The organism is Undibacterium paludis (genome assembly GCF_022568815.1).
GTDB lineage: Bacteria > Pseudomonadota > Gammaproteobacteria > Burkholderiales > Burkholderiaceae_D > Undibacterium.
In genome coordinates, this window is sequence record NZ_JAKZHX010000018.1 from 57,672 (window position 1) to 114,627 (window position 56,956).

54 protein-coding genes (2 of these 54 only partly in view) are annotated in these 56,956 nt (G+C 53.0%); 28 read left to right on the forward strand and 26 right to left on the reverse strand.

The annotated features are described in order from the left end of the window. Positions 1-50: the beginning of a DUF4382 domain-containing protein gene (locus LZ463_RS25085; RefSeq protein ID WP_241459051.1), read on the reverse strand. The gene continues 1,216 nt to the left of window position 1, outside the view; the window shows 50 of its 1,266 coding nt (coding positions 1-50); its start codon is at positions 48-50; its stop codon lies beyond the left edge, outside the window. Positions 51-247: 197 nt separating this feature from the next. Next, positions 248-454, reverse strand: coding sequence for a YMGG-like glycine zipper-containing protein (locus tag LZ463_RS25090; RefSeq protein ID WP_241459052.1), 207 nt, complete (start codon positions 452-454; stop codon positions 248-250). Positions 455-1,143: 689 nt separating this feature from the next. Between LZ463_RS25090 and LZ463_RS25095 the strand changes: the two genes are divergently transcribed. The 4 genes from LZ463_RS25095 (at position 1,144) to LZ463_RS25110 (ending at position 5,073) form a co-directional block, all read left to right on the forward strand. Beyond that, complete coding sequence (locus LZ463_RS25095; protein WP_241459053.1) at positions 1,144-2,580, forward strand: sensor histidine kinase; 1,437 nt, start codon at positions 1,144-1,146, stop codon at positions 2,578-2,580. A gap of 61 nt (positions 2,581-2,641) precedes the next feature. After that, the gene (locus LZ463_RS25100; RefSeq protein ID WP_241459054.1) at positions 2,642-3,136 is read left to right on the forward strand and encodes a hypothetical protein; all 495 of its coding nucleotides are present in this window, start codon (positions 2,642-2,644) and stop codon (positions 3,134-3,136) included. Further along, a complete protein-coding gene (locus LZ463_RS25105) occupies positions 3,136-4,521 on the forward strand; it encodes a sigma 54-interacting transcriptional regulator (RefSeq protein ID WP_241459055.1) in 1,386 nt (461 codons plus the stop codon). The genes LZ463_RS25100 and LZ463_RS25105 overlap by 1 nt, the downstream gene beginning before the upstream one ends. 216 nt (positions 4,522-4,737) lie before the next feature. Next, entirely contained in the window at positions 4,738-5,073 is a 336-nt protein-coding gene (locus LZ463_RS25110) for a BON domain-containing protein (RefSeq protein WP_241459056.1), read from the forward strand. Between the two features lie 562 nt (positions 5,074-5,635). Here the strand turns inward: LZ463_RS25110 and LZ463_RS25115 are convergent. The 8 genes from LZ463_RS25115 to LZ463_RS25150 all read right to left on the reverse strand — a co-directional run bounded on the left by LZ463_RS25115 (position 5,636) and on the right by LZ463_RS25150 (position 19,181). Further along, positions 5,636-7,399, reverse strand: coding sequence for a DUF4214 domain-containing protein (locus tag LZ463_RS25115; RefSeq protein ID WP_241459057.1), 1,764 nt, complete (start codon positions 7,397-7,399; stop codon positions 5,636-5,638). A 236-nt stretch (positions 7,400-7,635) separates the two neighbouring features. Next, positions 7,636-8,448 carry a YfaP family protein gene (locus LZ463_RS25120; protein WP_241459058.1) on the reverse strand — a complete coding sequence of 271 codons (813 nt, stop codon included), beginning with the start codon at positions 8,446-8,448 and terminating at the stop codon, positions 7,636-7,638. 35 nt (positions 8,449-8,483) lie between these two features. Then, a complete protein-coding gene (locus tag LZ463_RS25125) occupies positions 8,484-9,260 on the reverse strand; it encodes a YfaP family protein (RefSeq protein WP_489686150.1) in 777 nt (258 codons plus the stop codon). Next, positions 9,257-11,059, reverse strand: a complete 1,803-nt coding sequence (locus LZ463_RS25130; protein WP_241459059.1) for a DUF2300 domain-containing protein — start codon at positions 11,057-11,059, stop codon at positions 9,257-9,259. The genes LZ463_RS25125 and LZ463_RS25130 overlap by 4 nt, the downstream gene beginning before the upstream one ends. Next, the gene (locus tag LZ463_RS25135) at positions 11,037-15,707 is read right to left on the reverse strand and encodes an alpha-2-macroglobulin family protein (protein ID WP_241459060.1); all 4,671 of its coding nucleotides are present in this window, start codon (positions 15,705-15,707) and stop codon (positions 11,037-11,039) included. Before LZ463_RS25135 ends, LZ463_RS25130 begins: the two co-directional genes overlap by 23 nt. Positions 15,708-15,716: 9 nt before the next feature. Then, positions 15,717-16,373 carry a DUF1175 family protein gene (locus LZ463_RS25140; protein ID WP_489686151.1) on the reverse strand — a complete coding sequence of 219 codons (657 nt, stop codon included), beginning with the start codon at positions 16,371-16,373 and terminating at the stop codon, positions 15,717-15,719. After that, the gene (locus LZ463_RS25145) at positions 16,370-17,962 is read right to left on the reverse strand and encodes a DUF2138 family protein (RefSeq protein ID WP_241459061.1); all 1,593 of its coding nucleotides are present in this window, start codon (positions 17,960-17,962) and stop codon (positions 16,370-16,372) included. Before LZ463_RS25145 ends, LZ463_RS25140 begins: the two co-directional genes overlap by 4 nt. Before the next feature lie 550 nt (positions 17,963-18,512). After that, positions 18,513-19,181, reverse strand: a complete 669-nt coding sequence (locus tag LZ463_RS25150; protein WP_241459112.1) for a glutathione S-transferase family protein — start codon at positions 19,179-19,181, stop codon at positions 18,513-18,515. A gap of 128 nt (positions 19,182-19,309) precedes the next feature. On the opposite strand from LZ463_RS25150, the gene LZ463_RS25155 reads away from it, so the two are divergent. After that, positions 19,310-20,281 (forward strand): helix-turn-helix transcriptional regulator, encoded by a 972-nt coding sequence (locus LZ463_RS25155; protein ID WP_241459062.1) that lies wholly within the window; start codon positions 19,310-19,312, stop codon positions 20,279-20,281. A 33-nt stretch (positions 20,282-20,314) separates the two neighbouring features. Here the strand turns inward: LZ463_RS25155 and LZ463_RS25160 are convergent, their stop codons facing one another. Both LZ463_RS25160 and LZ463_RS25165 read right to left on the reverse strand, forming a co-directional pair. After that, positions 20,315-21,004 (reverse strand): substrate-binding periplasmic protein, encoded by a 690-nt coding sequence (locus tag LZ463_RS25160; protein ID WP_241459063.1) that lies wholly within the window; start codon positions 21,002-21,004, stop codon positions 20,315-20,317. A 297-nt stretch (positions 21,005-21,301) separates the two neighbouring features. Further along, positions 21,302-21,925 (reverse strand): glycoside hydrolase family 25 protein, encoded by a 624-nt coding sequence (locus LZ463_RS25165; protein WP_241459064.1) that lies wholly within the window; start codon positions 21,923-21,925, stop codon positions 21,302-21,304. A gap of 199 nt (positions 21,926-22,124) precedes the next feature. On the opposite strand from LZ463_RS25165, the gene LZ463_RS25170 reads away from it, so the two are divergent. The 4 genes from LZ463_RS25170 to LZ463_RS25185 all read left to right on the forward strand — a co-directional run bounded on the left by LZ463_RS25170 (position 22,125) and on the right by LZ463_RS25185 (position 24,474). Next, positions 22,125-22,958, forward strand: a complete 834-nt coding sequence (locus LZ463_RS25170) for a substrate-binding periplasmic protein (protein ID WP_241459065.1) — start codon at positions 22,125-22,127, stop codon at positions 22,956-22,958. 170 nt (positions 22,959-23,128) lie between these two features. Then, on the forward strand, positions 23,129-23,287 hold the full coding sequence (locus LZ463_RS25175; protein ID WP_241459066.1) for a DUF3096 domain-containing protein: 159 nt from the start codon (positions 23,129-23,131) through the stop codon (positions 23,285-23,287). 39 nt (positions 23,288-23,326) lie between these two features. Next, complete coding sequence (locus tag LZ463_RS25180) at positions 23,327-23,848, forward strand: GFA family protein (RefSeq protein ID WP_241459067.1); 522 nt, start codon at positions 23,327-23,329, stop codon at positions 23,846-23,848. A gap of 119 nt (positions 23,849-23,967) precedes the next feature. Next, the gene (locus LZ463_RS25185; protein ID WP_241459068.1) at positions 23,968-24,474 is read left to right on the forward strand and encodes a Crp/Fnr family transcriptional regulator; all 507 of its coding nucleotides are present in this window, start codon (positions 23,968-23,970) and stop codon (positions 24,472-24,474) included. A gap of 126 nt (positions 24,475-24,600) precedes the next feature. Here the strand turns inward: LZ463_RS25185 and LZ463_RS25190 are convergent, their stop codons facing one another. Further along, positions 24,601-26,763, reverse strand: a complete 2,163-nt coding sequence (locus LZ463_RS25190; protein WP_241459069.1) for a metallophosphoesterase family protein — start codon at positions 26,761-26,763, stop codon at positions 24,601-24,603. Between the two features lie 465 nt (positions 26,764-27,228). Here LZ463_RS25190 and LZ463_RS29155 point away from each other — a divergent pair, with 465 nt between their 5' ends. Beyond that, on the forward strand, positions 27,229-28,800 hold the full coding sequence (locus LZ463_RS29155; RefSeq protein WP_347176296.1) for a methyl-accepting chemotaxis protein: 1,572 nt from the start codon (positions 27,229-27,231) through the stop codon (positions 28,798-28,800). Between the two features lie 81 nt (positions 28,801-28,881). Here LZ463_RS29155 and LZ463_RS25205 read toward each other — a convergent pair whose 3' ends face one another. Further along, positions 28,882-29,847: an MBL fold metallo-hydrolase gene (locus LZ463_RS25205; RefSeq protein ID WP_241459070.1), complete on the reverse strand. Its 966-nt coding sequence runs from the start codon at positions 29,845-29,847 to the stop codon at positions 28,882-28,884. Between the two features lie 122 nt (positions 29,848-29,969). Here LZ463_RS25205 and LZ463_RS25210 point away from each other — a divergent pair, with 122 nt between their 5' ends. Next, positions 29,970-30,884: a LysR family transcriptional regulator gene (locus LZ463_RS25210; protein WP_241459071.1), complete on the forward strand. Its 915-nt coding sequence runs from the start codon at positions 29,970-29,972 to the stop codon at positions 30,882-30,884. 123 nt (positions 30,885-31,007) lie between these two features. Here LZ463_RS25210 and ppnP read toward each other — a convergent pair whose 3' ends face one another. The 3 genes from ppnP to argF form a co-directional block, all read right to left on the reverse strand. After that, positions 31,008-31,322 carry a pyrimidine/purine nucleoside phosphorylase gene (ppnP, locus tag LZ463_RS25215; RefSeq protein ID WP_241459072.1) on the reverse strand — a complete coding sequence of 105 codons (315 nt, stop codon included), beginning with the start codon at positions 31,320-31,322 and terminating at the stop codon, positions 31,008-31,010. 72 nt (positions 31,323-31,394) lie between these two features. Next, entirely contained in the window at positions 31,395-32,627 is a 1,233-nt protein-coding gene (locus LZ463_RS25220; protein WP_241459073.1) for an argininosuccinate synthase, read from the reverse strand. 392 nt (positions 32,628-33,019) lie between these two features. After that, positions 33,020-33,934, reverse strand: a complete 915-nt coding sequence (gene argF / locus LZ463_RS25225) for an ornithine carbamoyltransferase (RefSeq protein WP_241459074.1) — start codon at positions 33,932-33,934, stop codon at positions 33,020-33,022. Positions 33,935-34,567: 633 nt separating this feature from the next. Here argF and LZ463_RS25230 point away from each other — a divergent pair. The 4 genes from LZ463_RS25230 to LZ463_RS25245 are packed head-to-tail and all read left to right on the forward strand — an operon-like array spanning position 34,568 to position 38,493. Continuing rightward, positions 34,568-35,227, forward strand: a complete 660-nt coding sequence (locus LZ463_RS25230) for an SGNH/GDSL hydrolase family protein (RefSeq protein WP_241459075.1) — start codon at positions 34,568-34,570, stop codon at positions 35,225-35,227. A 17-nt stretch (positions 35,228-35,244) separates the two neighbouring features. Next, positions 35,245-35,901 (forward strand): alginate O-acetyltransferase AlgF, encoded by a 657-nt coding sequence (locus LZ463_RS25235; RefSeq protein WP_241459076.1) that lies wholly within the window; start codon positions 35,245-35,247, stop codon positions 35,899-35,901. 19 nt (positions 35,902-35,920) lie between these two features. Beyond that, positions 35,921-37,318 carry an MBOAT family O-acyltransferase gene (locus LZ463_RS25240; RefSeq protein WP_241459077.1) on the forward strand — a complete coding sequence of 466 codons (1,398 nt, stop codon included), beginning with the start codon at positions 35,921-35,923 and terminating at the stop codon, positions 37,316-37,318. A gap of 8 nt (positions 37,319-37,326) precedes the next feature. Next, on the forward strand, positions 37,327-38,493 hold the full coding sequence (locus tag LZ463_RS25245; protein ID WP_241459078.1) for an alginate O-acetyltransferase AlgX-related protein: 1,167 nt from the start codon (positions 37,327-37,329) through the stop codon (positions 38,491-38,493). Positions 38,494-38,553: 60 nt separating this feature from the next. Here the strand turns inward: LZ463_RS25245 and LZ463_RS25250 are convergent, their stop codons facing one another. From LZ463_RS25250 to LZ463_RS25270, 5 genes are all read right to left on the reverse strand, one after another. Further along, a complete protein-coding gene (locus LZ463_RS25250; protein WP_241459079.1) occupies positions 38,554-38,790 on the reverse strand; it encodes a hypothetical protein in 237 nt (78 codons plus the stop codon). A 279-nt stretch (positions 38,791-39,069) separates the two neighbouring features. Beyond that, entirely contained in the window at positions 39,070-40,758 is a 1,689-nt protein-coding gene (locus LZ463_RS25255) for a S41 family peptidase (RefSeq protein WP_241459080.1), read from the reverse strand. Positions 40,759-41,112: 354 nt separating this feature from the next. Next, on the reverse strand, positions 41,113-42,018 hold the full coding sequence (gene rsgA, locus LZ463_RS25260) for a ribosome small subunit-dependent GTPase A (protein ID WP_241459081.1): 906 nt from the start codon (positions 42,016-42,018) through the stop codon (positions 41,113-41,115). Continuing rightward, positions 42,018-42,368 carry a 4a-hydroxytetrahydrobiopterin dehydratase gene (locus LZ463_RS25265; protein ID WP_241459082.1) on the reverse strand — a complete coding sequence of 117 codons (351 nt, stop codon included), beginning with the start codon at positions 42,366-42,368 and terminating at the stop codon, positions 42,018-42,020. The genes rsgA and LZ463_RS25265 overlap by 1 nt, the downstream gene beginning before the upstream one ends. Positions 42,369-42,387: 19 nt before the next feature. Further along, positions 42,388-43,647, reverse strand: coding sequence for a M48 family metallopeptidase (locus tag LZ463_RS25270; protein WP_241459083.1), 1,260 nt, complete (start codon positions 43,645-43,647; stop codon positions 42,388-42,390). Positions 43,648-43,689: 42 nt separating this feature from the next. Here LZ463_RS25270 and orn point away from each other — a divergent pair, with 42 nt between their 5' ends. Together orn and LZ463_RS25280 are read left to right on the forward strand one after the other, a co-directional pair. Beyond that, positions 43,690-44,286: an oligoribonuclease gene (gene orn / locus LZ463_RS25275; protein ID WP_241459084.1), complete on the forward strand. Its 597-nt coding sequence runs from the start codon at positions 43,690-43,692 to the stop codon at positions 44,284-44,286. A gap of 136 nt (positions 44,287-44,422) precedes the next feature. Then, on the forward strand, positions 44,423-44,749 hold the full coding sequence (locus tag LZ463_RS25280) for a TfoX/Sxy family protein (protein ID WP_241459085.1): 327 nt from the start codon (positions 44,423-44,425) through the stop codon (positions 44,747-44,749). 129 nt (positions 44,750-44,878) lie between these two features. Here the strand turns inward: LZ463_RS25280 and LZ463_RS25285 are convergent, their stop codons facing one another. Next, the gene (locus LZ463_RS25285) at positions 44,879-45,235 is read right to left on the reverse strand and encodes an FKBP-type peptidyl-prolyl cis-trans isomerase (protein WP_162021193.1); all 357 of its coding nucleotides are present in this window, start codon (positions 45,233-45,235) and stop codon (positions 44,879-44,881) included. A gap of 437 nt (positions 45,236-45,672) precedes the next feature. On the opposite strand from LZ463_RS25285, the gene LZ463_RS25290 reads away from it, so the two are divergent. The 6 genes from LZ463_RS25290 (at position 45,673) to LZ463_RS25315 (ending at position 51,459) form a co-directional block, all read left to right on the forward strand. Continuing rightward, positions 45,673-46,647 (forward strand): YVTN family beta-propeller repeat protein, encoded by a 975-nt coding sequence (locus LZ463_RS25290; protein ID WP_241459086.1) that lies wholly within the window; start codon positions 45,673-45,675, stop codon positions 46,645-46,647. 16 nt (positions 46,648-46,663) lie between these two features. Beyond that, entirely contained in the window at positions 46,664-47,422 is a 759-nt protein-coding gene (locus tag LZ463_RS25295; RefSeq protein WP_241459087.1) for a polysaccharide deacetylase family protein, read from the forward strand. 65 nt (positions 47,423-47,487) lie between these two features. Beyond that, complete coding sequence (locus LZ463_RS25300; protein ID WP_241459088.1) at positions 47,488-48,468, forward strand: sterol desaturase family protein; 981 nt, start codon at positions 47,488-47,490, stop codon at positions 48,466-48,468. After that, on the forward strand, positions 48,465-49,292 hold the full coding sequence (locus tag LZ463_RS25305) for an EI24 domain-containing protein (RefSeq protein WP_347176297.1): 828 nt from the start codon (positions 48,465-48,467) through the stop codon (positions 49,290-49,292). The genes LZ463_RS25300 and LZ463_RS25305 overlap by 4 nt, the downstream gene beginning before the upstream one ends. Positions 49,293-49,303: 11 nt before the next feature. Continuing rightward, complete coding sequence (locus LZ463_RS25310) at positions 49,304-50,104, forward strand: competence/damage-inducible protein A (RefSeq protein WP_241459089.1); 801 nt, start codon at positions 49,304-49,306, stop codon at positions 50,102-50,104. A 2-nt stretch (positions 50,105-50,106) separates the two neighbouring features. Further along, the gene (locus LZ463_RS25315; protein WP_241459090.1) at positions 50,107-51,459 is read left to right on the forward strand and encodes a TAXI family TRAP transporter solute-binding subunit; all 1,353 of its coding nucleotides are present in this window, start codon (positions 50,107-50,109) and stop codon (positions 51,457-51,459) included. 41 nt (positions 51,460-51,500) lie between these two features. Here LZ463_RS25315 and LZ463_RS25320 read toward each other — a convergent pair whose 3' ends face one another. Together LZ463_RS25320 and LZ463_RS25325 are read right to left on the reverse strand one after the other, a co-directional pair. Beyond that, positions 51,501-51,776: a hypothetical protein gene (locus LZ463_RS25320; protein ID WP_241459091.1), complete on the reverse strand. Its 276-nt coding sequence runs from the start codon at positions 51,774-51,776 to the stop codon at positions 51,501-51,503. A gap of 126 nt (positions 51,777-51,902) precedes the next feature. Then, positions 51,903-52,415 carry an Lrp/AsnC family transcriptional regulator gene (locus tag LZ463_RS25325; protein ID WP_241459092.1) on the reverse strand — a complete coding sequence of 171 codons (513 nt, stop codon included), beginning with the start codon at positions 52,413-52,415 and terminating at the stop codon, positions 51,903-51,905. A gap of 163 nt (positions 52,416-52,578) precedes the next feature. On the opposite strand from LZ463_RS25325, the gene LZ463_RS25330 reads away from it, so the two are divergent. The 4 genes from LZ463_RS25330 to LZ463_RS25345 all read left to right on the forward strand — a co-directional run bounded on the left by LZ463_RS25330 (position 52,579) and on the right by LZ463_RS25345 (position 55,478). Beyond that, positions 52,579-52,884 (forward strand): 4a-hydroxytetrahydrobiopterin dehydratase, encoded by a 306-nt coding sequence (locus tag LZ463_RS25330; RefSeq protein ID WP_241459093.1) that lies wholly within the window; start codon positions 52,579-52,581, stop codon positions 52,882-52,884. Positions 52,885-52,948: 64 nt separating this feature from the next. Continuing rightward, a complete protein-coding gene (locus tag LZ463_RS25335; RefSeq protein WP_241459094.1) occupies positions 52,949-53,662 on the forward strand; it encodes an SDR family oxidoreductase in 714 nt (237 codons plus the stop codon). A gap of 65 nt (positions 53,663-53,727) precedes the next feature. Beyond that, positions 53,728-54,630 (forward strand): amino acid ABC transporter substrate-binding protein, encoded by a 903-nt coding sequence (locus LZ463_RS25340; protein WP_241459095.1) that lies wholly within the window; start codon positions 53,728-53,730, stop codon positions 54,628-54,630. A 47-nt stretch (positions 54,631-54,677) separates the two neighbouring features. After that, positions 54,678-55,478 carry a helix-turn-helix domain-containing protein gene (locus LZ463_RS25345; RefSeq protein ID WP_241459096.1) on the forward strand — a complete coding sequence of 267 codons (801 nt, stop codon included), beginning with the start codon at positions 54,678-54,680 and terminating at the stop codon, positions 55,476-55,478. A gap of 33 nt (positions 55,479-55,511) precedes the next feature. Here the strand turns inward: LZ463_RS25345 and LZ463_RS25350 are convergent, their stop codons facing one another. Continuing rightward, a complete protein-coding gene (locus LZ463_RS25350) occupies positions 55,512-56,666 on the reverse strand; it encodes a hypothetical protein (protein ID WP_241459097.1) in 1,155 nt (384 codons plus the stop codon). 164 nt (positions 56,667-56,830) lie between these two features. On the opposite strand from LZ463_RS25350, the gene LZ463_RS25355 reads away from it, so the two are divergent. After that, a protein-coding gene (locus LZ463_RS25355; RefSeq protein ID WP_241459098.1) for a response regulator transcription factor crosses the window boundary here: on the forward strand, positions 56,831-56,956 show its start. 606 nt of this gene lie beyond the right edge of the window; 126 of the gene's 732 nt are visible here — the first part of the coding sequence; the start codon lies at positions 56,831-56,833; the stop codon falls past the right edge of the window.

The window sequence follows — 56,956 nt, forward strand, 5'->3', positions numbered from 1 at the left end:
GTAGCAATGACGAGACTGCTGCCTCGATGCCACGATATTGTTGGTTTCATTTCTCCCTCCGTTTTTTGCGTTTATACGATGGACGAAGTGAATGACGGAGATTGTCTTCCAGTTTCAGGCTGTGACACTGTGTGTTGACGTGGTTGATGTCTACATCATTCAAACATCCAAAGAGTTGATCTCATTTTTTTGAAAATTGCCCGGGCAGCTGTCGCGGCAGAAAACCTTAAAAAACGCAGGGCCGATATTAATGTTTGACTTTGTTCCCAATGACACCACCTACGACCGCACCGCCAACGGTGCCTACAGGACTGCCGTTGGTCAGTACTGAACCGGCAATGCCGCCCAATGTAGCGCCGATGGCAGTATTTTTTTGCTGGTGTGTCATGTTGGCGCAGCCAGCCAGGGTTACTGTCATGATCGTGACGGCGAGCGTATTATTCCATTTGCTCATGATGTTCTCCTTCACTGAATCCTGCCGCTTTGCGAGAAGCGGTATCTTGATCTTCCCGGTATGACTTTCTTCGAATTCGTAGAGTCCGTCATGCCGTTACTGCAAAAAGATGTTTGCAGGTTTTGCTAAGTTTGAATATCTGTCGATAGCATAGCGCTGCTAATCATGGCTAACGCTGATATGCTTGCGCCGGTCAGCACACAGTGATGGATCACTGTTCATCTTTGCCTGACGGTAATCTGATGTTTTTTCGCTTAAGAGCTGCTTCCAGAACGCAAGCCACATCTCATTAATTCATCATAGGTAGCCCGGGTCTGCTTAAGCGTAATAATTGGTAATATGATGTAAGCGCATGTAAAAGTTTTTTATCCCGGATATGTGATCGGTGATCAAAAATTGTAATCAGTTTCAGACAGATAATGCTTCTTTTTAATGCCTTGAATCGCACCAGCGACAATATAAATGGCTCCTCAGTATCGTTTTACGTGCCAGGATAAATAGGATAGAGTTCTGGACTCTGATGAGAGCTTATTGATTGGGACTTACGCAAAACCGCCCCAGCTGCGTTGTTAGCTCCTAGCCGTACTTAAAGTACTGTCTTCGTCGCTACGCCTTGCTGGGACAATTTTGCGTAAGTCCTATTGATATCAATTATTTCGGCATTGCTAAAGCGCAAGATGCAGAGGAATATGCGGACCAATCTATCTTTCCGTCAATTGATACTGGCCGGCTTCATGTTGATCGCGATTCTATCAAGTTGTGTTTCAATGTATGCTCTCTGGACGATTGAACGGATTACCAAACAAGGTCAGGAAGTTGCTCAAAAAGCGATTGTATTGACAGAAGAGACGCAACGACTGACGGAGCTTACCATTTCCATGGAGCGCAGCGCCCGTCAATATCTGGTGCTGGATGACCCGAGTTTCCAGAATATTTTTGATCACGCCTTGTTGGAGGCAACTTCTTCTTTGCAATTGCTGAAGAAGAATAGCAATGACTTGTCCATGCAAGACATGGAAGACTGGCGCAAAGAAAGTGATGTTGTCAGCGATATCGTCCGGAAAAATCGCCCCCGCAGCAAATCTGCAATGCGTGATGAGCAACAGCATTTGCATGCAGCTTTTTTGCATCTTGCAAAAATCAATGACCGCTTGAGCCTGGCTTGTAAACGCGAGATCGGACAAAGTAATATGATGTCACTGAGCGACCTGGAATATCAGCGCAGCGTATTGACCGGGGTCGTGGTCGGAGCAATCGTGTTGGCCATGGCGCTGGCGTTATTGCTGGGCGGGTGGCTGTCACGTCCGTCGGGACAGATACAGGCTGCAATAGAAAGACTGGGTGAAAATAAATATGATCAACCGGTCGTTGTCGGTGGCCCGGCCGACATGCGGCGACTTGGCCAGCAACTTGACTGGCTGCGACAAAGACTGGCGATATTGGAGGACGACAAGAAACGTTTCTTGCGTCATATATCACACGAACTGAAGACACCCCTGGCGGCATTGCGAGAGGCAGTGGCGCTTTTGAATGAAGAGGTCCCCGGTAAATTGAATGAGCAGCAGCATGAAATCGTACAAATCCTGGGAAAGAACACCTGGTCCCTGCAGAGTCAGATCGAAGATTTGTTACTCTATAATGCAGCGGCCTTCGAGGCGCAAAATTTACTGCGTACTAAAATCAATCTGTTTCAATTGCTTGAATCGGTTGTGCAGGACCAGTATCTGCAATGGAGCGCCCGCAACCTGGATGTGAAAATCCGTGGCGATAAATCTGTTGAGATCGCAGTTGATGGCGATAAACTGAAAATCGTTTTTGCCAATTTGCTGGCCAATGCGATCAAGTTCAGTCCACCACATGGCCTGATCTATTTTGCTTTTGAATTGGTTTCCGGAATAGTAAAAATCGATTGTATTGACCAGGGGCCAGGGGTTGCAAGCCAGGATGTACCCCATATATTTGACCCGTTTTACCAGGGGAGTATACAACCGCCAGGCGCGCGCCAGAGTAATGGCATTGGCTTATCCATTGTGCATGAATATGTTACTGCCCATGGCGGCAACATACGATTATTGCCAGGTGCAAGCGGGGCACATTTCCAGATGATGTTGAACCATGAATCGTAAATACTTATTGCAATGTGGCCTGTCCTGTTCGCTATGTTTTGCCCTGATCGGGTGTGGCATCATGTCATCAGACAAATCTGCGCAACAGTCATTACCGGTCACTAAAGTTCCTGTTACTCCTCCTGTTTTACCGCCCGTGAATATGAATGACGACATGCTCGGCTTCTATTTGCTGATGCGGCAGATGCCTGCCCAGGACTTGCAAAAAAAATTGCAGGAACTTAATACGCAGGCAGACAGCCCTAAGCGCAATCTTCAGAAGGCAATCATCTTTGGGTTGATGCGCGGCACGGTCGATCTTAATCGCGCCCTTGCATTGCTGGACGCCATCTTGAAGTCTGACGATGTAGCCGCTCAAGCTTTGAAACCGCTCGCCAGCCTGTTGTCTGCCAATTACAGTGAATGGCGCCGGCTGGACGATGCGCTGGAAAAACAGGCTCAGCAAACGAAAGAAGTACAGCGCCGGGCCGATCTGCTGAACCAGAAACTCGATGAGTTGAAAAACATCGAACATCTCCTGCCTACACGTCCGCGCAACAGCAACGAAAGCCACTGATGAGCAATGCACGCCTTTTGCCACATGTCTTGCTTGTGGATGACGATACAGATATGTTGACCCTGATCTCCATGCGTTTGCGGGCGGCGGGTTACAGGGTCACTGCGGTTGACAATGCCGAGGCTGCCCTGGCGATGCTGGCAGTTGACCTGCCATCGCTAGTGATTTCTGATATACGCCTGCCGGGGATGGATGGGCGGGCGCTGTTCGATGAAATTCGCCGTCAGTACAATGCCCTGCCAGTCATTTTATTGACTGCACACGGCACCATCCCTGATGCGGTAGATGCGACCAGCCACGGTGTCTATGCCTATCTGACCAAGCCATTTGACGGTACGGTATTGCTTGAAAAAATCAAGGAGGCGTTGCAACTGGGCGGCATATCTTCGCAGTTGCAGAATAGCGATACCAGCTGGCGAAGTGAATTGATCAGCCGCAGCCAGAGCATGGCAGAACTATTGGCCGAAGCCAAGCTGGTTGCCGGTACCGATGCGAGTGTCCTGATCCAGGGGGAGAGTGGCACAGGCAAGGAATTGCTGGCACGCGCCATCCATAGGGCAAGTGCCCGCGCCAGGGCGCCGTTTGTCGCCATCAACTGCGGCGCCATACCTGAACAGTTGCTGGAGTCCGAATTGTTTGGTCATGTCAAGGGGGCATTCAGCGGAGCTGTTTCAAGCAGGGCGGGGCTGTTTCATTCCGCTCATGGCGGTACTTTGTTCCTTGACGAGATTGGTGATATGCCGCTGTCGCTGCAGGTCAAGCTGTTGCGCGTGCTGCAGGAGCGGCAGGTAAAGTCTGTCGGGGCAGACCATAGCAGTGCCGTGGACGTAAGAATTCTTTCTGCAACCCATCGTGATCTGGAACTGGCCTTGCGTGAGGGGCAATTCAGGGAAGACCTGTATTACCGCCTGAACGTGGTCAGGCTCGCTTTGCCGGCATTGGCGGACAGAAGGGAAGATATCAGTTTGCTGGCAAACTATTTCAGGCAGCAACTGGCCGAAAAATACCGGAAGAAAATTAACGGCTTTTCACCCGATGCGCTCGCCAGTCTGATGTCTGCGCCCTGGCCTGGCAATGTCCGTCAGTTGCATAATGTCGTCGAACAAGTGTGTGCTTTGGCGACAACACCCATTATTCCCCTTTCACTGGTTGAGCGCGCCTTGTGCGCACCCACCCTGGAACTGCTCAGTTACCAGGAGGCACGTACGCGCTTTGAGCGTAACTACCTGATTCAGCTATTGAAATTTACCGATGGTAATGTCTCGGACGCCGCCAGAATAGCAGGCAGGAACCGTACTGAATTCTATCGCATGCTGCAAAAGCACCAATTGACACCGAACCTGTTCCGCGACGATGCAGATGTTGTCGCTACCAAGAGACAGTAATTAAATCAATAAAATCAAACAGTTATAAAACAAGCCTGATTTGCTGTCGCCAGCTGGCGACACTTTCCCTGTCGATATCATTGCTGATTTGCGCAATGCCAGAATATTTCAGACTAAGTGTTTGATTTTTAAGTTTTTTTATTTCCTGGCACAGCTTGTGCTGTAGAAGTGATGCACGTCAACAAAGACGCTGTCACTTAACTGAAAGGAATAATTATGCAAACAGGTAAATTGATGCTTCCAGCAGTATTGCTCGCTTTTGCTGCGGCAATCTCGACGTCTTCTATCGCTCAAACACCAGCAGACGGGATGGCTGTAAAAACTTCCGCTGCAGCAGCAGATGACTCCGCCATTACGTCGAAAATCAAGGAAACACTGGCAACAAACAAAGATACCTCCTCGTTGAAACTGCAAGTGGCGACAAATCAAGGGGTTGTTACCCTGGCCGGGACAGCACCCAGCGCCGAAGCGGTAGGCCATGTCCTGAAGCTGGTTGCCAGCGTGGACGGTGTCAAGGACATACAAAATAAAATACAGGTGAAAGCAAGCTAACCGGCTGTAACTGCTGTAACGAAAGTGAAGGACGTAACACTTTTTTTCGCTGCGTGACCTTACCCTAGCGTAGCGATTCTTTTATTCCGGTCACGGATACGCTGCCCCCAGCTCACTCGAGTCATTGATGTCCTGGCGTTCGTGACTGCAATAGCTGAAGTGAAAATAAAAACGCCTGCCTGATAGTCAGGGCAGGCGTTTTTCATTATTCAGTCCGTACGAAATGCGGTACAAACTATATTTGATGTGTCATCGAAAAATCAGGGTTGAATACTTACGTTTCAAGTCAGGTTTAGGCTGATGTATCTACAGAGGGACATCAATTCATAGATGGGGCGGTGTAGACTTACTCATCAACAACGGCAGCACCAGCACGACTCTCAAGCGGCCATACGTTATCGTGCCATGATGGCTGGTCGGACCAGACCACATTGTGTGACATCCAAGGCTTTGCATGGCGCTTCCAGCGCTGCAGGGGGCGTTGCTGGGCGGCGGCATAAACACTATGGCAACGGGTGCCCGTCTGCGTGGGTATGGCAAGACGGGGAAGGGACAACAGCACCTACGCCAGCAAATCCCCAACGGCAATATTACCCGTAGTGCCCGTCAGCTTGACAATGATATCCCCCGCACCGACCGTCGTGCCAGCGATATGCTCTATCACATACGACCCGGCGGCGGCACCGGCTGCAACGTTGACGACGAATGCTTTGTAGTCATTATTGCTGAGGGTACCCGCGCCGCTGGCGATGTTGGCCGCCAGGCTGTTGAAATCGGATGTGGCGATGTTGATCGTCCCCAGTGATGTCGCGTTGACACCAGTATGCAACACGTCTGCGCCGCTGGCCTTGAAGTTGTTGACGGTAACGAGTCTGGTCGCGATATTTCCAAGGGTAGAACCAGTTACCGTGATGTTGTCCACGCCACCGCCCGTGGCAGACAGCTTGATGGTTTCCAGGGCTGCGTTGCCGGTAACGGTAAGATTGCCTGTTGGGGATGCAGTGACGATGACATTCCCCGCGCCTGCCAATGCCAGCAAAGCGTTGCTCGCGGTTGGGTACACGGTGATGTCCGAGTCGTGGGTGGCAGAGGTGTTAACGGTCAATAAGCCGTTGCCGTTCATCTCGATTCCTACAGCGCCTGCGCCATCGGTTTCGGTGATTGTATTTGCGCCTAGCGTACTTGTACGGATTCTGATACCGACTGCCGGGTTGATGGTGAGGTTGACTCCTGTCGCCAGGTTAAGCATATAAAAATTTTTCAACAGCGCCGCGTTCAGGGTCACTGCGCCTGCATCGTCAATGGACAGGGTGCCGCCGCCGCTAGCATTGGAGAGGTCGAAGGAAGCTCCTGCCAGGTTGGCTATGGTGGAGTCGATGTTGATACGAGAAGTGCCAAGCTTCATATACTTGACTACCTGATTCGGCGCGCCCAATGTCACACCGATATCGCCGGAATTTCCGTACAGATTGAGCGTTTGCGCGACGTTCCCCAAACGAAGAGAATCGAAACGCCAGAAGCCATAGTCGTTGATGGTGCTGAACTGGTTCATGAACGGGTCAGTCGTATTCAATATGAAGCTGGCATCATTTATATTCAATGTGGGCACACCCGTTACGGTTGCCAGGTGAGCCGTATCGCTGAGGGATGCGACGTTGAGCACATCCGTGCCGCCATTGCCAACGATGGAAGTGCCGCTGGCCAGCAAGGCACTATCTGTTGCCGAAAACGTGTCGTTGCCAGCTGTCCCCATGTTCACCACGCCGGGCTTGACGACAATGGGTGCTGCCTTTGGGTCAGGCATGGCTGTAAAGGTGGCGTCAAGCTTACCTGCAGCGGTGACGCCGGAAGCGGCATCGGTGACGCCAGCTAGCCAGGCTTTTGTCAACGCAAAGGCATTACCATTGGTCTGGCTGTAAGCAACCTGCAAGGACGTGCTGGCCGCCATCTTGCCGGTAAAGCTATTGGCAGCGGCTAGCTTGGCAGCCACGCTGGCAGCATCTGCACCGGTCGCGCCTGCCAGGATGCCGATGCCAACCTGACTGAGGCTGAACGTACCATTGTTGATTTGCCCGACCCAATACGCCAGCGCGTCAGCGTCGGCATCATGGTTGAACAGGTTCTTAAACAGCGCGTTGACCTTCTGCTTGGCCGTCTCGCCCGCATAAATGTCGACGTATTCGATCTGTTGCGAAAACAACTGGGCAAGCTGCGCTACAGTAAAGTTTGCCTGCGGGCCGGTCGTCCAGTAAGTGAGACCGGCAACATCGGCAGGGCGGTTAAAGTAAGCGATGTAAAGATTTTGTATTTCGTTGACGCTTGCCATAAAGAGCCTTTGCTGGTGAAAGTATGTAAACGCGGAATGAAAAAAACAGAAAAATGCAGATGGTTTTTCAAGACACGATACGCAACAGATACCTCAGGGATTGGGCGCGCATGAGCGTTACGCGAAAAAATCTGCTATGCATGAAAAGCTGTGTGAGAATCATCTACTGCAAATCGCTCTCGGGATGATGAATAGTTAAATGTTTTTCTTGGAGTCATACTACCTGAATGCCTCCGTCAAAACATAAACGACTTCACCAGATTCAAGTCCCCGATCTTGCGTAGCGGTATGACAAAGCTTTCGCGTTTTTCCCTGGCTGTGTTCTCGTAGAAAATCAGTGTCACCCTGGTGGTGATGATGGGTTTTTTGCGCTGGCTTTCGTCGAAGTTGTAGCCGCCGGCTTCGCTGTAGTTGCCCCAGTAGTTGACGAAGACATGGTAGGCGCCGTGCTGGGGGGCGACGGTGGTGAACATTTCGGGGCCGGGGCCGTCGACGCTGTCGACGTCGAGGCCGCCGCCGCCGTTGAGGACAGGGGCGCCGAAGAAGGCGTGCTGGCCGTCCGGGGTGATGATGTGCAGGTCGACTTCTGCCTCTGGCGCGTCCCATGAGCAGATGATGCGCAGCTGTGGTGACAGTTGCTGGCTGTTGGCTTCGTAAAACTGCACACGTTGCAGGCTACCGTCCGGCCCTTTGATTTCTACATTGTTTGAACCGCTGCCAAAGGCATAGTGGCGCTCATAGCGGCCGTCCTTGCCATAGTTGAGTACCATGGGGTTGCCGTTGACAATCAGGGTGTGCTTGCGCTGCTTGCCGGCATCCCGGATGTGGCCTGCGATCAGAGTGCGGTTGCGTTGCAGGCCGCGGTCTATCGGCGGATTGGGGTAGGACATGCGGCCTTCACCAGACTTGTCGATCAGGCCGTTATAGTTCCAGCCGCCGCGCGGGGTGCTGATGGTGGGCTGGTCTGCGTTTTTGTCCTGGGCCAGGCTGATGGCTGTTGTCAGCAGCAGGGCGTTGGCCAGCAGCAGGTGTTTTATGTTGATAGGCATGATGTGCTTGTGCTCATTCAGTGATCATTTGGTGATCATGGATAGGTAAATGATTTGACCAGGGTCAGCTCGCCGGGTTTGCGCATCGGCACCTGGAAGCTTTGCTGTTTCTCCGCCAGGGTGCCTTCCTGGCTGATGATGGCGACTTTGGCGATGGTCAGGGCTTTGCTGTTGTCACCGCTGCCGTAGTAATTGACGTACACATGGTAGGTGCCTTTGGGGGGGGCAGTGTTGGCATAAATCTCTGGACCGTAGCCGGTGGTGACGTCGACATCGAGCGCGCCGCCATTGTCAACAACACGGTTGCCATAGAAAACATGCTGGCCATCGGGTGAGATCACATGCAGGTCAAGGTCGGTGCCGTCGCTGTCCCAGGACAGGACAACGCGCAGGCGCGCATTTGGGCGGCTGGTGTTGGTGTCGTAGAACTGTACGCGCTTGACGTCGCTGCCATCGGGGCTGCGTACTTCCACACTGTTTGATCCCGAACTGAAAGAATAGGGGCGGGCAAACTCACCACCTTCGCCGATGGACAATGGCATGGCTGCGCCGTTGACGACCAGCTTGCCGGGACGTTTTTTGCCATTGCTGCTGATGCGGCCTTTGATCAGCGACATTTCATTCTGGCCTTCGGCATTGACGGATGAAGCCGGGTAGTGCACGGGCTGGCGAAAGCCTGCGACTTCGCCGCCGCTATTGCGCCAGCCCCCGCGCGGTACTTCTATGTCAGCAGCGCTGGCGATGCTGCTGGCAGTCAGCAGACCGGTACATAGTATCAACGTCATGGATGACAGGGCGTGAAACTTGATCATGTTGTTCCTTCTATCAGGCGGCGGGCCAGTTTTTCTACATAGTTTTCGTTGGCGCCGTTGGGATGAAATCGTAAGGCCAGGTGCAGGTATTCATGGGCGAGGGTGATGCGCTCGTCCAGGCTGCGCCAGCCACGCACATAGATGCGCATGCGCTGCTGGTCTGAATAAGGGTTGCCAGTGGCCAGGCTGCACACGGCTGGCGGCTTGTCGGGGCTTTCAAAGCCGGGTTCGCGACGCAACAGGGTTTGCCATTTGCCCGATGCTGCGGTCAGCCAGCTTTGTGCCGCCAGCAATGGCTGGCAATCGGACTTGCCATTGATGCTGGCGATGGCAGCCTGTGGATAGCTGCTGGCCAGTATGCGTTCAAAATTCCAGCCCTGGCTGGCCTGCTTGCCTGCCTCGCTGAGCGACATGCGGTCTTTGCCAGCCTGATCGTTGTGGTAGCGTACATTGGCTCCCTGCAATACCAGGTCGCTGGTGTACCAGGCAGCGGCCAGTGCGGCTTCACTCGGTGGATTGGGGCTGACACGCTGGCGGCTGGTGGTATCGGCAATGCGCCAGCAGCCATGGTCAAGCGTGGCGTTTTGCAGCAGGTAACTGCGGGCGGCGATGGCCAGTGCGCGCGCCACCTCGGTATTGCTGCCGTCGCCTTCACGGTCTACCACGCGGGCAACATAGTCATTGACGCTGAAGCGACCAGTGATTTGCGCCGCCATGCCGGGGCTGCGGGCCAGATGAAGGCTGCCATTGCTGTTGATGTCGAGCTGATTGTTATTGGTGAATTGCAGACGGTATTTGCCATTGAGGCTGCCTGCCCTGGCCGGTAATGGTGTTGAACCAGCCAGGCTCATGACTTCGCGCAGCGGGTAGCGGGCAAAAAAATCGACGGTGACGCATTGGCTATCTTCGCCGAGGTTATCGGCGCTGACGATACCGGCCCAGCGTGGGGTGGGCAATGCTGATGCCAGTGCCGACGCCCAGGTGCTGAGGGTGGAGCGGCTGGAGCCACGCCCACCAAACCAGAAAGGCGTGCCATCGGCCAGCCAGCCGGCAGCGCCGCCAAAAGCCGTGCCGTCGGGCAGATGCCAGGAATAAGTCTTGTAACGTATGCCTGTGCCGAGTTGCGCCCAGGCTTCGCGGCCGTAACCCTGTATGGCGGTTTCCAGCAGGGCGGCCCTGGCGCTGGTGCGCGCCTGGGGTGAAAATTTGTCCAGCGTGGTCAGCAGGTCTTTGATGCTGATCTGGGTGTCAGGCTGTAACTGGGCCGGGCGTTGCAGCCAGTTGACCTCACTGCGGTCTTGCCAGTAAGTCTTCCAGCCTTTGTCCGTCAGGCCCAGGCGGGCTGGTGAAAAATAGGGCGCGCAGGAACGGGCCAGGGCGGTATCACGCTCCACCGTCTCGCCGGGTTCGCAGCAATAGCGGTCTTCATTGTGGTCTTGCTTGGAATCGTGCTGACTGAGTTGCTTGCCTGCCTGTTTATCGTGCTTTTCTGTTTTTGCGACGCATGCGTAGGCCGGTTCCTGCACCCGATTGTCTTGCAGGTAGGCGTAGACGAACAGCTTCCACAAGCTGCCCATGGGGATTTTTTGTTCTGCGCGATTTTTGTCCGGTGTGCTGTCTGGTGCTGACAGTGAGCGCACTTCCAGCTGGCCGTCGCGCAGCCAGGCAACGCTGGCCTGGTCGCCAGCGTTGCCTGCTGTTGCTGCCTTTGCTGCCGTCAATCCCATTCCTGCCACCATCAGGGTGATGGCGGCAAGGGGCATGACTGATGCACGATCAGCGGATTTCCATGAACGCACGTGGCTTGTCCTCAAAGGCTTTTTGCTCAGGCTGGTACATGCGGTAATAGCGTGACGGCGGCAGGGCGAACCTGCCGGTTTGCGCCGCCCTGATCAGGTGGCGTATCACGACCGGGCTGTCAAGCACATCGACAGGCACGGCATAGCCGCGCGGTGTCTGCTCGTAGCGGGCGCGTTCCATCACTTCCATGTCCTTGCCGCCAGGGAAGCGGACGTTGATGCCCCAGGTGGAGCGGTCAGCCGCCGTGCCCGGTGGCAACGCCACTTCAACAATGCCAAAGTTCAGCGCTGTACCTGCATTGGGTGTCAACACCACTTCATCGAGATAGACTTCATCGGTCTTCAGTGGTGCGCCGTCCGCCAGCAATTCCAGCTTGAAGCCGGCCTTGCCAGCAACCGGAGCAACCGGAGCAACCGGTGCTGCCGGTGGTGTTCCAGCTGGTTTGCTGGCCGGTGCGCTCGGTGCCTTGATCTCTTCCGGTATCAGGCGATAGATCTTGCGTTCCAGCTTGACGGGCAGGGCAGTTTTTTCTGGCTCACGACTGTCGAACTGGGCAATCGCCACCATGTTGGCGCCGGGGTTGGAAACCATTTTGATGACAGATGGCGCCGGTGTGCTGGCTGTCCAGCGGAATACGCTTTGGCCGGTGGCGCTGTCGCGTGCCTGCCAGCCGGCTTCGAGTTCGACCTTGGCCATGTTGTTGCGCAGCAGCGGATCATTCGTACCGGATTTGCCACCCATGGCGCGGTATGTCCACAGCAGGGCGAGGGCGCGGTCTATGGTCGGGTATTCTGCACGCACGCGTTCCAGGACGGCGGCTGATTCATTGGCGGGGCGTTTGCCGGTCAGTATCAGCAGGGCTTCACCCAAAGGCAGGTCTGCCTGGTGGACGCGCTGGGCGGCATCAGGCAGGGCCGCAGCAACGGCTGCACCAAGATTACCTTTGCTTTGCTGTACCACATAGGCAGCCAGCAGGGTGCTCATGGCGTTTTGCAGGTCGTCATCTTTTGCGGCAAAGATCATGCTGCCCATGCCTGACCGGGGGCTGGCTGCGGCCGTTGCAGGTTTGGCCGTGCCTGCCGATTTGCCCAGTTCTTCACTCAGGGCTTCAGCCATGGAGCGTACCGGCAGGCCCATGTCCTGCATCCAGTACAGCATCAGGGCGCGCTGCCAGGGGGACTGGTTGACGCCATCCTTGCGATAGACTTCGGTCAGGCGGTCAAAATGGCCGTCTGGCAGTGTCAGTTTCAGCGCGCGGCTGGCATGCCAGTCGGCATAGTAGGCATAGGTTGTCAGCAGGGCGTCGCCGTCTTTTTCTGGCACGCTCCACCAGCCGAACGTGGCGTTCGGACCAGCCATTTGCGCCAGACGGAAGCGGTAACTGTACAGGCGTTGCGTCAATTGTGCAGCCAGCCTGTCTTCGCTCGGCAGGGTTGCCTGCAGGGCCAGGCTGTAGGGGATCAGCCGGCTTGATGTCTGTTCCACGCAGCCATACGGGTAGTCGATCAGGTCATCCATCAGGCGGCGGAACTGTGTCGTCGCACTGTCAGCAAATTGCAGTTGCACATTGCTGGCATCGGCGGGCAGTTTCAATACGGTTTCCTTGCCGGTGACCGGTACGCTGACAGAACGCTGGCTCAGCCAGTGTACGGGGACTATTTTCAGCGGTACATTCAGGGCATCAACAGTCTTGCCACCAACGTTCAGGGCCAGGTCTATCTTGTTATCGAGGCCGTTGGCTTTCAAGGGCAGCGAGATGAAGTTGGCGCCTGGTTTCAGCTTCAGGCTTTCTTGCTTGTTCAAGCCAGAGCCGGTGACGTTGAGGCTGGCGGCGGCTTCCTGGTTGCCCTGGTTGAAGATGGCGACGCTGGCATTTGGCGCATCCTGCACGCGCATCCAGTTCGGGCTGGTCCATTTCACATAAAAGTCCTTGTCTGAACGTACATAGGCAATGTTCTGACCGACGCTGCCGCTGGCGGCGGTAGCACGGACGGTGACGCGCCAGCGTGTCAGTGAGTCCGGCATGGTGAAGGTGAGGCGGGCGCGGCCACTGGCGTCTGTGGTCACACTTGGCTGCCACAGGGCAGTGTCCTTGTCTTCACGGCGCGGGCGTTCCAGCACCTTGATGGCGCGCTCATGGGTTTGCCCGTTCGATGGTACAGCCAGTTTGGATGGTGGTGCTGCCAGGTCATAAGCGATGAAGCTGAGGCTGGCCGACGTGCGCACATTATTGCGGCGCGGGTGGTAGAAGAAGTCAAACACGTCCGGCGCTATCTCTGGTTGCAGCACATAGATCATTTCATCGACCACGCCAACGGTGAGCTGGCTGCCGGCAGCAGGCTGGCCACCGAGCATGGCAGTCAGGTCCAGCGTGACTTTTTCACCTGGTGCATAGACTGCCTTGTCGGCCTTGACTGCGACATTGATGCGCGGCTGTTCAACCTTCAGCCCCAGGTTCTGGAAGACATAATCGCCTCCTTTGACATACACCACAGAGAAGGTAATGTTGGGGCCATAGGTATCCTGCACCGGTATTTCCACCTTCCACTGCATCGGTGAAATGCGCTTGGCGCTGAGCCAGCCGCTGGCCGTAGTCATCAGCGCGGTTTTCTCTACCTTGTCACGTTCCAGCGTGAACAGGGCCTGGTCCACCTGCTGCGGGAAGGTGACCAGGGCGCTGGCAGTCTCGCCCGGCTTGTAGCTGCTCTTGTCAAACACCATCTCTATCGAACCTTGCGGTGCACTGACACCGGCGCCGCTGACATAGTGCGAAGTCGCGCCAAGGATATTGCCCGCTGCATCACGCAATGACAGGTTATAGGTGCCGGGTTCGGCAAAAGCCATCGTCAGTTTTGTGGCGTTGGCCAGCTTGCCTGTGCTTTTCTTCTGGTCTTCGAGCTTGACCCAGTCCCAGCTGACGGGGGCGCTGAGTGTGCTGGCGGTGTTGCCAGGCACGGGCAGGGCAGTCAGGGCAAAGTTCATGTTTTCGCCAACCGCTGAAAAGGCACGCTCAGCCTTGATGCTATAAGTACCTGCGCCGCGCTCCACCAGTATCTCTTTGGTGGCGCGTACGCGGTACGCTGCACCGTCCGTTGCCAGTACAGACAAGACATAGCGGCTCGGCTCTTTGGCTGCGGGCAGTTTGAAGTCAACAAAACCCTTGCTGTCCGTGGTGAATGTGGTGTTGCTCATCTGTACCGGGAACTGGCCGGCATAGCCGAGGTCGCCTTCAACGATGGTCAGGCGTTGCGCACGTACGGTCAGGTCGGCCTTGGCATTGACGACGGGTTTGCCGTCGGGGTAGACCAGTTGCAGCTGACCCTTGATTTCTTCATTGGTCTTGTAGTCTTTTTTGCCGGGCAGTACATTGATTTCAAAATGCGGCTTCTGGTATTCCGCTACACGGAAGGCTGCGCCATAGTTGTTGCCCTTGTAGCTGAAGCGGATTTCATAACCACCGGCGACAGCATTGTCGGGCAACTGGAACACGGTATCGCTGCCAGACTGCGGACTTATCTGCAGGTTCTGGTTCGCTACAGGGAAGCCATTGGCGTCAAACACTTGGAACTTCAGGTCCCCGGCGGTAATCGGTGTTGATTCACGGGCAGAGACAAAGGTACGACCGAGGAACTTGACATAGACGGTGTCACCAGGGCGGTACAGTGGGCGGTCAGTGACGGCGTACATCTTGGTGTTATAGATTTCGCTGTCGTAGTAAAAGTTTTCTGCGACGAATACACCGCCTTTGGCGTCTTCACCATAGACATAGGTTTTTTCAGGGGCGTCACGTTCGAAGTTGGCGATGCCGCTGGCATCGGTCGAGCCTGTGCTGAGGATACCTGCGCCGTCTGTCCAGACGGTTTTGGCGTCTGCTACCGGCTGGCTGCTGCGACGGTCAGCCACCCATACCAGCATCTGCTTGCTCGACACCTTGGTGACGGCGATGGAGTCAGACACAAACACCAAAGTCACGGCGCGGAATTTGCCGACCATGGCTTCGACCAGATACAGGCCAGGTTCTTTTTTGCCCAGTGGTATCATCACATTGCCTTTGGAGGTGGCGATGAATTCACTGCTGCTGCCGTCAAGCTTGACACCCTTTGGCGGTTTGATCTCTTGCGCCACCTGCACTGGATAACGGAAGCTGTCAACCAGGGTATGTGCTTTCAATGGCTGGTACAGCGGGTTCATCTGCTGAGGTGTTGGCGACTTTTGCAAAGGGTGTACGCGCACCTCTGGCACTTGCGTGGTGACGGCATTTCTGGCATCGGACGAGAACAGCTTGCGCCACATGCGGCGTGAGGCATCCCACCAGTTATCCCAGACACGGGCCAGTGCATCGGCAATGCCCTTGCCCTTGTAATTGCCCTGGGTGTCTATGCGGTGGAGGTTCTTCTGCGCTTTTAAAAATTCCAGCGGGTCCTTGACGCGGTAGACATATACGTCCACACCGCCCAGTTCTGCAATCTGGCTCATGTCCTGGGCTTCCAGCCGCACGGTGGCATTGTCGGCCGAACCATAGGCGGCGTCACTGAGCAGGAAAAAGGCAGAGCCGCCGTCCTGGGCCAGTGCGGGCATGAATAATAACAGCGCAAAGACGGCTGTCAGGAAACTCAGGTAACGGGGTTTGTTAATGTTAGCTCTCATAGTGCGCTTTCAGGCGGACAAGAAATTGAGGCGGTAGACGCCAGCAAAATTGGGATTATCTTGGGTGGGGTGCCAGCGCGTATCGCGCCAGGCTTGCAGTTCGCGCAGTTTGACGGCACGCAGGCCGTTGTCGGTTGTGGTGACAGTGCCGGTGTGATAGGCGATGTAAGAATTCATCCACACCATCAGATGCTGGGCATCACCCTGATCAAAAAACAGCAGGTCGCCGGGTGCCGCCTGGTTGCAGTCCTTGCCGCGAAACCTGGCATTTTCCTGCACCATTTCTATGGCACTGACATAGGCCGAAGTCGTGCCGTCGGCCAGCCGCCACTGGTGGCGTACAGCTTGCGTGGCCTGGTCCAGTTCAACTTCTGGCGGCAAGGCGGTACCGAGCATGCCATTGGCACGCTTCCATTTTTCATCATGTTCGCGCAGTGATTCTGCCACGGCAAAACGCACCAGGCCCACGCAGTCGCGCTGTTGCCAGCGTGGCGTGGGGCCGGCTTTCAACTGGGTGGCGACGATATGCGTCATCCATGCGCGAAAGCTGCGTGACTGCGCTGGCGTCAGGGCAATTGCGGTTGCAGGCGCAGAGCTTGCTATAGCGGGCCATGCCAGCAGGGAAGCGGGCGCGAACAGGCCTTTGAGGAGGGTTCTGCGCCTCAATTTGGTTTCTCCTTGCTGACCCAGTCAACCTGCTGCCAGGCTTTGCCGTTGGCTTGGGTGTTGGACAGTTCCAGGCGTATGGCCGGGTAAGTGGCCAGCGCCTTCATGCGGGCAGGCAGATGTTTTTGCGCCGCAGCCAGGTAATTGGCATCATCAGCCCCGGCGAGGGCGGCGTAGACTTCACGCTGTGCCATTTCTGACAGCGGTTTTGGTGTAATCAGGCCCAGGGTGTTGGATGTGTTGCCGTTCTGGTCAGCCACACTGGGGTTGCTGCGGGCGATGGTATCGACGACTTTTTCAACCAGGCCACCATCGGGGGAGAACACGACAAAGTCGCCGCTGGCAGCCAGGGTGGCGCGGCTTTTTTCATTGCGCCACAGCTTTTGCTCAGGCTTGGCCTTGGTCGCGCCTTTACCGGGGGCCGCCTGTTCGCCACTGGCTATCGCCCAGCTCGCCATGGCTTGCAAGGTGGCTTCGCGGTTGGCGGTTTTCAACGGCAGTTTGGCGATAAATACCGGTGAATACAGGTTGGATTCCTTATACCAGCAGGCCAGGCCAGGGCCTGAAAGTGTGGCCAGACCCTGGTCAGGCAATTTAGGTTTGGCGCTGGCTTCGGTCAGTACTTTATTGACCATGGCCCAGTCTACCGGCAAGCTGACGCAGGCGCTGGGGTTGGATGGCGCGGCTGTCCATAAACTGGGGTCCAGCAATTGCGCATTGGTCTGTTTCTTTGCATCGAGCCAGACAGCAGTAGACCAGTTGCCGCCAAAGTCAAAGCGCATGCCCTTGAAGCCGGACATGAAGGCGCCATAGCCCAGGGCCATGGTTGGTGCACCTATGGCCAGCGTGTGTTTTGCCGTGTCGGCAGGCGCTGCTGGCGCTGCCGCAATATTGTCCAGGTCAAATTGCAGTGACAGCGCACCATCGTGTTCTAGCCAGTTGGCGACGGCAGAGCGTGCCTCCTTGACGATGCTGGAGCTGTCATCAAGCAACAGGCCAGGGTCGGACAAGACCACGACATGATCGCCCTGGCTGATCAGCAGCAGGGTACGGCGCGGGTTGATTTCCAGCGCCAGCACTTCAGCCGTGCCTTTGCCGGTGCTGATTTCACCGGCTTTCTTGAGCTGGCCATCTTTCAGCGCGACCTTGGCGGCTTCCTGCAAGGCCTTGTTGAACACGCCGTGCTTCATGACGACGGCATAGTGACGCAGGGCGCCCTTGCCATCACGCCAGAAAGCCACTTCAGCAGCCTCATTGAAGATGCTGGCATACAGTTTGTCTTGCCAGTCAAGATCATGCTCATAGGCAATGCGCCTGATGGCGCCGTTGAGCCCCATGCGGTCTTCGTTCTGCTCGTAGTAAAAGGCCAGGTCTTCGGTCAGCACATCGCGGGCAATCGGCACCCTGAGCAGGTCGCGCGGCAGCTTCGAGAGGCTGCTGGTGCGTATCAGGGCATCGGGCTTGGACATGTCCACTTTCAACCTGGTGCCTACAAAATGATAATCCTTCCAGTGCTTGCTGACCTGATAGGCAACAGCAGCGGCAGCCACTGTAACGACAGTGCCTGTGACGATCCAAAGACGACGCATGAATTCTCCCTCTAGGGTAGTACTTTTTAATTGCACGGATACTATCCAAAGCGGTGCTGCAAGACAATCAATTGCAACCGACTATTTGTAATTTTCTGTAAGCGCGCATATCAGATTTTGAATCGGTCATTGTGCCATGCATCAGAAATGGAATTTGTATTGTTGCAATAAATTTTTGCCGCGCTGAGCATGGCAAACCTGACAATTATCTGAGGATAGGGAATGTGGTGTCGACAATTACATAGCGGGGGAAAAAATTTGCCGCCATGCAGGAGGAGAATTTCAGAATAGCATCTAAATTGCTCAAGTTTGCCGGAAGGGGACTCGTCATATGGGGCGTCCCTTTATTGATCTCCCTTCGGCAGGCTTGAGTTGTTTTGTCATGGGGACTTTGCTTATCTGGGGAGCAAAAAAAAACGCAGTCCATGGCGAGTGTTGGTACTGAAGTCTTGCGTGACATGTCAGCCAGCCAGAATAAAACAGACGATTCCTAAAAGGCTGTCGATTTGCCCCAGACAGCTGTCCGGGGGGCTTCATGACGATAAGGGGATCAGGCTGCTTTGTTTTCCTGTTTGGCATCATTGACGATGCGTTCATGTTCTGCTGCCCATGCCGCATCCATTGCGTCCACCTTGATAAATGCCGGGCGGCTGCAGACACGGTCGATGTAATTCATCACGACCGGGGATTCAGGCACGAGCTTGAACATGGTGCCCCAGCGCAAGGCATTGCCCCACAGCACATCTGCTGCACTGAATTGTTCACCGAGCAGATAAGGCCCTTTTTCCAGCTGTGCCTTGATGATGCCGAGCATGGTGTCAAAATCGCTGTAAGGACACATGGACGGCGCTGCGGGTGCATGCTGGGCAAACTTGTCCACCAGAGCTGGTTCGTAACATGCAGCGTAATACGCCATCCAGCGCAAATAAGGGCCGCGCAAATGGCTGTCCAGCGATGGGGTGAGGCCGGCACGGGGAAAAAGGTCTGCCAGGTATAAAAAAACGGCAACCTGTTCTGTGATCAGCTCACCACGGTGCTGTATGGCAGGTACCTTGCCCATGGGGTTGATGGCCAGGTAGGCGCTTTGTCTTTGCTCACCGGCCTTCATGTTCAGGACATGCAATTGATAAGGCGCACCGAGTTCTTCCAGCAGGATCAGGGCGCCGGTAGCGCGGGTTTGCGGGGAATAGAACAGGGTGATGTTGTCTGCATTGTTCATGATGTGACCTTTCTTTTTCAGGGCAGAGGCGGGATTGCCTGGCCGTTGATAGAAGAATATGTCTGTATACCTGACATCTTTTGTCATGTATCATTTGATATGCCAAAAAGTAATTCAACAATCAAGAAATGCGCGCCAGCCGACTGATTTCCATCCTCACCATCCTACAGGCACGTGGCTTTGCTACTGCACCTGAGCTGGCTGAGGAGTGCGGCGTCAACCTGCGTACGATTTATCGTGACATTGATTCCATGAGCGAGGCGGGCATACCCATCTATAGCGAGCGCGGTTCTGGCGGTGGCTATCGCCTGCTGGACGGTTACCGTACCCAGTTGAACGGCTTGTCAGCCAAGGAGGCCGAGGCCCTGTTCATGAGTGGCCTGGCCGGGGCGGCGACCGACATGGGGCTGGGTTCAGTCATGATGGCGGCGCAAAACAAACTGCTGTCAGCCATGCCGGCTTCCTTGCGTGAGGGGGCGCAGCAAATGCGTTCACGTTTTCATCTGGATGCGCCTGCATGGTTTGGCCAGTCAGAACAGCCTTCACATTTGCCTCAGGTGGCTGACGCAGTCTGGGAGCAAAAACGGATACGGATGCGCTACCAAAGCTGGAAAGGCATCAAGGAGCGCATAGTCGAACCCCTGGGCCTGGTGATGAAGGGTGGTTCCTGGTATCTGGTTGCGCAGGTGGATGACACGCCACGCACTTACAGGATCTCACGCATGCTGGAATTATCCGTTCTTGACCAGCGTTTCGAGAGACCATTGCCTTTTGACCTGGCTGCTTACTGGCGTAAATCCACTGAACGCCTGGAGCAGGACATGCACAGGAATAGGGCGACTGTGCGTCTCTCGCCCAGGGGCGTCAGACTGCGCGAAGCATTTCTGTCCCCCTATGTTTTTTCTGAAACCCAGTTGTCGGAGGAGGTGGATGAGCAGGGCTGGCGTATCGCCACCATGCCGGTCGGTTCCATGATGATGGCTTGTGCAGACATACTGCGTTTTGGTGATGATGCCGAAGTGCTGGGACCACCCGAACTACGTGCCAGACTGCAGGAAATGGCGACGAATATGCAGACGCTGTATCAGGAAAAAGGATAGGCAGAATACATGTGCATTTGTGTGCGGCGTTTTTTATTCCTGGTATTTTTCAAACAGCCTGGCAAGAATGCCCTGGCTGTCAAGCTGGGTGATGGCGGTCTTGATTCTTTTGATCTGCTCGCTACCCAGGTTTTTTGACAGCACCATGTATAACTGCTCTTTGAGCATGACCTTGGGCAGTATCCTGACTTTGCCTTCGAGCCCGGCTTTGCGTATCTCGGCAACGATGCCGGGTGAACGGTGGCAATAAAAGCGGCCACGGCGCGCCAGCAGTTTGTTCAGGTTGGAACGGGAAGATACGGCGGTCGTATCAAGCTGCAAACCACCCAGATTTTTCAAATAATCATTGATGGCAAAATTGTGCATGGACAGGATAACGCCTTCACTGCCGAGTTTGCGTATGTCGTCCCAGTCACTGACCTGTATTTCGTCATCTGCGCGGACCACCAGCATGTAACTGACGCTGAACAGCGGGATATCGACGTACTCGTATTTGAGCGCGCGCTCTTTGGTGTACAACAGGCCACATATCGCATCCATCTGGTTGCTTTGCATGCGTGCCAGTGGCAACCATTCCTGATCGCCAGTGAACTTGATGGCCGGTTCTATGGCTTCAATGGCCCGCATGATGTCGATGCAGATACCGCCGACGGCGGGTTTGCCGTCAACAGTAATACTGATGAATTTGGGTTCTGAGGCTTCTTGGGCGGCCGTGCGTATCATGCTTGCCGCCTGTGCTGCCTGTAACGGGCATAGCAAAAGACATGTGCACAGGCTGAACAGCCATCGTCGCAGTTGCCGCCTTGCCGACGTGCCTGCGGATGTTGAGGTGCACGCCATCATTGTCTCCCGGCGCAGCCATGGTGCTGCATAAGGCCTGCTGGTCGGGTAAAACAATACGCCAGCAGCCTGGTTTTTACCATGATTGTACGCCGACGCAGGAATCTGTCTATTGTGGATTGACCACAATTGCCTTGATCTGAGTCAAAAAACGTGCCTTTGTCTTGAGTCTTTAAGCTGTCAGGCCGCCTTGGCCAGGGTCAGTAAATTGGCCATGCTGCCGGCAAAGACATCGATATCAACACTGCCCGTGACACCGGCAACCGTACCGGATTCTGACGACTGCCAGAAAGTCCATTTGCTCCAGCCATTGGGCAGGGTAGGCTGGCTGACACCGTATTGTGCTATCCATAGCGGGTAGGCTGAAAACTGGTTGTTCATGTACTGGTTCCAGAAAGACGGCCCGGTATAGATGATGGGTGTACGTCCCAGGGCTTGCTGTACTGTGTTGAGCCAGGTCTGAACATTGGCCGCCAGCGTGGCAGTGCCATAATTACCTTTGAATATCTCTATGTCGAGTACAGGCGGCAAATCACCCGCTGCCAGTGTGCCGACTGCCTTGATGAAATTGTTGGCCTGGGCGACAGGGTCATCATTACTTTCATAAAAATGATAGGCGCCACGCAACAGACCGGCGGCTTTGATGCCCTGCCAGTTGGTCTTGAATTGCGGATCGGTATAGGTAATGCCGTCACTTGCCTTGGCAAAGGCAAATGCCTTGCCAGCTGCCTTGACGGCGGCCCAGTCGACTGTTCCCTGAAAGTGAGAGACATCAATGCCGTTGACGGTAGGGGTAGTTGTCATGGAGGTCTCCAGATAAAGAGGTGGTAAGGAGGTGGACTTGAGGTAAAAGCGATGTTGATGAGAATAGCATAAATGTTAATGTTTGCGAAAAAACCCGGCAGATTTTACGACAGTTGGCATACTGTTCTTGTTATCATCAGTAGCACTGATTAGACTGGTATACGGAGTTGGTGCCTGTCACACTTCATTCTGGGAGGGCATGAACATGAAAATCAGTTTGCCTGCCTTGGTCAGGTTGCTGCGATGGTGTGGCATGATCGTGGTGATGAACCTGTCTTTGTCCGTGCTGGCAGCAGACCCGACAGAGGTAACCGTTTATGCCGATGAGTCTTATCCACCGTATTCATATGCCGAGAATGGCGAAGCCAAAGGCGTGTATCCGGCCATCTTTGTCAAGGCTTTTGAGCGCATGCCAGCTTACAAGGTGAAGATCAAACCTGTATCGTGGAAGCGTGGACTGATGCTGCTTGAAACCGGTCAGGGACTGGCTCTCTTCCCGCCTTATAACCGGCCACTGGAACGCCCCTATATCACTTTATCTGAACCCGTATTGACTGAACAGGTCGTCGTGTTCTGTACCGAAAATGTGATGAAAACCCGCAAGCGTCTGAGTGCATGGCCCGAAGATTTTTATGGCTTGAAAATCGGCATCAATGCCGGCTTTTCTGTTGGTGGCGATAAATATAAAAAAGCCGTCAAGGAAAGCAAACTATACGAAGACCAGGCGCCGGGTAACCGTTCCAACATACTCAAGCTCTTGCTGGGGCGGATAGATTGTTACGCCAATGATCGCCTGTCCATCTTGTGGGAAATTGAAAGAATCAAGGCGGACGGACTGTATGCAGAAGGCAGTCAGGCCATTGTTGAAACCGTGGTGATCAGCCAGGAGCTGGCTTATCTTGGTTACACCAATCGCGACAATGGCCGCTATGCTTACAAGACAGAATTCTCGCGTCTGTTGAACCAGGTTTTGACGGAGATGAAGAAAAGCGGGGAAGTGCAAAAAATTGTAGAGGAAGTGCTGAGCAGATAAGCTGTTGTCTCGGGTGCCTGGCTGAACGGCTATCCAGGCTATTGAGGTATTGTGATGAAGATGAATGATTGTCAACGTCAATGCCTGATGTCGCAAATTTGTTGATGAAGTATTCTACTTTGCAGCCTGCGCTGGTAAAGTAGCAAACTCCTTAACGAAGAAGCCTGTCCATGAATATTCATCTGTCTCTCATGCCTGTCCTCGCCCTGGTTGCCGGTATATGCATCCTGATCAAGCCCAAGCTGGTCAGCCTCATCGTGGCGCTCTATCTGATTGCTGTTGGCGTGATCGGCATTCTTGGCCTGGGACGGTTCGGATTTCATTTTTAGGCAGACCTGATGTCAATCATCTGAGCAAGAAAGGCGGCCATGCGCTCTTCTCCAATATTCCCCCTGGAAGGTGGTTGCGATTGCGGCCATGTACGCTATCGCATGATGACGGCGCCCCTGATTGTTCATTGCTGCCATTGCCGCTGGTGCCAGCGGGAGAGCGGCGCGGCGTTTGCCCTGAATGCGATGATAGAAGCCGACCGTGTCATCCACACTGCATCTGAACCTGAACTGATCGACACACCGTCGGCAAGCGGCAAGGGGCAGAAAATTGCCCGCTGCCCGCATTGCCACATCGCTGTCTGGAGCAACTATGCCGGCGCCGGTCCCTTGCTGCGTTTTGTCCGTGTAGGGACGCTGGATCAGCCTGATCATTTGCCGCCCGACATACACATCTTCACGTCAACCAGCCAGCCCTGGCTCAATCTGTCAGGCGACATACCTGTCGTGCCGGAATATTATGACAGGGAGCAGATCTGGTCCGTCGATAGCCTGGCCCGCCGCCAGGCTATCCTGCCGCAGATAGAGGCATATCAGCAGGCACAAAAACAGCCAGGGTGAATCTGATGCACTACACTGTAGATTGCGATGCGCAGATAAGCGACATTGTTTTATCATTGTTTTGTAGATGGCAAGATAGCTGCGGCGTCACATGAATACTTGAAACAGCGGGCGTAAAAATGAACTCAGATCATGCAATGGATGGTTTCCGCTTGATGGGAGCAGGTAGCGCATTCAAGGATGAAATCTGTGACATGATCGCTGAGTCCCAGCTGTTTGCCGATCTGGAGTGGAAAGACATTCAGGCCCTGGCCGGCTATATGCAGTGTTATGAGGTTTCTGCCGCTACCGTTGTGTTCAGGGAAGGGGAGTCCGGTACTTACATGTTCCTGCTGGTGAAGGGCGAAGTTGAAATACTGAAGACAGGGCAGGATGGCGCCCTGCATCGCATCGTGCTGGTAACACATGGCAAGGTTGTCGGCGAAATGTCCATCATCGACGGCGAAAAACGTTCAGCCACCTGCGTTGCCACACAAGCCAGTGTCCTGTTGCTGCTGACCAAAGATCACTATGCCCGCATCATCAAGGAAAAACCGGTGCTGGCAGTGCATATTCTCTCAAAACTGGCCAAGCTGATGAGCCAGCGTTTGCGCAGCGTGAGCGGGCAACTGGTGGAATACCTGTGAACATTCGTGATCAAAGCAAACGGTCATTGTGAAATAGACTGATTGACGACTGACCTGACCACTTACTCCCATTTGCCACAAGCTTGCAAACGGGAGCCCGGGATCGTGTATTAAAATTTAATTAATTCAATTAAAGCTGGCGGCACTGCTGTTGTTGCTCGTCAGTGTCTGCGTCTTGAAATTGATGGTAAAACGCTCACTCGGCTTGCCTGAACCCAGCCCTTTAAGGATGCTGAATACCTGCTTGAACTGATTCTGGAATACCACATGTACAGGATTCTGGTCCGAGGGTTTCCCATCGAGCATGCTGATGGCTGCCGGTGAAGCAGGGAAGGCGTTCATCAGGACCTTGTACTGCCTGACCCGGTCCGTACCCATGTCCCGCAAGGCCAGCTCACCTGCATAGACGGTACGATGGAAGTCGCCATAAAACTCATAAGCGCTGATTTTGGCAAAATCATCGAGTTTGTAACCGGCGGCGGTTGCCAGTTGCGCGGCCTTGGCGGTGGCCACTGTCCAGTCCGCACTGAGCTGGCTGGCAGATACAGGTGTGCCGCTGGCCGTCCCTTTTGACATGCAGCTTGCCGTCAGCGGTAATACGCCAGGCACATCCTTCAACTGGGCAAAACTGACTTGTGTCTGCAATTGCGACAGGATCAGCATCTGTTTGCCGTCCAGGCTGGTGGCGGCCTCTTTCATTTCACAGGGCCAGTATTCATCCATGAAGCGCAGGCGTGACAGCTCACCAAAATAATAGCGGGTGAATTCGCCGTAGGATTTGGTACTGAGAATATCCTTGTTCCAGCGTTTGCTGATATCGCTGGCGGCGCTGCTGTTTTGCAGATAGTCATATTCAGTCTGGTAGTATCTGAACAGTTCGTTATAGCGGGCAATGTTATTGAGTGACACGGTTTCTATGTCGACCGTATCCTGGTCTTTGTATTTGACGATCTTGTAGGCCGCACCAAATACAGCTAGTGAAGGTGATTGCACATTGACGAAATAATTGCCTGATGCATCTTTATACTCATTGGTGCCGTTGAAATGCATGTGGCCACCCATATGCAGTTGCAGGCCGGTGGCTGTCACTGCCGTAGTGGTTGCTGCCTCAGGTACGCGGGCGACCTGGAAGGCGCCGGATTTGAAGACTGCCTTCATGGCGTCAGTCTGGTTCGCATAAAAGTCCATGGTCGGATAGTGAGAGAAGGCGATCAGGCGTTTGCCCTGGGCTTTGGCGCGTGCATTGACGGCCTTGATCCATGCCAGCAAATGCTTTTTGTGGGTCAGCACCTTGTTCCAGCCGGCGTTGCCTGCACCATCAAATCCCTTGAAAGCCCTGGCATTGACAGGGTCAAATGCGGCATTGGGGATGTGTACATTGGCATCGATGGATAATAGCCATACACCTTTGACCGGTTCCACCAGGTAGCTGGAGTCGATGATGCTGGTACATCTGGAAAAAGCCTTGCCCAGGGCTTTTTCACCGTCAGCCTTGTAGCTGCCACCTTCACCTTCGGCGCAGATTTCAAACTGACGGTTCTTGATGTCGGCGCCGGCGAGGGCGGCATCAAAGCTGTATGTCTTGTCGGCATAGTTGGAAAATGGCGTTTCCCAATACAGGTCAGCCTTGTTGGGCATGAACCCAAATTCACTGAGCTGGGTGATCAGTTTTTCGTAGCCGAGTTCCATCAACTGATTGGTGCAGGCGACACTGGCATCCTGGCTCTTGCAGCCGGAATAATTGACGGCATAGACTTTTTGTTCTTTACCTTCTGCCGTCAGAAAATCATTCTTGCCAGCTTCGTCGTCGTCATACGGTTCATTCGGGTCATGGTTGCCCGGTGCGATAAAAAAGCGCATGCCCTTGGCCTGGTATTCCTTGAGTATGGCGGCAATGCCATCGATATTGACCGGTTGTGCATCATCGGAATAATCACCGGACAACGCTACCAGACGTATGCCTTTGGCATAGGCATCGTCCAGCGCGCCACGGAAGGCAAAGTAATTTTCATTGAACAGGCGGGTCGACGTCAGTTGCGCATACATGGTGCGTATGGTGGCAAATTTTCCGTCACCTGTTGGTATGCCGGAGAATTTGGCATTCTTGAGGTCGCCATAAACATTCTCGAAATGCACGTCTGACATCACGGCTACGGCCGGAGTCTCGGCTTCAGGTGCGCTTGCCTGCGCTGCGTCTTTGCTGTCACCACAGGCGACCAGGGCCAGAGGTAAGCAGAGTGAAAGCAGCCATGTTGAGGTTTTGTTCTTGTCTGAAAATTGCTGGTTCATGCTTGTTCCTGTCGTGACGTTAGCCCGCTTGCATCTGGCTAACCTGGGGTTCGGGTCGTCTGGTTTATGCCGTGTGCAGGGGGAAGGTGATATTTGTCAGAATAAATGGAATTGTTTCCATTTGTTGCTTGGGCGCATTGTAAAGTTGCTTGATGACATGTTTGTGACGATGTTGATAGCGCTTTGTTGTTTTGTTCGTCAACCCGGAAGGTGGAGCTTGCCTGTATGGAATTTTTATCTACACTACAGGCAAATAGTTAGTGATTGTTTTCGGGAGGTTTTTTCATCAGTTGTTTTTCAATAGTTTGCAAAAGAAATTATTGCTGTGTGTCACTATCAAATATCACTGAGTGGTATGTCGTGGTGCTAAATTTGCAAGATGGGTGTTAAGGTATAGATCAGTTTGTGTCCATCCATGCGCAATGTTTTGATTTGCCGTCTAACGTAAACCAAGGGGACACCAAAGTGAAAATCGCAAATTTGAAAATAAGCCTGCAGCTAGGCATAGGATATGGCGCCGTATTGCTGTTGCTTGTTGGCGTGGCCTTGCTGGGCATACGTGGCATGACGACTGCCAATGCAGCCTTGCATCATGTGGTTGACGTCAATGTGTACAAGATCAATCTGCTCGAAGAAATGTCAAAATCGGTGCACATCGTCTCACGCGTCACGCGCACGATTGCCTTGTTGACGGATGAGTCTGAGGCAGCAACTCAGCATAAGAAAATTGATGAGGCAAGAGCCAAGTACAATGCTGCATCTGCAGAACTCGATAAATTACCACTCGATGAAGCTGGCAAGGCCTTTGTCACCAAGATCAAGGCGGAACAGGCAACAGGCAGGGCGATGAATGACAAATTCCTCGAAACGATCAAAGCCAATAAGGATGAGGCTATTGCCTTCCTGATTGCTAAAGTCATTCCCGCCAATACGGTATGGCAGGATACGATCCAGGAATACATCGACCTGCAAGAAGCCAAGAACAAGCAGGATGTGCAAGTGGCGGCGGAGTCGTTTCAGTCTTCCATGCGCTGGATGATTGCCACCACCATATTGGCGATGGTGACTGGCGCTATCATCGCCTGGGTCAGTACGCGCGCGATCACCGTGCCCATGGCCGCTGCAGTCAGCCTGGCGCAGACCGTGGCCAGTGGTGACCTGACCAGTCAGATTGAAGTCAATTCCGATAACGAAACAGGGCAGTTGCTGAGCGCCTTGAAAAGCATGAACGATAATTTGTGCCATCTTGTCGGGCAGGTGCGCAGTGGTACCGAAACCATCAATACGGCTTCGAGTGAAATTGCAACCGGTAATATGGACCTGTCTGCACGTACGGAAGAGCAGGCCAGTTCACTCGAAGAAACGGCGTCATCCATGGAGGAACTGACCACCAACGTCAGACATAATGCCGATAACGCCAGGCAGGCAAACAAGATGGCGATATCGGCTTCAGAAATCGCTGCCAAAGGCGGTGTCGTCGTTGCTGAAGTGGTGGCAACCATGGGTACCATCAATGCTTCGTCCAAAAAGATTGTCGACATCATCGGTGTGATAGACGGCATTGCTTTCCAGACCAATATCCTGGCATTGAATGCCGCCGTTGAAGCCGCCCGGGCTGGTGAGCAGGGGCGTGGATTTGCCGTGGTTGCCAGTGAAGTACGCACGCTGGCACAGCGCTCGGCTGCTGCAGCCAAAGAGATCAAGATACTGATTGATGATTCGGTTGAACAGGTCGCCATTGGCTCGCGCCTGGTTGACGAGGCTGGTTCGACCATGGACTCTGTGGTCAGCAGCATCAAGAATGTTACCGATATCATGGGTGAAATTACTGCGGCAAGCAGTAGCCAGACATCAGGCATAGACCAGATCAATACCGCCATCGGGCAGATTGATGAAGTAACGCAGCAAAATGCAGCGCTGGTGGAAGAAGCCGCTGCTGCTGCCGGTTCCCTGCAAAGTCAGGCAGCGCAACTGGCGGCCCTGGTCAATACTTTCAAGCTTGCTTCCAACGATGGCGTCATGTTGCTGCGGTCGTAGTCCTGTGTTTGAAAAAGCCGCAGACTCGTGAGAGCCGCGGTTTTTTTATTTGCGCATTAAGCCCATGTGTCTTTTTGCGATTTAGCGCATCTGGGTGTAGTTCAGTGGTACCCAGGTATAGGTTTTGCCGTTGCTGCGCAAATGACCCACGCCGGGGAAGGGGATGTGGGTCGCCGCTATCAGCGTGCCATCTTTGGCAACTGCGCTGAACAGTTTGAGACGGGTTGCCTTGGCGGCCTGGGCATCACTGTCAAAATCAATGGTTACTTCGGGATGTTCAAGCTGTACGGCCGGGACATGGATAAGATCACCAACCAGCAGCAGCTTTTTGCCCTCGCTTTCTACCAGGTATGAGGTATGCCCTGCAGTGTGGCCAGTACTGGCATAGGAGCTGACGCCGGGCGTCAATTCAATATTGCCCTCAAAAGCAGCAAAGCGCTGGTTTTGCATATATGGCTGTATGGATTGCATTGCCCCCTGGAAGAAAGATTTTGATGCGGCGGGTGCGTTGTCCATATTCTTTTGACTGAGCCAGAAATCCGCCTCATGTTTTTCTGCATGGATGACGGCATTCTTGAACTGGATGGCATTGTTGATAAAAATGCCGCCGGCATGGTCCGGATGCAAATGCGTCAGGAAAACATCATCGATATCTTCTGGCTGGTAACCCGACGCTTTCAGATTATTGACCAGCTTGCCCAAAGTGGGGCCAAACAGAGTGCCCGTACCTGCATCGATCAGTACCAGGCGCTTGCCGGTATTGATCAGGTAGGCATTGACCGAAGTTTCTGCCGGTGCTTTTAAGAATGCCTTGTCCAGGGCTGCCAGGGTTTTGCTTGCAGACTGGTGTAACAGCTTGTCGACAGGCAGGTCAACCGTGCCGTCGCTGAGTGCCGTGACTTCAAAATTACCCAGCATGAAACGTGAAAAACCTGGGGCCGGTGTGTTGACCATGGGGGCGGCAGCAAAGGCATTCAATGTGCCCAGGCTGAGCAAGGCGGTTGCCGTGATCAGGCGGGCTGCTTTGAGCGGAGTGGTGATTTTCATGAGACTTCCTTGTGAATGATGTTGAGTTGCAGTGCCATTGTGATGATTTGCGTATTTGAGTACAATTAGCTTAATCGAAAAGAATCTTTGCGAAATTTGCAAAGATTGAATGTGGGCCTGATATGCTTGATGAGATCAAGACTTTTATCGCTGTGGTCAGCGATGGCAGTTTCAGTGCGGTGGCAAGAGGACAGGACATTGCCGTGTCTTCCGTCACCCGCAAGATCGATGCGCTGGAAGCTGAGCTGGGTGTCAAACTGTTTGCGCGCAGCTCAAGATCGATCACTTTGACTGACGCGGGTACGCAATTCTTGCCGCGCGCCCGCAGTATCGTCACTGAAATGGACGACGCCAGACATATGCTGGCAGACCTGCATGCCGACCCCAGCGGCTTGCTGACGGTGACAGCGCCGACTGCATTTGGCCGCATGCATGTCGTCCCTGCTGTGGCCAGCTTTCTGGAACGCTATCCCCTGATACAGATGGACCTGCATCTCAGTGATGATTTTGTTGACTTGCTGACGCACAGGCTTGATGTGGCGATACGCATCGGCGTGCTTGCTGACAGTGATCTGGTCGCCACCCGTCTGGCGCCGATGAAAAGACTGGCTTGCGCCAGCCCTGCCTATCTGGCCAGGCACGGGCGTCCGGATTCACCTGAACAGTTGTTGCAACATAATTGTCTTAGTGTGGCGTCGACGCCTTTGCCCTATGGCTGGTGGAGTTTTAGCGGTGTCAGGAACGAAGCTGCCCTGCCCATCAAAGGCAATTTTAAAAGCGATGACACCGAGGCCTTGCTGGCTGCCGCCCTGGCTGGCATGGGCATTGCCCACCTTGCCAGCTGGATGGTTTGCGATATGCTGCGCGCAGGCAAGCTGGAACTCCTGTTTCCAGACCTGCCCGCACCTGTCAAGGTCGCGCAGACCGGCATACACGCCGTACGCATGCCAGGCCGTTCACACGAGACCAAGGCCCAGCTTTTTATTGCCCACTTGAAGAGCTGTTTTGGTGAAGTGCCGTATTGGGACAAGTTTTAGCCATGCACTAGAGGGCTGCAACAGTCGGGGAGCGATAAGCTGGCCTCTGCGCATGAACCACGCCCCGAAGTGAGTCGTTCAAATTTGCAGGATGCCTTGCGGAGCATCCAGCAAATTTGATTTTTAAACGAAATGGCAGACGTAGTCGAGTGTTTCCAGCGTCTCGATTTCAAATGTTGAGTTGGCCGGTACACTGAACTGCTGGCCCGCTTCATAGGTATTCCATTCACTTTCACCTTGCAGGCGTATGCGGCATTTACCTGCATTCAGTTCCATGATTTCTGCTGCGCCCGTATTGAACACCAGGCTGGACGGGAAGATGACGCCGATGGTTTTTTTGCTGCCATCGGCAAACAGGACCGTATGGGAAACGCACTTGCCATCAAAATACAGGTTGGCTTTTTTGACGACGCTGACTTGATCAAATTGGGTAGACATGTTCAGATTCCAAGAAGAAAACGACCCGCGCAAAAAAAGATGGGCGGGTCGTTCGGGAGGGAGGGGTGGCGATTACTGACCGCGTTTTGCGCGGGCATTGGCAGCAATACGCATGCGCAATGCATTCAGTTTGATGAAGCCGCCAGCGTCTGCCTGGTTGTAAGCGCCGCCATCTTCATCAAAGGTGGCGATGTTCATGTCGAACAGCGAATCGGTTTTGGAATCGCGTGAAACGGTGATGACATTGCCCTTGTACAGTTTCAGGCGTACCCAGCCGTTGACGGTCTGTTGGGTATGGTCGATCAGGGTTTGCAGCGCGACGCGTTCTGGCGCCCACCAGTAGCCGTTATAAATCAGGCTGGCGTAACGTGGCATCAGGTCGTCTTTCAAGTGGGCGACTTCACGGTCCAGGGTGATGGATTCAATGGCGCGGTGAGCGCGCAGCATGATGGTGCCGCCAGGTGTCTCATAGCAGCCGCGGGACTTCATGCCGACATAGCGGTTTTCCACCAGGTCCAGACGGCCTATGCCGTGCTTGCCACCGAGGCGATTGAGTTCAGTCAGTACCGTCGCTGGCGACATGCGTACACCATTCAGGGCAACGATGTCGCCGCGTTCAAATTCCACGTCCAGGTATTCTGCCTGGTCAGGTGCTGCTTCCGGGCTGACAGTCCAGCGCCACATCGATTCTTCTGCCTCTGCACTCGGGTTTTCCAGGTGACGGCCTTCAAAGCTGATGTGCAACAGGTTGGCATCCATGGAGTAGGGCGCGCCACCGTTTTTATGTTTCTGATCGATTTCTATGCCCGCATCTTCGGCATATTTCATCAGTTTTTCGCGGGACAGCAAATCCCATTCACGCCATGGCGCAATGATCTTCACACCTGGCATCAACGCATAAGCGCCGAGTTCAAAACGTACCTGGTCATTGCCTTTGCCAGTCGCGCCGTGGGAAATGGCGTCAGCGCCGGTTTCTTTGGCGATCTCGATGAGGCGCTTGGCGATCAGTGGACGGGCGATGGAGGTGCCGAGCAGGTATTCACCTTCATAGATCGTATTGGCGCGGAACATCGGGAAGACGAAATCGCGCACGAATTCTTCACGCACATCATTGATATAGATATTTTCAGGCTTGATGCCGAACTTGATGGCCTTGGCGCGTGCAGGCTCCAGTTCTTCACCCTGACCCAGATCAGCTGTGAAAGTGACTATTTCGCACTGATAATTATCTTGCAGCCATTTCAAAATGACAGAGGTATCCAGACCGCCGGAATAGGCGAGGACGACTTTTTTAATATCGCTCATGATGTGCTTTCGAAAAAATTAAAACTTAAGGCTTAAGACCGAAAAGATCACCACAGAGGCATAGAGGAAAAACATGGAGGAAATCCAGGTTGAGGCTCGGTCAGTATGCGTCTGCTTGTTTCTTTAAATTAATTTGTAGCTATATAAATACTTAAAAAGAGAGGAGCCAGCAAAAATTGCCTGACTCAAATCCCTGTAGGTTGGGCTACGGTTCATCAGCCCAACAAAATCACGCTTGCTCGTCTTTTACCACAGGGAGTTGGGCAATAATGCCCAACCTACAAAAGTCACTAATCTACTAGGTAGTAAAATTAAACGCCATTTGGAGCAAGATTTTCTCTTGTTTTTCTCTGTGTCTCTGTGTTGAGAGTTCTTTCCCAAAAACTACCGTATCAGCGAATCTCGCCCACCACCAGATATTCCAGCAGGGCTTTTTGCACATGCAAACGGTTTTCGGCCTCGTCCCACACGACTGACTGCGGGCCATCAATGACGCCGGCAGACACTTCTTCGCCGCGGTGGGCTGGCAGGCAGTGCATGAACAGCGCGTCCGGATTGGCGCGGGCCATTTTGGCTTCGTCAACGATCCAGCCGTCAAAGGCTTTCAGGCGCGCCTGGTTTTCATCTTCGTAACCCATGCTGGTCCAGACGTCTGTATTGACCAGGTCCACACCTTCGCAGGCATCGGATGGATTGTCAAACAGGGTGTATTGCGATTTGTCTGCCGTCACCAGCGACATGTCCATGTCATAGCCCTTGGGTGTCGAGATATGCAGATGGAAGTTGAATACCTGTGCGGCCTGCAACCATGAATACAGCATGTTGTTGGCGTCACCTATCCAGGCCACTTTTTTGCCGGTGAGGGAGCCACGATGTTCTATATACGTAAATACATCGGCCAGTACCTGGCAGGGGTGATGCTGGTTGGTCAGGCCGTTGATGACGGGTACGCGCGAATTGGCGGCGAAACGCTCTATCATTTCCTGCTCAAAGGTACGGATCATGATGATGTCGCACATGCGTGACATGACCTGGCCGGCGTCTTCGACCGGTTCACCGCGGCCCAGCTGGCTGTCGCGGGTATTGAGGTAAATCGCGGCGCCACCAAGCTGGTGCATGCCTGCTTCAAAAGAGAGACGGGTACGGGTGGAGTTTTTCTCGAACACCATCACCAGGGTTCTGTCGAGCAGGGGGTGATAAGTCTGATAGGCCTTGAATCTTTGTTTGATGATGCGGGCGCGCTGCATCACGTATTCAAACTCAGACAGGGTGAAATCGGAAAACTGCAGGAAATGTTTGATCGCCATAAATAAAACAGGCAAGCATCAAAGCTTGCCGCCGCTTGTCATAACTGCTTAATTATAAAGGATTAACGTCTGGCTTCCATATTAAATTCTGGAAACAGTCGAGTTTAAATCATTTTACTTCGGGCTTGTCGAAAAATGAAGCAAACCGGGCCATGCCGTCTTTCACAAACGCTGACAGACATGGTCAGTAAACAAAGCCGGGAAATGATTCATCCAGAGCTTAACATTAAATGAAGCAAAGAATGGAACAGCTATAACGGGGCAAGCGATTGGACATGCATGGAAATAGCAGATTCTTGTATTACTTATTCAAAAATTAATAGTGATTGAAAATGATTGTCAAAAGCCTTCAAGCTGCTCTTTTTCGTTTCCGTTATTGCTTGTAGCGGCATCATCTGTAACACGATGTTGCTACCAATATATTTGTGAATTTTCGTCAACTCTGTAGTAATCCGGAGTGATTTGATTACACTTTGTTTTATTGCAGAAACAACACAAAACTTGCCGGGTCACAAAAGGCAAAAATAATAATCTGGAACGCTGCAACAATGGAGTTTGTCCTGGTTGAACGAAACCTGATTCGCTGACCAGGACAACAAATGCAATGAACATATCTTAAAGAGCAGATAAATTATGAGCGCACTGTTAGCTGGACTGACCGTCCTGATTATTGGCGATAGCCATATGTCCACCCAGGATTACCTGATCACCACCTTGCATGATGATTTGATGAGCAAAGGTGCAGTCGTGTATTCCTTCGGTGCCTGCGGCGTTGCTGCCGGTGACTGGATGGTCAAGAGTCAGTCGCCTTGCGGTGGTGCAGTACGCATCAAGGATGGTCCGGTCGAAGTCAAAACCGGTCAGGAAGCGATGACGCGCCCTTTCAATGAGCTGGTGAAAACCTACAAGCCAAACCTGGTGGTTGTGGTCAACGGTGACACCATGGCGTCCTACTCGTCACCTGAGCTGCCAAAAACCTGGATAGGCCAGCAAGTTACGCGCCTGACCAAGGGCATCAAAAACAACGGCGTCAATTGTGTCTGGGTTGGTCCAGCCTGGGGTACTGAAGGCGGCAAGTTCAACAAGACTTTTGCCCGTGCCAAAGAAATGTCCGGCTATCTGTCTGAAATCGTCGCACCTTGTACTTACATCGATTCCCTGACACTGTCCAAACCAGGTGAGTGGGCTTCGTCAGATGGTCAGCATTTTGACCTGGCAGGTTACAAGGCCTGGGGTGCGGGCATAGGCAATGTGATTTCTTCACCTGCCGTTTTGAACAATATCAAAAAATAAAGAGCGCTCTATTCACTATGAAAAAAATTCTCGCCACTGGACTGGGTTTGATCTCCAGCTTTGCTGCTGCCGCAGATAATCCCTTATACCCTACCGGACCCGCACAGGATTCTTCTTTCGTGCGCTTCCTCAATGCCAGCGAGGACAAGGCAAGCATAGTGAATGGTACGGCCAAAGTCAGCCTGACTGCACAGGGTGAGGGCAGGGCGTCCCGCTTTTACCCGGTCAGTGCAGGCACCAAGCTGCTGGCCAATGTGCAGGTTGGTTCCAGCAAACTGGCTGTTGAAGTGACAGCCAAGCCCGGTGAATTTGTCACCGTGGCCATTATCAGCAAGGACAAGGGCATAGAAACCGTGGTGGTCAAAGAATCGCCAACGGACTTCAATGCCAGTCGTGCCTCTGTAGGATTTGTCAACCTGGATGCATCCTGTGCCGCTGCCGGCCTGACCGGCGGTGCAAAAAACGCCATGATTTTTGAAGCGGTCAAACCGGTCAGTCCACAACGTCGCCTGATCAACCCCGTCAGTCTGGCCGTACAGGCTAATTGTGATGGCAAGGATGCCGGCAAACCTGTCGATCTTGGTCAGTTGCAGGGCGGCGAGCGTTATAGTGTCGTATTGGTGCCTGGTAAAAAGGGCCAGCAAGCTTTCTTTGTCCGCGACAGTACCTCCTGAACCTGGCAGGGCCTAGACCATGGTATTTGCCTCCCTTGAGTTCCTGACGCTGTTCCTGCCTCTGTTTTTTGCACTATACCTGGTCACTCCCCAGCGTTTTCGTAACCATACGCTGTTGGTGGGGAGCTGGTTGTTTTATGCCTGGTGGACCCCCAAGTTCCTGTTGCTGATCATCGCCCTGACCATATTGGCCTGGGGTGCTGCCATATTGATCGACAAGAGCCGGGACGAGCGCACCAAGACCAGGTTGATGACTGTCGCCATTGTACTGAACCTGGCCTCCCTGGTCTGGTACAAATACACCAACATGCTGGTGTATTCACTCAATACCATCCTGACCGGTCGCGACATGCCCACCATACCGTGGGAAAACCTGATGCTGCCCATCGGTTTGTCGTTTACGGTGCTGCATGCGATTTCTTATATTGTTGACGTACGCCGCAAGACAGTACCGGCGCAGTACAGCATCATTTCTTTCAGCGCCTACATGGCGATGTTCCCGCATCTGATTGCCGGCCCCATTGTGCGCTACAAGGTTATTGATACCGAATTGCGTGAGAGGGTTTTTTCGAGCAACAAATTTGCAGAGGGTGTACGCCGCTTCATGGTCGGCTTCTCGATGAAGGTCTTGATTGCCGATACGCTGTCGCCAGTGGTCACACTGGGATTTGGCTTGAAGAACCCGAGTTTTGTCGATGCCTGGACAGGCTGTGCTGCCTATACCCTGCAACTGTATTTTGATTTTGCCGGTTACAGTGCGATGGCCATTGGCCTGGGCCTGATGCTGGGTTTTCACTTCCAGGAAAATTTCAACAATCCCTACCTGGCCGTATCGATACAGGATTTCTGGCGCCGCTGGCATATGACCCTGTCTTCCTGGTTGCGCGACTATCTCTACATCAGCCTCGGCGGTAACCGTGGTGGCGCAGGGCGCACGTATATCAATCTCCTGCTGACCATGGCGATAGGCGGTTTGTGGCATGGCGGTGAAAACTGGAATTACCTGATCTGGGGCATTATCCAGGGCAGCGCCCTGTGTTGCGATCGTGCCTTTACACAGCGCGGCCTGTCCATGCCCAATTACCTGTCGCGTACCCTGACCCTGATCGTCGTCATGCTGGCCTGGACCGTGTTCCGTGCCGACAGCTTCGCCACTGCCACCGACTTGTGGGCAGGTCAGTTCGGCCTGCATGGTTTTGCCATGGGCGACGCGATCAGCCTGGCGCTACGTCCCAGCATCATTCTTACCTTTATACTGGGCCTGATCTGCGTGGTTTATCCTGCGACCAGCATAGGCAAGCGCGGCGGCCTTGGCATATCGGGCTGGAGCATGACCTGGCCGGTGCTGACTTTTGCGTATGCCGTGATCGTGCTGGCCGGGCAAAAGGCGATTCCCTTCCTGTACTTCCAGTTTTAGGAAACAGCATGAGCGAATGTTTCAAATTCGATCCCGTCAAAGCTGGCTGGACCCGTTTTATCCCGGTGGCGGCCTTTGCTGTCATCATGCTCGGCGGTTTTGCGGTGACCGTGACGTCACTCAATGATGTGCCCCAGGAAAAATGGAAGGGTGTCGGCGACCCTAAACGTTTGCTCGACGGTGAGGCGACTCGCCAGTTTTCTGCACAGTTGAATGAGCATTTCCTGCTCAGCAAACCGTTTGCCAAAATCGAGCGTGGCATTACCTATGCCATTGCAGGTGACACCGGCGCATCGGTCAGGCGTGGGTGCCCCGACTGGCTTTTCCTGTCAGATGAGCTGACGCCGTATGACCACGCTGCCGACAATGCCACCGCGCGCGCGAGTCTGCTAGGCAAAGTGTCTGCAAGCCTGCAACAGCGCGGCATCAAACTGGTGGTTGCTGTCGTGCCGGACAAGTCACGTATAGAGCAAAGTCAATTATGTGGCCTGCACAGACCACCAGCTTTTGAACCGCGGCTCAATGACTGGGTAAACAGCCTGAAAGCACAGCAGATAGAGGTACTGGACCTGACGCCGGTACTGGCAGCCATGCCGGAAGAACGTTATTACCGCAGCGATTCACACTGGAATGAGCGTGGTGCCAATCTGGCAGCCAAGACCCTGGCAGAACGCCTGCAAGCCTTGAATCTTGTTGACAAACCCAAAAATCCACCTGATGCCAAGGCCATACAGTCTGCCAGTGCAGAACGGTCCGGTGACCTGATGCGCGTGTCTAACCTGGAAGGACTGCCAGCCTGGTTGCGCCCGGCAATCGAAGTCACCCAGGTCAGCAAGGTTGCGCCGGTTGCTGTTGCCAGCGATGATCTGTTTGGTGATGCCGGTCTGCCCACGGTTGCCCTGGTCGGTACGTCTTTTAGCCGTGCTGCCAATTTTGTCCCGTTTTTCAGCCAGCACCTGGCTCAGCCAGTCGCCAACCTGGCCAAGGATGGCGGCGATTTCGACGGAGCTGCGTTTGCTTATCTGAACAGCGAAGAATTCAAGAAACAGCCGCCCAAAGTACTGGTCTGGGAAGTACCTGAGCGCATGCTGCAAAAGACCTTGGGCAAATCAGAAAAAGACTGGATGAAGCAACTGGGTGTCAAAACGACGGAAACTGTCAAGGGCAAGTATTAAGCGAAAACAGCCTGTCATGGTCAAACATGATCAGTCTTGCCGCCAATCCTGTCGGCTGCATCAGCTCCTGATTTCGATCTGGCTTTTCAATTGCTTGATGGAAAGCCCTGTTTCTTCGTGCATGCGCAATAAAATGCTGGGTCCTACACTGAGCTTTTGATTGCGCAATTTACTGATTACCGGTGGTGCTACCTCCAATACCCGGCTCAGTGCTGCATCATTCTTCAAGTCCAGTTTGTTCAGGATCAGGTCCAGCAGTGCATTGCTGTCCTCTTTCTGTTTGGCCTTGCGCTTCATATTTCCTCCCTTCCGCCTGTTTCCTTGGATGCTTGAGCAATAAGTCATTGCATGTGTGACAAATTACGTGAAGGACGGCTTGCTATCTGTGCGGTATCGTACAGAGCGATAAAGAATGGGTGCCAGCCGGCTTGTGGCGGGCGGAGGTCAGCCGACCATCAGAGATGGAAGGGACAGGTTGATCATCTGGAACACGAAGGCCCTAATCATGACGTGGGAAACGGACATGTTTGCCAGTCCCGCCACCATGCATTTGCTGGCGGGACTTGTATTGTTAACTTATTTGAGCTTTTCAATTTCTTCCTGGGCAGCATTGAGCTGTGTATCCTTGCCTGCCCTGAAGTCCTCGATCTTTGTTTGTATCAGCTTGTCAGGTTGTACACCCACGCCGACAAAAACTTTGCCGCCGACATATGTATCTTTTTTTGTGCAGATGCGGGCACTGCCACCACCCGGCAAGCTGATCAGCAAAGGCTGGCCGGTACTGCCACCGGTGGCTTCACCGATAATCAATCCACGCTTCATGCTGTCGAAAGCAACGGCAAAATCTTCGGCGGCGGAATAGGTTGCAGCGCTTGTCAGTACCACGACTTTGCCATGGTAGGCACGTGCTGGATCGGGATTGATTTTTTCGTCAGCGAAGTCATGCATGGACTGCTTTTTGCCCCATGCCCGCCAGGCTGGTTTATAGTCACGGGTTGCGGCATGACTGCCGTCGAAGGGAGATGTCCCCAGGGTCCGTAAAACTTTGTAGCCTACGTCACTGCTGCCACCACCGTTTTTTCTTACGTCAAAGATGATGGCTTTTGCCTTGGCAATTTCTGTATAAGCTTTCAGGTATTCATTGGCTGCAGTATCGTCGCCAAAGGAATTGAGTTCTACATAGGCAATGTTGTTTGCCAGCATGCGCCAGTTGAATGCAGGCCTGGGGCTGTCAAGTTTGCGTCTGGTCATGGTATTGATACGCTTGACATCTATGGAAATTGTCTTGCCCTGCGAGTCTGCAACAAGCATTTTTACCGGTGTATCAAGAGCGCCAAACAGCAAGAAATAATTGTAGAGCCTGGTGTTCAGGTCCTGCGGGGTAGACGCGCTGATGTAGGGGGCTACTTCTTTGCGGACATAAGTTTTAATGTCCTGACCATCTGCACTCAATATCTGATGGCCGGGCAAGATGCCGCGTTCACGCAATGCCGGATCAAGCACCTCGGTAATGATGACCTTGTCTTCCATCAATGCGGCGCGAAGCGGCACCATGCCCCATACATCATTGAATACCGCGGCTGGCGCCATGACATTGGTATGTCCATCCTGCAGCAGGGCGCACATTTCCATCAGGACTTTGTAATAGTCTGCCGTGTTTTTGGCGGCGCGTACTTTGGGCAGGTAACGCAGGAACACGGCATCCCAGTCCAGGTCCAGCAATTTGTCGGTATAGACGAAATTGTATTTCACCTCAGACCAGAATCTGGACAGACCGGCGACTCTGTCATCTTCGCTTAATTGTTCGGCATAAGCGCTATTCCATACGGGAGAAGACCAGAGGCGCGCTTGCCGGGCGGCTTCTTGCCGGGTTTTGCTGACGGATTTTTCCCAGCGAGGGTCGTCATGCAAACTGTCAAAATCACTGTCCTTGAGCATGTGCTCAACATTGGTGTAGCCGGCAGCAATGGCCGCATCCAGCCATTTGAACGCCTCGTCTTTCACCCCGCGCAGGGCGTGCAGGCAGGCAATGTCATACGGCAGATCGGTCGACGCCGGAACCAGTTCGTAAGACTTGAGCAGTAATTGTGCGGCATCTGCATAACGTTTTTCAAGCCGGGCAGTATCGCCAGCTTTGTAGTACTCCTGTGCTTTCTTCATGTTTGCATCGCTGGTTTGTACCTGTGCCATGCTAGAGGATGAAGACATCATGTGCAGACTGGCGACGACGAGGCCGGCGATCAAATTTTTCGCAGAAATGGGCATTGCTATGCTTTCACAAAATGTTGAGAGGGTTTTTATTCTAAGTGAATTGCTTTATTGAAAACCAGAAGATGCGATAGAATGCCTGGAGCGCGGGACAGAATGAAAAAGAAGGTGACTGAAGTAACATCGGCTCCCTCGCCCAACTGCTTACTTTGCTGATGTAGTACGGTTGACAGAAACTCATTTGCGCAGGGCTTGATCCTGGAACAGGATAGATAAGTACAACATGAGTACAACAGCATGACAAGAACACGTCAGCAACTGAGCATGTTTGTTCCTTCGCACGCCGCGACTGATCTCGAATCCTATATGTTTGTGGAAAACTCCCGCAAAAGACAAGCCTGCCAGACGTCTTCAATATCCTATGGTCTGGGCTGATTCATGCACCAGTTGCTCAAATAATTCATGTCGCATGGTGGTGATGCTGCCATTTTTGACGGCGTCCAGGATTGCACAACCAGGCTCGGCATGATGGTGGCAATTGTAGAATTTGCAGTTGCCCAGATGTGGCAAAAATTCCGGGAAGGCGCGCTCCAGCATGCCCTCGCTCAGGTGATGCAGGCCAAATTCCTGGAAACCGGGTGAATCAATGACATAGGATTTTTCGTCCATCTGGTACAGACGGGTGAAGGTGGTCGTGTGTTTGCCGGTATCAAGCGCCGCCGAGATTTCGCGTGTAGCAATTTCTGCATCAGGTATCAGCAAGTTGATCAGCGATGATTTGCCCATGCCGGACTGGCCTATCAATATCGTACTTTGCCCCTGCATCAGATCATGCATTAACTGACGCGTGCCTTCAGGATCAGTCTTGGCTGACACTTCATGTACAGGGTAACCCAGGCCAGCATAGATGCCTGCACGTTCGCGCGCCTTGGGCAGGGATGCAGTGACGTCAACCTTGTTGAGGATCAGGTGCGGTTTGATGCCTGAGGATTCAGCAGCCACCAGTGCGCGCGATACCAGGTCGTCACTGAAGCTGGGTTCAGTTGCCACCACGATCAGCAATTGCGTCAGGTTGGCGGCCAGCATCTTGGATTTGTACTGATCCGAACGGTACAGCAAGGTCTTGCGTGGTGTAATCGCCTCGATGACACCCTGGTTTTTGGATGTCAGGGCATATTCGACGATATCACCAACCGAGACATCGCTTTTTTTACCACGGGTGACACAGTGCAGCTTATGTTGTTGGCCGTCTATCTCTGCCTGTACCAGATAGTGGCGGCCATGTGCTGCAATCACCAAAGCTTGTGAACGGGTCATCAGGAAAAACTTTGCTGGAAAATGGCGTCTATCTTGGCGGCGCAGATGAAGTCATTCTCAGAGATGCCACCCCTGCCGTCATTGACGGTATGCGTATCAAACTTGATGACGCAACGGTTATAGGTGACAACCAGTTCCGGATGATGGTCTTCTGCATGGATGACGTAGGCAATCGCATTGATGAAAGCAAGGGTTTCGTAGTAGTTCTTGAACTGGAAAGTCTTGACGATGCGTGGGCCGTCCTCGGCCCAGCCTGGTGTCGCCGCCAGATAGGCAGGCAGGCTGGCCGCATCGAGGCCGGTTTCTGTGTGCTGGGATTTTTTCGCCAGCAAGTCGGTGGTCTTGATCATGTTATCTCCGGGTAGTCAATTATTGCGCTGCCAGCAGGTGGTTGATACGCACCGAGGCGGAAGGGTGGGAGTCATAAAACGCCGAATGCAAAGGATCAGGCGTCAGGGTGGACGAATTGTCGTCATACATCTTGACCAGGGCGGTGATCAGGTCGGCGGCATTGGTATGTCTGGCGGCAAAGGCATCGGCTTCAAACTCATGTTTGCGTGAAGTGATGGCGCCCAGCGGCGAAAATACAAAGGTGAACACAGGCAGCGCCAGCATGAACAGTATCATGGCCATGGCGTCATTCTGCGCCAGCAGCATGGGGTCCACACCCAGGCCGGTATAGAACCAGACCTGATCCTTGAAAAAGCCAAGCATGGCCATGAAGCCCAGTGACAGGGCAAACATGACCGCCATGCGTTTGATGATGTGCTTGAGTTTGAAATGACCGAGTTCATGCGCGAGCACGGCTTCTATTTCGTTGGGAGCCAGGCGTTCAAGCAGGGTGTCATAGAACACGATGCGCTTGGCGCCGCCAAAACCGGAAAAATACGCATTACCATGGCCGGATCGCTTGGAACCGTCCATGACGAAAATACCTTTCAGGGCAAAGTTGACGCGCTTGCTCAGGTTTTCTATACGCTCACGGACTTCTGCATTGTCCAGCGGCCAGAATTTGTTGAACAAGGGGGCAATCACGACTGGGAAGATCATCATGATCAGCATCTGGAAAGCGATGAAGAAAGCCCAGGCATACAGCCACCACAGGCTGCCGGCTTTTTCCATCAGGGTGAGTATGACCCAGACCAGGGGCAGCCCCAGCACGCAGGCGAGCAGGGCATTAACCGCCATGTCGCGGAAGAACAGGCCCAGCGTCATCTTGTTGAAGCCAAACTTCTCTTCAAGCACAAACTGGGAATAATATGTAAACGGGAATTCAAGTACGCCGCTGATCAGCGCAAAGGTGGCCAGCAAACTGATCTGGTAACCCATGCCCGGCCCGGTCAGCTTCACCAGGTGCACGGACAGCCATTGCAAACCGCCAAACAGGGTAAAGCCGAGCAGTACAACCGCATTCACCATTAACATCACGACACCAAGCTTGGTCTTGGCAATGGTGTAGTCTGCGGCCTTCTTATGCGAGGCGAGGCTGATCTTTTCGGCAAATTGTGCGGGCACGGCGACCCGGTTGCTCAGGATGTGCCGTATATGTCGTGAGGCCAGCCAGAACTGGAAAACCAGTGTCAACAGCAGGAAGGAAACGAATAAAACCGAAAAAACGACTGAAATCATGGGAAAATGTGACATTCGATAAGTAATAGCCAAGGAAGAATTATGTCACAAGCGACCGACATGCAAACAAACACAACAAATCCTGCCACTCCAGCACGTCCAAACGAATTGAACCTGATCTGGCTGGACATGGAAATGACCGGTCTGGACCCAGATAGCGATCGTATCATCGAGGTGGCTGTCGTGGTAACCGATTCACAGTTGAATGTACTGGCTGAAGGCCCGGTATTTGCCATACACCAGTCAGATGAAACCCTGGACAAGATGGACAACTGGAACAAGGGCACCCATGGCCGCTCTGGCTTGATTGACCGTGTCAAGGCCTCAACCGTGACCGAAGCCGACGCCGAAGTTGCCCTGATCAATTTCCTCAAAGCCTATGTACCAGCCGGTAAATCACCGATGTGCGGCAATACGATCTGCCAGGACCGCCGCTTCATGGCTCGCGGCATGCCCAAGCTGGAAGCTTTTTTCCACTACCGTAACCTGGATGTCTCAACCTTGAAAGAACTGTGCCGCCGCTGGAAGCCGGAGTTGGCATCGGGCTTCAAAAAGCATCAGAAGCATACGGCCCTGGCTGATATCCTGGAGTCGATAGAAGAATTGAAATACTACCGTGAGCATTTCATTAAAGAATAAGCTATATTCACTGAACTTGTTGTTAAAAAACCAGGTGCGCCTGGTTTTTGTTTATCTGCTTCTTCCATAATCATTTCATTTCAGTTATTGAACAGGAAGCGCCCCTTTTTTTTGTAGAAATAGCAAGGAGTTAGACATGGCGCGAGATCCCGGCCTGGAAGAACTGATTGCAGATGAACTGGACTCTGTTCCAGACATATCCAGCAAGCCAATGTTCGGGGGCCTGGCCTGGTTGCTGAAAGGGAAATTGCTTTGCGGCGCACGTGCTGACGGCATGCTGGTCAGGCTGGGGAAGGGCAATGATGCCTGGGCGCTGGCAATCGAAGACATACAACCCATGTTATCGCGTGGACGGGCAATGCCTGGCTGGGTGCGCGCTGGTCCCGAAGCCTACGGGGAAGATAAAATCCGCCGCAAGCTGATAGATTCTGCATTGCAATTCGTACTCTCGTTACCAGAATAAGGGCCTGTTTTCCATGCTATGGACTGCGCACTCGCAAACAGGCTCCGTGCTGCCACGTGGCAGCAGGTTCTCCTCCTGAAACGCCCACAAAAAAACAGATGAACGTTCCAGCTTGTCGACGGGACGGGATTAAACGCCCAGCAATTCCACTTCAAATATCAGAGTGGCATTCGGCGGAATGACGCCACCGGCGCCACGCGGGCCATAGCCCAGGCTGGAAGGGATGGTCAATATGCGGGTACCGCCTATTTTCATCCCCTGTACACCTTCATCCCAGCCTTTGATCACATGACCTGCGCCGAGTGGAAAAGAGAACGGGTCATTGCGGTCTTTGCTGGAGTCGAATTTTTTGCCGGCACTGCCGTCAGGGTTTTGCAACCAGCCCGTGTAGTGGACGACGACATGATTGCCAGCCTGGGCTTCTGCGCCTTCGCCGACGACTTTGTCTTCATATTGCAGGCCGCTGACCGTTGTTATTGTGCTCATTATTTATCCTTTGATTTGTGTTCTTGCTATATGTGATTGGGCTATTTCGCTATTTTGGCGGTTCCGATGATTGCTTCAGGTACGCGCGGTTTGTTCCTGCATGATTATCGGGCTCTTTTCGCTGTTGACCTCCGTCCATTCAATGACAATTCCAATGATGCCGTTGGCAATGATGTGCAAACAGTCAGGAGTGAATGGATGACGATGAACTTTATAGAGAAAAGTTGTCGCAATTGTAGTGCAAATAGGCAGGCTTTTGTCAGCTCAGGGTGATTTCTTGTAATGGGAGTAATATATACCCATGTATGCGGGCATAAGCAGGTTTGATTTTGAGCAAATTAAGTGAAAAAGAGAAAAAACAATTGAAGGAAAGCTCTTTCCTTATTGTCATGCGCTGTAAAATGCCAGTTCAATTTAATTTTTTGCGGTCTTCTTTCATGCGTAGTCGTTTTTTGTTGTCGTCTTTGGCGTTTTCTTTGTTCACCAGTTTTTCAGCCAGCGCTGCCCAGAGCAATGTCGTGGTGGTCTTGAATTCCCGTGATGCAACGGTCAGTTTGCTGGACCAGACCAGCTATAAAGAAATCAGTACTTTTCCTGTTGGCAAGGAACCGCATCACTTGATGGCGACGCCGGACAATAAATCCCTGATCGTCGCCAATGCAGTCGGCAATGAGCTCGTTTTTCTTGATCCTGTCACCGGACAGGTGCAGCGCCGCATGAAAGACATCGCTGACCCTTACCAGATTGGCTTTTCGCCGGACCAAAAGTGGTTTGTTTCCAATTCATTGCGTCTTGACCGTGTCGATTTTTATAAGTTTGACGGACAGGACATGAAATTGGTGCAGCGTGTCCCTTTAGGAAAACTGCCCAGCCACATGGCATTTGATTCTGCCAGCACCACAGTCTTCATTACCCAGCAGGGCAGCGATCAGGTATCGGCGATTGATCTTGCTACGCAGAAAGTGAAGTGGACGATTCCTGTAGGAAAATTGCCGGCAGGTATTGTCATGACACCTGATGACAAGTATTTGCTGGTTGGTATCATGGGCAGCAATTATGTTGAAGTCATCGACTGGCGTACGCAAAAGACGGTGAAAAAGATCAAGGCGGGAGAGGGGACCCATAATTTCCGCGCACTAGGTGACAAGCGGCATTTGTTCGTATCCAACCGTACTTCGAATGAAATCAACATCCTTGACCAGCAAACCCTTGAAATCATAGGCTCTATTCCTGTGCCTGGTGGCCCGGACTGCATGGAAGTCAGTGCTGACGGCAAAACCCTGTGGGCGACACTGCGCTGGATCAAGAAGGTGGCTGTCGTTGATATCGCCACGCGCAAGGTGATCAAGCTGATACCGGTAGGGCGTTCTCCACATGGTGTCTATTTTGCCAACCGCGCAGGCAATATGTAAATTGGCTGGCCGGAGGATGGCAGCAGGCTGGCTGCTTGTCTGCCTTGTATCGCCTTGCCTGGTTCAGGCTGCCAGTTGCAAGGGCACGATCTACCTGACTTTTGACACTGGCAGCCAGTCACAGGCCGAATTGATCGCAACTACCTTGCGCCGTCACGAGATCAAGGCGACTTTTTTTCTGGCGAATGAAAAAACGGTGCGTGGTGATTATTCTCTGGATATGACATGGGCTGGCTATTGGCAGGCCCTGGTCAAAGATGGTCATGCCTTTGGCACCCATACCTATGATCATGTTTATGTGCTTGCTGATTTGCCAGATGGCCGCATTGCCGTAAAGCCGCAATTTGGCAGCCAGGCTGGCCAGACCCTGCAATGGACAGCACAACAATACTGCGAAGAATTACGGCGTGTAGATCAGCGTTTTTTTGCCCTGACGGGTAAAAAACTTGACCCGCTGTGGCGTGCGCCTGGCGGCAAACTGACACCGGCCCTGTTGAAAGCTGGTCAGGCTTGCGGTTACCGGCATGTGGGCTGGTCACCGGCAGGGTTTTCAGGTGATGAATTGTCGAGCGAAAAAGTCACTAATCCTGCGCTGCTGAAAAATGCCCTGGACAAGCTCAGGGATGGCGATATCTTCATGGCGCACATGGGCATCTGGTCGCGCAAGCAAGCCTGGGCGCCGGAAAACCTGGAGCCGCTGATTAACGGCCTTGAGCAAAAATCTTTTTGTTTTGCTACGCTACGAGAGCATCCGGCATATAAAGTGTCACCTTAGTATTTATTTAGTGTGGGCGCAATGATGCTGCAAGCTTTACCTTACATTTCACCAATTGAAAAATAATGACTATTTCTGATCTGTTCACAAATCTGCAAGCCTGGATTTTTGAAACGATAGTGCAGCCTTTGATGTTTTACCTGGGCCTTGGCGAGTTTGTCGAAGACTCTTTTGAGGGGGTGGAGTGGTTCATCCTCGGTGTGCTGCAATTGATTATCCTGTTTGTCGTACTGCGTCCGCTGGAAGCCTGGATACCGGTGCATGAAATCAGGAATCGCTACGCCCGCTGGAATGATTTCATCTATACCGCACTGCACAGGCTGGGGGCTTTCTCCATACTGGTGTTTTTTGTGCTTGATCCCTTGCTGGACCAGTTGACTGCGGTCTTGCACCTGCAGGGTGTCAACCCATTCAACCTGGAAAACATCTGGCCCGGCTTTTTGCAATATCCCGTGCTGCTGTTTTTTGTCTACCTGTTTGTGCTTGATTTTTTCGATTACTGGTACCACCGTGCCGAGCATCAGTTCAACTGGTGGTGGGCGCTGCACAGCCTGCATCACAGTCAGCGCGACATGAATTTGTGGAGTGATAACCGTAATCATTTGCTCGATGACTTCATCCGCGATATCTATATGGGCCTGATCGCCATCGCCATCGGGGTAGAGCCAAGACAATATGTGATGCTGGTGATGGCTTCGCAGATGCTGCAAAGCCTGCAGCATGCCAATGTGCGCATTCACTTTGGCCGCATAGGAGAATACCTGCTGGTATCGCCACGCTTTCACCGTACCCATCATGCCATCGGCATAGGACATGAAACCCGTGGCAAAGGTACTTTGGGTGGGCATAATTTTGCAGTTTTATTTCCCATTTGGGATGTGCTGTTTGGCACAGCCCTGTTCAGCAAGGAATTTGCCCTGACCGGCATACGTGACCAGTTGCCGCCGCCAGAAGGCAATGCACGCAACTATGGTGAAGGTTTCTGGTCACAGCAATGGCTGGGTTTGAAACGTATGTTTGGATTAGACAAGGAAAAGCAATCATGAATATGGCATCTGTCATGCGTGCCTGGGGCAGGGCAGTGGCGGCACAATTGCATTACCGCATGCTGCTGCTGACATTTTTGCCTTTCATGGTGGCGCTGGTATTGTGGGGCGTGGCGATGTGGTGGGGTTTGCAGGCCATGGTCGATTTCATCCAGGCATGGTTTGCCGAACACGACGGCTTTAACCGTGTCCATGGCATGTTCGCCATGGTTGGTCTGCTGGCATTCAAATCCTTTGTTGTCCCGCTGGTAGCGATGTGGGTATTGTTGCCCCTGATGGTGTTTACCTCCTTGCTGTGCATAGCCCTGTTTGCCATGCCAGCCATCAGCAAGCATGTTGGCAGCCGTCACTATCCGCAACTGGAACAGAGAAATGGCGGCTCCCTGGGGGGCAGCCTGTGGCATTCGCTGTCTTCCTTTATCATCTTTGCCGTGATCTGGCTGTTGACCTTGCCGCTGACGCTGATACCGCCTGTCAGCCTGGTATTGCAACCGGTTTTATGGGGCTGGCTGACTTATCGTGTGATGGTGTACGATGCCCTGGCGCAGCATGCTGATGCTGATGAGAGGATGACACTGGTCAGGCAGCACCGTGGCTCTTTGCTCTTCATCGGCATTGTCGCCGGCCTGTTTGGCGCTGCGCCGGGTTTGCTGTGGCTGGGTGGTGTTTTGTCTGTGCTGTTTTTGCCGGTCATTGCTGCTGTAGCGATCTGGGTGTATGTGCTGGTCTTCGTGTTTTCCGGCCTGTGGTTCCAGCATTACTGCCTGGAAGCCTTGCAGCGTCATCGTGAAACGCCACCAGGCATGCAGGGCATATCAACATAAGGGAGGGAATCGTGGCAATTGGTTTGATTATTGTTGGTGATGAAATCTTGTCCGGCAAGCGTGAAGACAAGCATATGTCACGCGTCATTGCTCTGTTAAAAGAGCGCGGCATGCAACTTGACTGGGTGGAATACATAGGTGATAACCGCGAGCGCATTACTGCAACCCTGAAACGCAGCTTTGCCAGCGGAGATATCGTGTTTTCTACCGGTGGTATAGGTGCAACACCGGACGATCATACGCGCCAGTGTGCAGCAGCAGCCCTGGGTGTGGCAATAGAATTGCACCCGGAAGCAAAAGAACTGATACAGGAACGCATGCGTGACATGGCCAGGGAAAGGGGAGAGCAAGTTGACCTCAATTCACCAGACCAGTTGCAGAGGTTGAAGATGGGCGAATTCCCGGCCGGTGCGGACCTGATACCGAATCCTTTCAATAAAATCCCTGGTTTTTCGATTCGCAATCATTTTTTTGTGCCCGGCTTCCCTGTTATGGCATGGCCCATGCTGGAATGGGTGCTTGATACGCATTTTTCACATTTGTTCCATCAGCAGCCGCAGTATGAAAAATCAGTGTTGGTGTATGAACTGGCAGAGTCCACGGCTACACCGCTGATGGAATTGCTGGAGGCAGATTATCCGCTGATCAAGGTCTTCAGTTTGCCCAGCGTAGGTAGCGAGACTGAGCGCAGGCACATTGAGTTGGGCGTTAAGGGTGACGAGCAGCAAGTTGCCATCGCCTATGAAAAAATGCTGGAAGGTTTGCTGCAATTAAAGGCTGAATTCATCCCGACCCCGGCCAGAACTGCCTGACCATGCAAAAAATCAAATTCACCCTCTTCAATTTGCGTGACCTGCTGGTGGCTTTCGGCCCCGTCACGCTGATGGTGGTGATTGTTTGCGGTCTTGGCTACTGGCTGGTTGACCCGGCGCCGCCCAAGGTGATTGATATCTCCACCGGGCAAGAAAATGGCTCCTACGAGCAGTTTGCCAAGCGCTATGCTGATGAGTTGAAAAAGAACCAGATAGAGCTTCGCCAGCAATTATCCTTGGGGTCGGAAGATAATCTCAAACACATCAGTGACCCTGATTCTGAAATAGAAGTTGGCTTTGTCCGTAGTGGTTCGACCGACGAGACGCAGGCGCATGAGCGTGGCCTGATTTCGCTGGGCAGTCTGTTTTATGAGCCGATCTGGGTGTTTTACCGCAATCCCAAAGAGCTGAGCACGATCAGCCAGTTCAAGGGCAAGATTGTCAATATCGGGCCAGATGGCAATGGCGTGGCGAAATTATTCAGCCAGATACTGAGTGTCAACAGCATGTCGGAAGACGACGTGACCATACAAAAACTGGCTGACACGCCGGGGACGGCGGCACTGCTGGAGGGCAAGATTGATGTCCTGGTCTTCAGTTCAGCCAGCGATTCGCCGCTGGTACAAATGCTGTTGCAGACACCGGGCATACGCCTGTTTGATTTTGTCCAGGCCGAGGCGTACACCAGACGCTTCCCTTTCCTGTCGCATGTGGTGCTGCCGCGTGGCATTGTCGACATAGGCAAGGATATCCCCGCTCATGACTATCATCTGATTTCACCAACGGCTACCCTGGTGGCGCATGAAAGCCTGCACCCGGCGCTGATGGGTTTGCTGTTGCAGGCAGCCCGCAAGATACATGGCGGGGCAGACTGGTTCAGCCGTCAGGGTGAATTCCCTTCGGATAAATACACGGAAATACCGGTCGCTCACGAGGCAGAAAAGTTTTACAAGAATGGCCCGCCCATGTTGCAGCGTTACCTGAGCTTCTGGATAGCCAATTTCTTCGAACGCATGTGGGTGGTGATCGTCGCCCTGGGGGCATTGTTTTTGCCTTTGTCCAAGATCATTCCGCCTATCTATGTCTGGCGGATACGTTCACGTATTTATCGCTGGTATGGACAACTGAGATTGGTGGAGCAGGCCCTGGATCAGGTGGAAACCGGTGAACGCCAGGCTGTCGCCCAAAGACAGTTACGTCATCTGGATGAGATAGAAGAAAAGGTCAACCGCATCACAATTCCTTTGTCTTATGCCGAAGAATTATATGGCCTGCGCAGCCATATCCATTTTGTGCGTGCCAGGGTGCAGGCCATGCTGGAAGCGGGTGAGGCACCGGCGGCAAGCCCGGTTTAGCACCTGGGCTTGGACCGCTTTGCCTGCTGCCTCAGTGGTGCTCAGTTGACAGTTGCAGCGGCTGACAAATGTGTTTTGACGAGCTTGGCCAGGCCCTGATCTGCAATAGTAAATACCTCAAAAATACTAAGTGCCTGTAAGGCTGGCAGAGCTTCGAGCATCAGGAGTTCGGCCCGTTTCTTGTCGTCTTCTGTGCTGTCCTTGTTCAGGTAAGTCTTGGCATTTGCCACGAAGGCTGCAACCGTACCTTTTCTGATGGTCAAGCCATTGATGGTGGTGGTGTTGATGTGGTCGGGGAGTATGTCTTCAGCTTTCATGTTTTTTCCTTGCGGGTTGATGAAGGCTCTATCATGCGCCTGACACCGCCTGACAACTTGCTACATTGCGCCTTAATGTGTCGCGTTAAGGCCAGACGCGATATTTACCTGTCACGTCCCAAGGGATCAGGCAAAGACTATCTGCGTCTTGACAGGTCGTGGCTGGGCAATATGCTCCAGTGGGAGGCTCGAAGTCTGTTTGATCGTTTTCAGCGTGACGATGGATTTGACACTGGCGACACTGGGCAGGCGCAGCAGCTTTTTTTCCATGAAATCAGAGAAAGCCGTCAAATCTGGTGCCGTAATGCGCAATATATAGTCTGCTTCACCGGTGACTGAATGGCATTCCAGCACTTCAGGCAAATCCATGACCGCCTTTTCAAACAAGGCGGCATGTTCACTCTGCCTGCCCAGGGTGACGTGGGTGAAGGCTGACACCCCCAAGCCTATCACTTCAGGATTGAGTACAGCGACATAGTGAGAAATCACCTTTGTTTCTTCCAGACGCTGTACACGGCGACTGACTTGTGATGTCGACAAATGTATTTTTTCTCCCAGGGCGCTGTTCGTCGCTTTTCCATCGCGCTGGAGGGCAGTCAAGAGGTTGATATCATAACTGTCAATGGTGATGGTGCTCATATTTCCCTTATTTCTAAATATTTATGCAAATTATATGCATAAAAAATGATTTTATGTGAGTTGTTTGCGCACAATGTGCATAAGAAACGCACTAAACTATTTTCCGTTCAAGGCTTGATTGAAATCAAGAAAAGTTTGAAAAACTGATGAGGTAAGTAAAAAAATGATGAGCCCGGCCAGCATTTCACAATTCCTGCAATCCCGTCCCATGTGGAAACTTGAGCGCCAGTGCAAGGCAATCACACGCGAATACCTCTTTGCCGATTTCATGCAGTCATTTTCATTCATGACGCATGTCGCCCTGTTTGCCGAAAAAAAAGACCACCATCCGGAGTGGTTCAATGTCTATAACAAGGTCGTGATGACATTGACGACGCATGATGCCGACGGTGTCACGGACAAGGATATCGAGCTTGCCCTCTATGCTGACCGGGTATTTTCAGCAATGGATTGTCCTGTTCAGCAGTAGGAACAATTGCTGCCGAAGAATAGCAATCAACAGATTTCAATATTCAACATGGATGGAAATTAGCATGAGTACGAAAACCGAGACCGTCATGATCACGGGTGCATGTGGCAACCTGGGCCGTGCACTCGCCAGGAAATTTTCTCAGGACGGGAAAAACCTGATATTGGTTGATCGTCACCTTTACGATCTTGAAAGTACCTTTGGTCAGGACCACGAGTACAAGGACCAATTTCTGTTGCTTGCCGCCGATCTGTGCAATGGTGACCAGGTTGCAAAACTGCTGGAATCAGCACTGAAGAAATATCAGGCAATTGATGTACTTTGCAATGCAGCAGGTGGTTTCAGTATGGGGTATGCAGTGCATGAAACTGCAGATGAAGATTGGGATTTCCTGTTCGATATCAATGTTCGCAGCATGTTGCAACTGGTGCGTGCAATTGTTCCTGGCATGATAGACAGGGCAGGCGGAAAAATTATCAATGTCAGTGCCTATGCTGCCCTGAAAGGAGTTGCCGGGATGGGGGCATATTGTGCCGCCAAGGATGTGCTCATCCGCATGACCGAGAGCATGTCGGCAGAATTACGCCAGCACCATATCAACGTCAACTGCGTTCTCCCCAGTATTCTTGATACGCCGCAAAACCGGCTTGCCATGCCGGATGCCGATCCTGGTAAATGGGTTTCTCCGGATGAACTTGCCAATGTGATCGCTTTTCTGGCATCTGACGCGGCACGTGCAATTCATGGTGCTGCATTGCCTGTGGTTGGCGGTTGTTAAGACTGCTGTCTTGCATGTGCATCAGTGTGGCTGTATGTCAGGTATTGGATGATGGAGTGGCTGGTATGAAAAAAATTATCTCAATTGGCTCAGGCTTTATGCTTGTGCTGGTATCGCTGATGCTTGCGATACCTGGTGTTAGCTGCGCCGCAGACACATTGACAAAGATACGGGAAAGCCAGGTCATCACATTTGCCTACCTGCAGGCAGCTCCCTTTTCCTATACCTCGGAAGACAACCGGGTCAATGGCTATTCCATTGATTTCTGCCTCAGAATTGCCAATGCCATTAAAAAAGAACTCAAGCTGAGCAATCTGAAAATTCAATATCTTCCGGTTGATTCGGTTTCGCGCTTCTCAAGCATCATTGATGGCAAGGCTGATATCGAATGTGGTGCGACGACAAATACGGCCGAACGGCGTCGCCGCGTCAGCTTCACCATCCCGCATTTCTTTTCCAGTGTGCGCATGATCGTCAAAAAAGACAAAGGCATCAGGAACTGGCAAGACCTGAAGGGCAAGACCATCGTCACTACCAGGAATGCGACAACGCTGGAACTGGTGAATGCCCGCAGCAATGTCAGGTCACTCAACATCAGGCTGTTGGAAGGGCAAGATCATGACGCCTCATTTCGTATGGTTGAACAGGATCAGGCTGACGCCTTTGCCATGGATGACGTGCTGTTGTTCAGCTTAAGGGCAAAGGCAAGAAATCCGGACGAATTCATCGTCGTCGGCGACCCTTTGTCAGTGGAACCTTACTCGCTGATGCTTCGTAAAGATGATGTGGCATTTAAAAACCTGGTTGACCGTGAAATGATGAGGCTGATCACCGACGGGGAGTTTGAGAAGTTGTACAGGGACTGGTTTACCAGGCCAACGGGCATCAATAAGATGAACCTGGCTATGCCTATGGGTTTTTTATTGCGCGACTCGATCCGCTTCCCTTCAGATAAAACCGCAGATTGACATGCTGTGCATTATTGATCTCAGTGGTCTGGGATATAATTGGCGGCATGTGCAGCACCAAAACTCTAGCTTTGATTGACCCCGTTCGTGCCAGCCAGGAAGGTGGGGCACTGGTGTATGCCGTCACCAGCAAGGCGCAAATACGCAAAACACCCGAACATAAACATCTGCGTGGCCAGATCGTGGCGGCGACGACTGGCGCCATCATGATTGCCACAGAACGACAGCATCTTGTCGTGCCCAGCGGCCATGCAATCTGGATACCGCCATTGCAGCTTCATGCGCAGCATACGAGCCAGGTGTTTACCGGCTGGAGCGCCTATATCGCGCCATCTGAACATCTGCCCACGCAGGTGCAAATACTGCCAGTATCCGGTTTATTGCGGGAAGCTGTTTTGCGCGCCGCCAGTTGGGAAGCCGACGATCAATTGGATCCTGCCCGGGAACGTGTGCTTGCCGTCATCGTCGATGAAATCGCCAATTCACCGGTCCAGAATTTTGTGTTGACCATGCCGGCTGATCGCCGCCTGCTTAAAATTGCCAGGGTGCTGACAGAAACGCCGGGCGATCCACGCTCCATGCAGGAACTGGCGTCATGGGCAGGCATAGCTCCGCGCACATTGACACGTCATTTTACGCAAGAGACTGGCATGAGTTTTTCTGACTGGCGGCAACGCGCCAGGCTGATGCGTGCTATGGAATTGCTGACAGCGGGCATGGCGGTCACGAATATTGCGCTGGAGCTTGGCTACGACAGCCTGAGCGCTTTCATCGCGATGTTTCGCCGTCACTTTGGCGTGCCGCCCAGCAAATTCAGCGCTCAGACTGAAGCCGGGGAAGTCGTCTGAAAGTTGCCCCCCGGATTGATCGCACATGCTTGCTTATAACGCTGCCATGAAGGCCTTGCGTATCTGCCGCCCGCATTTGACCGAAACCGCATAGGCGCCCAGGTCTTTATCGTGCCGTGAAACGATGCCATAGTATTTTTTATCTGCCGATATCCAGGGATAGAAACCCCATTTTCCCGGGCTGGAATAGGCGTCGATACTGCCTTTGCCATATTGTGATTCCACCCAGTGATTGTAGGAGTAAGTCCAGGGCTCGTTCAGTATGGTGATGGGGGAGTAACCAACCTTGCCAGGACAGGCAGAGGGCAGGGCGCAGACGGCATTGTCGCCAAGATAGCTGCCTATGACGAGTTCTCGCCGCATGATCTTGCGCAGGAACTGTGCATAGTCGCTGGCGCTGGCAAATTCACCGCCTGCCATCAGCGGGTCCAGCGCCGCCATATTGAAGCCACGGCTGAGGCCTATGGTGTTCTGGTATTCAGTATCAATTTGTGCTGCAGTAAAATTACCCAGGCCCAGGTCAACGGCAGCCAGTTTCTGGTCGTGCCCGCTGTCATAGTTGAATTTGCCCACTGTATTGGGGTCAGGTTCGGACGTCTTGCCATTCATGCCGCCATTAAAGCAGGCAGCAACCGTGGTCTTGCCGACGCAGCCATCGTCATTCATGCCAGTATAGCCGGACATGAACCTGAGCCCATCTGCCAATGAGGCATCGCTGCGCACCTTGTCTATGCCTTTCTTTTCCACTGCATATGCACCAAAAATCCATTTTGATGCCGAGGCGATGTTGAAATGACTTTGCGCATCAACGCTGGCAGCACCGGTTGATCCAGAGGCGATGGGGGTGCTGCTATTGGCGTCACCGATTTCCCAGTAAAAATCCCCGGTCACGTCATGTGCACACAGCGCATCGGTATTGGCGGCATTTTTGGCGGCATTGATGGCCGCTGTATATGTTGTTGCCGTGCCCGTGTTGCCTGATGAACCTGAAGTCGTTGATGTGGTGCTGCCGTTGTTACTGGTGACGACCGGTGGCGAGGTGACCGTAGTGCTGCCTGTCGTGGCACTGCCGCCACCGCAGGCAGACAGGATGATGGCGCTGGCCATGCTGCCGGCAACTGCCAGTACCCTTGCATTTGATCTTGTATTTGATCTTGTATTTGATCTTGTTTTTGATGAAAGTGACATGGTTTACTCCGTGGTTTTCAAAGTGAAATCATGGCTATTCACGCCTGCTCTCAGACTGTGACCAGATTTGTTTGTCACTTTAACCAGCAATTCTGTAATTTTTATGGAAGTGGCGGTATGCCTTTATGTCTGTGGCAAAATAAGTCGTGTCCAGCCACATTGCCATGACTCCAATGACTCCAGTATCGCCAGCGCGCCCGTCAGCCCTTTTGCAGGTTCTGCTCGTGGAAGATGATCCACTGATTGCCCATACTTTGGGTATGGGACTGCGTTTTGAAGGATTTTCATTG

Coding starts and splice junctions, on each gene's coding strand:
- LZ463_RS25290 (WP_241459086.1), top strand. CDS start 45,673: ATGCGTAGTCGTTTTTTGTTGTCGTCTTTGGCGTTTTCTTTGTTCACC.
- LZ463_RS25245 (WP_241459078.1), top strand. CDS start 37,327: ATGAGCGAATGTTTCAAATTCGATCCCGTCAAAGCTGGCTGGACCCGT.
- LZ463_RS25090 (WP_241459052.1), bottom strand. CDS start 454: ATGAGCAAATGGAATAATACGCTCGCCGTCACGATCATGACAGTAACC.
- LZ463_RS25110 (WP_241459056.1), top strand. CDS start 4,738: ATGCAAACAGGTAAATTGATGCTTCCAGCAGTATTGCTCGCTTTTGCT.
- LZ463_RS25285 (WP_162021193.1), bottom strand. CDS start 45,235: ATGAGCACAATAACAACGGTCAGCGGCCTGCAATATGAAGACAAAGTC.
- LZ463_RS25120 (WP_241459058.1), bottom strand. CDS start 8,448: ATGCCTATCAACATAAAACACCTGCTGCTGGCCAACGCCCTGCTGCTG.
- ppnP (WP_241459072.1), bottom strand. CDS start 31,322: ATGTCTACCCAATTTGATCAAGTCAGCGTCGTCAAAAAAGCCAACCTG.
- LZ463_RS25100 (WP_241459054.1), top strand. CDS start 2,642: ATGTCATCAGACAAATCTGCGCAACAGTCATTACCGGTCACTAAAGTT.
- LZ463_RS25240 (WP_241459077.1), top strand. CDS start 35,921: ATGGTATTTGCCTCCCTTGAGTTCCTGACGCTGTTCCTGCCTCTGTTT.
- LZ463_RS25165 (WP_241459064.1), bottom strand. CDS start 21,925: ATGACAACTACCCCTACCGTCAACGGCATTGATGTCTCTCACTTTCAG.
- LZ463_RS25340 (WP_241459095.1), top strand. CDS start 53,728: ATGAAAAAAATTATCTCAATTGGCTCAGGCTTTATGCTTGTGCTGGTA.
- LZ463_RS25170 (WP_241459065.1), top strand. CDS start 22,125: ATGAACATGAAAATCAGTTTGCCTGCCTTGGTCAGGTTGCTGCGATGG.
- LZ463_RS25220 (WP_241459073.1), bottom strand. CDS start 32,627: ATGAGCGATATTAAAAAAGTCGTCCTCGCCTATTCCGGCGGTCTGGAT.
- LZ463_RS25300 (WP_241459088.1), top strand. CDS start 47,488: ATGACTATTTCTGATCTGTTCACAAATCTGCAAGCCTGGATTTTTGAA.
- LZ463_RS25325 (WP_241459092.1), bottom strand. CDS start 52,415: ATGAGCACCATCACCATTGACAGTTATGATATCAACCTCTTGACTGCC.
- LZ463_RS25185 (WP_241459068.1), top strand. CDS start 23,968: ATGAACTCAGATCATGCAATGGATGGTTTCCGCTTGATGGGAGCAGGT.
- argF (WP_241459074.1), bottom strand. CDS start 33,934: ATGGCGATCAAACATTTCCTGCAGTTTTCCGATTTCACCCTGTCTGAG.
- LZ463_RS25235 (WP_241459076.1), top strand. CDS start 35,245: ATGAAAAAAATTCTCGCCACTGGACTGGGTTTGATCTCCAGCTTTGCT.
- LZ463_RS25335 (WP_241459094.1), top strand. CDS start 52,949: ATGAGTACGAAAACCGAGACCGTCATGATCACGGGTGCATGTGGCAAC.
- LZ463_RS25345 (WP_241459096.1), top strand. CDS start 54,678: ATGTGCAGCACCAAAACTCTAGCTTTGATTGACCCCGTTCGTGCCAGC.
- LZ463_RS25270 (WP_241459083.1), bottom strand. CDS start 43,647: ATGATTTCAGTCGTTTTTTCGGTTTTATTCGTTTCCTTCCTGCTGTTG.
- LZ463_RS25105 (WP_241459055.1), top strand. CDS start 3,136: ATGAGCAATGCACGCCTTTTGCCACATGTCTTGCTTGTGGATGACGAT.
- LZ463_RS25265 (WP_241459082.1), bottom strand. CDS start 42,368: ATGATCAAGACCACCGACTTGCTGGCGAAAAAATCCCAGCACACAGAA.
- LZ463_RS25115 (WP_241459057.1), bottom strand. CDS start 7,399: ATGGCAAGCGTCAACGAAATACAAAATCTTTACATCGCTTACTTTAAC.
- LZ463_RS25125 (WP_489686150.1), bottom strand. CDS start 9,260: ATGATCAAGTTTCACGCCCTGTCATCCATGACGTTGATACTATGTACC.
- LZ463_RS25135 (WP_241459060.1), bottom strand. CDS start 15,707: ATGAGAGCTAACATTAACAAACCCCGTTACCTGAGTTTCCTGACAGCC.
- LZ463_RS25330 (WP_241459093.1), top strand. CDS start 52,579: ATGATGAGCCCGGCCAGCATTTCACAATTCCTGCAATCCCGTCCCATG.
- LZ463_RS25190 (WP_241459069.1), bottom strand. CDS start 26,763: ATGAACCAGCAATTTTCAGACAAGAACAAAACCTCAACATGGCTGCTT.
- LZ463_RS25155 (WP_241459062.1), top strand. CDS start 19,310: ATGCGCGCCAGCCGACTGATTTCCATCCTCACCATCCTACAGGCACGT.
- LZ463_RS25315 (WP_241459090.1), top strand. CDS start 50,107: ATGCAAAAAATCAAATTCACCCTCTTCAATTTGCGTGACCTGCTGGTG.
- LZ463_RS25255 (WP_241459080.1), bottom strand. CDS start 40,758: ATGCCCATTTCTGCGAAAAATTTGATCGCCGGCCTCGTCGTCGCCAGT.
- LZ463_RS25150 (WP_241459112.1), bottom strand. CDS start 19,181: ATGAACAATGCAGACAACATCACCCTGTTCTATTCCCCGCAAACCCGC.
- orn (WP_241459084.1), top strand. CDS start 43,690: ATGTCACAAGCGACCGACATGCAAACAAACACAACAAATCCTGCCACT.
- LZ463_RS25145 (WP_241459061.1), bottom strand. CDS start 17,962: ATGCGTCGTCTTTGGATCGTCACAGGCACTGTCGTTACAGTGGCTGCC.
- LZ463_RS25295 (WP_241459087.1), top strand. CDS start 46,664: ATGGCAGCAGGCTGGCTGCTTGTCTGCCTTGTATCGCCTTGCCTGGTT.
- LZ463_RS25350 (WP_241459097.1), bottom strand. CDS start 56,666: ATGTCACTTTCATCAAAAACAAGATCAAATACAAGATCAAATACAAGA.
- LZ463_RS25210 (WP_241459071.1), top strand. CDS start 29,970: ATGCTTGATGAGATCAAGACTTTTATCGCTGTGGTCAGCGATGGCAGT.
- LZ463_RS25095 (WP_241459053.1), top strand. CDS start 1,144: ATGCGGACCAATCTATCTTTCCGTCAATTGATACTGGCCGGCTTCATG.
- LZ463_RS25320 (WP_241459091.1), bottom strand. CDS start 51,776: ATGAAAGCTGAAGACATACTCCCCGACCACATCAACACCACCACCATC.
- LZ463_RS25175 (WP_241459066.1), top strand. CDS start 23,129: ATGAATATTCATCTGTCTCTCATGCCTGTCCTCGCCCTGGTTGCCGGT.
- LZ463_RS25250 (WP_241459079.1), bottom strand. CDS start 38,790: ATGAAGCGCAAGGCCAAACAGAAAGAGGACAGCAATGCACTGCTGGAC.
- LZ463_RS25305 (WP_347176297.1), top strand. CDS start 48,465: ATGAATATGGCATCTGTCATGCGTGCCTGGGGCAGGGCAGTGGCGGCA.
- LZ463_RS25280 (WP_241459085.1), top strand. CDS start 44,423: ATGGCGCGAGATCCCGGCCTGGAAGAACTGATTGCAGATGAACTGGAC.
- LZ463_RS25180 (WP_241459067.1), top strand. CDS start 23,327: ATGCGCTCTTCTCCAATATTCCCCCTGGAAGGTGGTTGCGATTGCGGC.
- LZ463_RS25205 (WP_241459070.1), bottom strand. CDS start 29,847: ATGAAAATCACCACTCCGCTCAAAGCAGCCCGCCTGATCACGGCAACC.
- rsgA (WP_241459081.1), bottom strand. CDS start 42,018: ATGACCCGTTCACAAGCTTTGGTGATTGCAGCACATGGCCGCCACTAT.
- LZ463_RS25160 (WP_241459063.1), bottom strand. CDS start 21,004: ATGATACGCACGGCCGCCCAAGAAGCCTCAGAACCCAAATTCATCAGT.
- LZ463_RS25230 (WP_241459075.1), top strand. CDS start 34,568: ATGAGCGCACTGTTAGCTGGACTGACCGTCCTGATTATTGGCGATAGC.